We start from the raw sequence: 57,671 nt of genomic DNA on the forward strand, positions 1-57,671 counted from the left end.
AATGCCGGCCTGTCACGCCGGAGGTCGCGAGTTCGAGTCTCGTCCGGTCCGCCATTTAAGCACTCATCGACTAAACATTTTAGTCGAACGAATTCCAAAAAGCCCAGATCATTGATCTGGGCTTTTTATTGCGTGTCATTTAGTACCTTGAGTCCATTCTCTAGCGCCATAACGTGCAGCCATGCAGCTGCACGGTAATATCAGGCGATAGCGCTTACCCCGGCTTTGGCGATCTGTACGTCCTGGTCAGGCTTCACGCCTGAGATGCCGACAGCACCCACGACGTTGCCATCGACGATGATAGGAACGCCGCCTGACAGCAAACCTTGCAGTGGCGCAGAGACAAATGCCGTGCGCCCACCGTTAATCATTTCTTCAAATACTTGGGTCTCTTTACGGCCTAGTGCTGCACTGCGCGCTTTATGTGTTGCTACATCGGCACTGAAGGGTGCAGCACCGTCTAAGCGGCGCAGAGCGAGTAGATGCCCGCCATCATCCGTTATGGCAATGGTGACCGGCCAGCCGTTGTTATCGGCTTCTTTTTGAGCAGCATCTAGTACCTGAATGACATCGGCTTGGCCGAGAACAGCTTTGCTTTGCATCAAACTTTCCTTTTGATCAAGGGGAGTAAAGTGCCGCGCTATTGTTTGCTTGTAAAAGCTTGTTAGCGCGGCAAAGTGAATTAGTGTTTATACCAGGGCAGCATCCACCACTTCCACCCAGTGCCGTACCGGGGTGCGATTGGCACTAGCAAGATGGGTTTGGCAGCCAATATTGGCAGTGACGATAACCTCTGGGTTGCTAGCTTCCAGCGCATTGAGCTTGTTATCGCGCAGCTGTGTGGCAAGCGCTGGCTGGGTAACCGAGTAGGTGCCAGCTGAGCCACAGCATAGATGCGCATCTTGTACCGGCGTTAGCGAAAACCCCAGCTTGCTGAGCACGCCTTCAACCGCACCATTGAGCTTCTGGGCGTGCTGCAGTGTGCAAGGGCAGTGAAACGCCAGACGTTGGTGCTCTTTCAGCTCGAGCTTCTCTACTGGCTCTTCGCGCAGTATTTCGACAATATCTTTCGCCAGTGCGCTGACTTTTTGCGCTTTCTGGGCATAGGCCGGGTCATCTTTGAGCATGTCGCCATACTCTTTGACAAAAGCGCCGCAGCCGCTGGCCGTTTGAACAATGGCTTCAGCCCCTTGTTCGATCTGTGGCCACCAAGCATCGATATTGGCACGCATACGAGCGCGACCATCGTCCTGGGCATTCAGGTGAAAATCAATGGCCCCACAACAACCTGCTTCGCTGATGGGCGTCACGCTAATCCCAAGACGGTCTAGCAGTCGAGCGGTCGCTGCATTGGTGTTTGGCGATAGGCCTGGTTGAACGCACCCTTCTAGTATTAGCACCTTGCGAGAATGGCGTTGGCTATCCGGGCGTTGGCCTGCGTCGACTGGCGTCGGTGGCATCTTACTGCGTAGCTTGCCAGGCACCAGGGGTTTGAAGGTTTGCCCTAAGGACAGAAGTGCTTTGAAGCGCTTAGGGTCTACCAGCATCTTACGCAGTGCATAGCGTTGGGCGCGTTCGGCCATGAGGCGAGGAACCCGGCGGTCAATTTCTGCACGACCGATATCCAAAAGTTTGTGATATTCCACGCCTGAAGGGCAGGTGGTTTCACAATTGCGACAGGTCAAACAGCGGTCTAAATGCAGGCGTGTCTCTTCGGTGACCTGATCATTATCATCGCGGCTTTCCAGCAGCTCTTTCATTAAATAGATGCGCCCGCGCGGCCCGTCCCGCTCATCGCCTAGCAGTTGATAGGTGGGGCAGGTAGCATTACAAAAGCCGCAGTGTACGCAGGTGCGTAGGATGCGCTCGGCCTCCTGAATATGCGGTTTTTGGCGATCAGCATCGGTAAAGTGCGTCTGCATGTCTACTCTCCTGATTAAAACGCCGCATAAAGACGGCCTGGGTTGAAAATGCCGTAGGCATCCAACTCGGCCTTCAGGTTGCGATGATACTTTTCGACCACGGGGTTGAGCGGGGTGAACGGTGACTCTGCTCCGCCTTGGGCGTAGGGGGTAAAGCAAGTGGCATGACCACCTGCCTGCTGGCAAACCGTGCGTAACGTATCAGCTGCCGCGCTGGTTTTTATCCACCGCTGGCTGCCACCCCAGTCATAGAAGATATCGCTTTGGGGTATATTCAAGGCTAGCGGCGGCGTATTGGGGGGTAATGATAAGCGCCACAGCGCTTGCCCTTCATTCAGACGGAAAAAAGGATGCTGATGGTCGCGCAGTTGCTGCCAGAAATCGCTGGAAAGTGATTCGCCGCCCAAGCGTTCCTTGGTCGCATTAACGGAACTTGCGCCGCCTTCTAAACGAATAAATAGCTCGCCTGCGTGCCATCCTGCTGCGGTGATGGGCAGCGGCTGTCGTCCTAGTTCGGCGAGCTTACCCAAGGCATCTTCAAGACTCATGCTTAGGCGTAGGCTGTGAGTGGCAGTAGGAATGGGAAGGACTTTAAACGAGATATCGGCCAGTACGCCTAGCGTCCCTTGAGCACCTGCCATCAAGCGTGAGAGGTCGTATCCGGCGACGTTTTTCATGACTTCACCGCCAAAACGCAACAACTTGCCTTCTTGGGTGATCACGCGTGTGCCTAAGACAAAGTCCCTCGCTGCGCCAGCCCATGGGCGGCGTGGGCCGGACATGCCGGTGGCAACAGCACCGCCAATGGTGCTGGCATCGCTGAACGCGGGTGGTTCAAAGGCCAGCATTTGATTTTCTTCGGCTAGAGCTGCGTTGAGTGCGCTTAACCGCGTACCGGCACGAACAGTAATCACAAGCTCTACCGGGTCATAGGAGACAATGCCGCTATGGGGCAACATATTTAAGGCGTTGCCTTCTACCGGTCGGCCGTAAAAAGCGCGGGTATCGCCACCTACTATGCGCAGTGGCGTGCGGTTGGCATAGGCGCTGCGCACCTGTTCGCACAGGTCGTCAGCGATATCTTGATCGGCAGCATGTATCGCTAGTTCAGTCATGGTGATTCCTAATCATTATGCTTCCTAGTGGTTAGTCGACTAGGAGTCGCATCAGAAGCGTGGTAGTTCCGGATGCGGTAGTTCGTTGTTATGCACATGCATCGCGCCAAACTCAGCACAGCGCGCCAGGGTAGGAATATTTTTCCCTGGGTTGAGTAAGCGCTGTGGGTCAAAAGCGGCTTTCAAGGCATGGAATACCGTTAGTTCATCGGGTTGAAACTGACTGCACATCTGATTGATTTTTTCGCGGCCGACGCCATGTTCGCCAGTGATAGAGCCGCCCGCCGCGACGCATAGCTCCAGAATTTTTCCGCCGACGTCCTCTGCAAGAGCCAGCTCTCCCTCTTTATTGGCATCAAATAGAATCAGCGGGTGCATATTGCCGTCACCGGCATGGAAGACGTTGGCAATCGCCAAGCCACTCTCTTCCGACAGGGCGGCAATACCTTTGAGGACGCGAGGGAGTTCGCGGCGAGGGATGGTGCCATCCATACAGTAGTAGTCAGGCGACATGCGCCCCACCGCGGGGAAGGCATTTTTTCGCCCTGCCCAGAATTTGGCCCGCTCAGCCTCATCGCGAGCCTGTTGAATGTCGGTCGCCCCCGCTTTTTCTAAGACTCGGCGAACGGTTTGGCAATCGTCGTCCACATCGGCTTCAACACCATCTAGTTCGCACAGAAGAATGGCTTCTGCCTCAACGGGGTAACCAGCTTTGATGAAATCTTCTGCAGCCTTGATGGCCAGCTTATCCATCATTTCTAATCCGCCAGGAATAATCCCCGCGGCAATAATGTCGCCAACAGCACGGCCCGCTTTCTCTACGTCGTCAAAGCTGGCCATTAGTACCTTGGCGGTTTCAGGTTTGGGCAGCAGCTTTACGGTAATTTCAGTGACCACACCCAACATGCCTTCAGAGCCATTCATCAGCGCGAGGAGGTCAAAGCCAGGTGCATCCAGTGCTTCGGATCCCAGCGTCATACGCTCGCCTTCAATCGTCATGACATCAACACGCATCACGTTATGAACGGTGAGACCATACTTGAGGCAGTGCACGCCACCCGCATTTTCCGCCACGTTGCCACCAATCGAGCAAGCAATCTGTGACGATGGGTCGGGTGCATAATAAAGCCCGTAAGGGGCAGCAGCTTCAGAAATAGCTAAGTTGCGCACGCCTGGCTGTACACGTGCAATGCGAGCATCTGGGTCAACATTAATAATCGTGTTGAAGCGCGACATCACTAGCAGGACGCCTCGTTCAAGCGGTAAAGCACCGCCTGAAAGCCCCGTGCCTGCACCACGAGTAACGACCGGAACACCCAGGGCATGGCAGCGTTTTAGAAGACCTTCTACCTGTTCCAGAGTCTCGGGTAATGCAACCAGCATCGGCATGATGCGATAAGCGGCAAGGCCGTCGCACTCAAAGGGATGTAAGTCCTCTTCACGGTGCAGCAGCGTCAAAGACGGCACTGCGTTTTGCAGATCATCTAAAACATCTGCTTTATCGCGGTGAATGAATTCGCCGTCGAGGCGTTCATCGAAAAGAATGTTCATGTTAGCTCCTGTGGGTGAGGAGAGCAGAAAATTATCTAATCACTTTATGGAAAATCTTTCCATAAATAACTAATTCGATGCTGGAAAACTTTTGCATACAGTGAAAATTCTAATAACGTGTTAATGATTTACTGTTTCTGCTGAGGTTGCTGGGTAGTGGTCCCTCGTGAAGAGGCTGCTGGGTTGCCCTTAGGCTACCCAGCAGGAATGACTCACTCTTGATTAACGTTTTCCCGTCACATCAGTGGATCGGTAATGCCAATCACATAGAAAGCAATAAGCGCAATGATCCCAGTAAAGATCAGATAGTAGATCGTGGGAATAATTGTTTTACGAATCGTTGTACCTTCGCGACCCAGTAGGCCAACCGTCGCTGATGCGGCGACAACATTGTGAATCGCAATCATGTTACCCGCTGCGGCACCAACGGCTTGCAGCGCGACCATCATCGCCGTAGACAACCCAAGTGTTTCGGCAACGCTAAACTGGAATTCCGCTAGCATCAGATTAGAAACGGTATTGGAACCGGCAATAAAGGCACCCATAGCCCCAACCGCAGGTGCAAAGAAGGGATAAATGCCCCCTACGCTGTTAGCTACCGCCTGGGCCATCATGACGGGCATTGACACAAGGTCAGCACCATTCACGCCAGAGTTAATCAGGATGCGTACCATGGGAACGGTGAAGATCAAGACAAAGCCAGCACCGAAGATGGTTTTAGTAGATTCAGACACGGCAGCGCTGATTTTCTGCGGGTTCATGCGGTGCAAGAAGTAGGTGACGATGACCACCGCGATAATAATGCCGCCTGGCAAATAAAGCGGCTGTACACCGCCGCTAACACCGGCTTCGCCTAGAATGTTGTTCCAGCTCAGGTTAACGGAGGTCAAGGCAGCTTTCAGCGGTTCAACGGTGCGTGAAGCAACCAAGAATACCGCGAGTAGGACGTAAGGAATCCAGCCCTTGAAGGTCGACATTGGCGCTTTACCAACAACGTCATCCAATTTGATCTGCAGGTTGCCGATCCATTCATCTGGCCAAGACGTTGATTCAGGAAAGTCCCAGGTGTCTTTCGGTAGCAAGAAGCCTTTGCGAGCAGCGGGTACTACAATCGCTAAGCCCACCATAGCACCAATCATTGATGGGAATTCTGGGCCTAAGAAAACGCCGACCAGCATGTAAGGTACGACGAACGAAATGCCAGTAAAGATTGCAAAGGGTGCAATGGATAGGCCTTCTTTCCAGGAGCGATTCGCACCGAAGAAGCGCACCATGATCAATACCAAAATCAGAGGCATCAATATGCCTACGATGCCGTGCGTGATGGCCACAGAACTAGTAATTTGCTGGAAAAAAACGTCCCACGTAGAGCCGCTAGCTTCCAACTGGGCTGTGATGCCAGCGCGATCAAGCCCGCTACCGACACCCACTACAACTGGGGTGCCAACGGCGCCAAAAGAGACCGGAGTGGACTGGATCATCATGCCGACAACAACGGCTGCCAGTGCAGGGAAGCCAAGCGCTACCATGAGTGGTGCAGCGACTGCTGCGGGCGTACCAAAGCCAGAAGCCCCTTCAATGAAGCAGCCGAATAACCAAGCAACAATTAGCGCCTGAACGCGACGGTCAGGGCTAATGCCTGAAAAACCGTTACGAATCGCAGTGATGCCGCCAGAATGCTTAAGCGTATTTAGCAGCAAGATGGCGCCAAAAATTATCCATAAAAGGCCTGCTGTTTGAATCAGCCCTTGAATGGTAGACGCGGCAACGCGGCTAAACGACATATCCCAAGCGGTCAGACCAATGACGGCTGCGGTCAGGAAAACAATCGGCATCGCTATTTTTGCGGGTATTTTAAAACCAATGAGCAAAATACCGGCAAGCAGCAGCGGCAGAAATGCCAGAAGTGCAAGTGTAGTTTCATTCATTTTAGGAATGGCCCCTTGTTATTGATTTGGTGTGCTCGGCAGATGCCAGCGGTCGTGGCAATGCTGGTTGGATCAGTGCGAAAGATACGGTTAGGTAGAAAAAATGGCTATATTGGATAATTGGTAAGACCAATTAAGGGCGGTTGTATGTATAGACTTTGAACCACTCTTTTAAATTTAACGAATTGTTTTTATTTGCTTTTCAATTTCCACAATGCAGTAGGGCTGCCTGCAACCCATTAGACTAATAGACAGTGCAGTTTCCATCTAAGAGGGCAGTACAGGGCAAGTGAATGGAGAAAAAGTCGCTTGCTTACTTAGTTGATATGAAGACATTTGGGGTAGGTTCAGAACAAGTAAAACCCGTTACTTGCGTCCTTGGTGGCTTGAGCCCATTGTTGTCAGCGTGTGTTTGGTTTTAACCACGTTTCTAATTACAAGGAGGCCGTCACAGTGGCAATAACTCTTTATGACTTATGCGGGCGCGATGAGCGCTTACGCTTTTCTCCCTATTGCTGGCGCGTTCGTATGGCACTGGCACACAAAGGGTTGGAATATACGACTGTTCCTTGGCGTTTTCTTTATAAAGAGGCACTTGCCTTTGCCGACTACGACAAAGTGCCGGTGTTAACCGATGGTGACACGGTTGTCACTGATAGCTTCGAAATCATGCGCTACTTAGATAAGGCCTATCCTGCCAATCCAGTATTGGGAGAAGGAGTGAGCTATCAGCGAGTCCACTTTTTTAAGCTCTATATTGAGCGTAGCGTGACTCCGGCACTTTTTCGAACGGTCGCGCTGGATTTATTAGCGGCCATACATCCTGACGACCGTGCCTATTTCAGAGAGACCCGCGAAGCCCGTTTTGGTATGCGTTTAGAGGACGTCAATAATCCAGAGCAGGGGCGAGCACAGCTGAAAAAAATGTTGGCTCCTGTGCGTGATCAGCTTCGCAGTAGCCCATTTTTAGATGGCGAAGCACCCAGTGGAGCAGATTACCTCCTATTTGGCAGCATGATGTGGGCATATACAGTGTCACTTGAGCCATTAGTTGACGCTAATGATCCGGTTGATGAGTGGTTTAAGCGTATGCTGGAGGTGCACGAAGCGGTCGCGGGTAAGGCCATTACTATTCGTGATCTATAATGTGTCAGGCGGCAATAATGCCGCCTGTATCCATCGTATGTACGAGGAAAGCCACACAAACGGCTTATGTCGTATGTGTGAGAGGAGATGGCAATGATTGATCTGTATTACTGGACAACTCCCAATGGCCACAAAATCTCCATCATGCTTGAAGAAGCAAAACTTCTTTACCGAGTAAAACCTATCAACATAGGGCTTGGCGAGCAGTTTGACCCTGAGTTCTTAACCATTGCGCCGAATAATCGTATTCCCGCTATTGTTGACCATGCACCTCAAGACGGTGGTCAGCCCCTGGCACTGTTTGAGTCAGGGGCTATTTTGGAATACCTAGCTGATAAGTGCGGACAATTTCTGCCCGCTGAAGGGCGAGAGCGTTATGTTGTGCTGCAATGGCTTCATTGGCAAGTGGGCGGGTTGGGGCCGATGGCGGGTCAAAACCACCATTTTTGCCACTATGCACCGCAGAAAATCGAATATGCTATCGGGCGTTACGTTCGCGAGACGTATCGCTTGTACAGCGTGCTAGATCAACGACTATCTCAGCAGCATTATGTGGGTGGTGATCGTTACTCCATCGCTGATATGGCGATTTATCCATGGATTGTGCCATGGGAAAAGCAGTGCCAAACGTTAGAGGAGTTTCCTGACCTAGAGCGTTGGTTTGATGAAGTAGCACAGCGCCCAGCTGTTCGAAAAGCTTATTCTTTGATCGAAGACGTCAATCCACAGGCGGGGGGAGAAATAGATGAGCAGGCACGTAAATACTTGTTTGGCAATCGCTAAGTAGTCACTACTTGGTTGATGAGGTTGCTGCCTTCAATCGCTAGCAGCAATGTTGTTAAAAAATAATGTTGCGCTGCACAAAAGGCACTGCTAGCTTTGTTGTTAGTAAAGGCAACCGCCTGATCATCGACCGCTTATCGATGCGTGTCGAATCGCTAGCTCACTTAAGGAGATTATGTGATGAACAAGGCCGCAGAGAAATCCACCCAGCAGTTTGAGTCTGTCTTTGTATCGCCAATGCGTTCTTATACCCTGGCAGCGCTTGATTATTATCAGCAAGTCGTCAGCGCGCAAATGGATGCAGCGCGTGCATACTCTGACATGACGGTTGCTCAGGCACGCACATGGTTAGACGTTAAAGATGCCGACAGCTTTAAAAAAGCTATGGAAAGTCAGCAAAAAACAGCTTCTGACCTAATGGAGCGTATGAAAGGAGACTCTGAAAAAGTCACCTCGATTAGCCAAAACTTTATGCAAGAGAGTCAGAAAATGGCGGAAGAGACCACTAAGAAAGCAGTGGAAACCGCTAAGCAGTAACCTATTTTTCATTAGGTAAATGCCTGATAGTAAGCGATCAGATGCTATTGATTGATCGATGAAATGCCGCACCGTCAGGTGCGGCATTTTTTTGTCTATATGCATTTTAACGCGTTGTAAGATGTTATTTCTGCAAGCAAAAAAGAGTGGCTGCATGCGGTGGGCTTTGCGTGGTGATATTCCCGTTACAACGGCTGTTCAGCCCGTACGTTCAGCCTGAAACGGGCGATACGAATGATCTCCTTAATTGCTGTTTCACGCTCTTCAGCTAAACCATTGTGTAAGCGTGCTTCAAACGCTGCCAAAATGGCGTGGCGATCAAGCCCCTTCACCGCAATGACGAAGGGGAAGCCAAATTTTTGTTTGTAAGCAGCGTTAAGTTGTTCGAAGCGGGCAAACTCTTCAGGCGTACATTGATCTAGCCCAGCGCCTGCTTGCTCGCGTGTAGAGTCTTGGGTCAGCTCACCCGACATCGCCGCTTTGCCTGCTAAGTCAGGGTGGGCCTGAATAACAGCGATTTGCTGTTCAGGTGTTGCCCGCTGCAGCATAAGTCCCATCAGGTCAGCTAGCGCGTCAGGTGCGTCATGCGCATTGCTTAACCCTTCCTTCCAGGCTGCTTCCGCCACCCAGGGGGAGTGCTCATATACATCGCCGTAATGTTGGGTAAAGCTTTCTAAGCTGCATGTACTAGGAGTGGGCGAAAGGGTCAGTGATGTTGAGGTAGCCACTAAATTTCTCCAGTATGTTTAATAATGGGAATACTGTATACAATAAATGGTATCAACGGTACTCTTTGACCGATAGGTTAAGTCGGTCAGCTGTTATCGACAACAGTAAACAACAACTGTGATTATTAAGGAGTTGCTATGGGACGGTTAACGACTCACGTACTCGATACCGCTAAAGGACAGCCCGGCCAGGGGATTACCATTGACGTGTTCCGCCTAGCAGGCACCACGCGCGAACACTTGGGCAGTGTGATTACCAACAGCGACGGTCGTTGTGATGCGCCTATCTTAGAGGGTGATGCCCTCACGGTAGGCGAGTACGAGCTGGTTTTCTACGCGGGTGACTACTTGCGCGCCCAAGGCATCGCCTCTCAAGAGCCGCGCTTTTTGGACGTGATTCCTTTACGTTTTGGCGTTGCAGATGCCAGCCAGCACTACCATGTGCCGTTACTGCTATCCCCTTATAGTTACTCTACCTATCGCGGTAGCTAGAGCTTGGCTATCTTTTTGCCGCTTTTTGCCTAGCCTGACATTCGCTCGCTGAGTTACCAGGTAAACCTGCTAGGACTTGTTTATGCAAGCATATATTATTGATTTTGCTAACTTATTGTTACGCTGGTTGCACGTTATAGCAGCCATAGCCTGGATCGGTGAGTCGATCTATTTTGTCATGTTGGATAATGGCTTAAGAACGCCGAAAGCAGCCGAAGATCGTGAAAAAGGCGTTTTTGGAGAGATGTGGGCCGTGCATGGCGGTGGTTTCTACCATAATCAAAAGTATGCTACTGCGCCTGCCAAGCTGCCGAATGACCTTCATTGGTCGTTCTGGAAAGCCTATACGACATGGCTATCGGGTTTTGCCTTGTTCGTTATTCTCTATATGGCAAACCCGGGCTTCTATCTAGTTAACCCCAACAGCAACTGGGCGTGGGCGGCGAGTATGACAGGCTGGCAGGCCAACCTACTGGCGCTGGCCTTCTTGCTCGGCGGTTGGGTGGTTTATAACGAACTCTGTAAACGCATAAGTCCTAATATGGACCGCGACGGTCTTCTCAGCGTTACCGTTGCGGTGATGATGATAGTGGTCGCCTATTTAAGCACTCAGATGTTCACAGGACGTGCCGCCTTCCTATTAACCGGGGCTGTGATGGCCACCGCCATGTCAGCTAACGTGTTCTTTTGGATTATTCCCGGTCAACGCCGTATGGTGAAAGCCATGAAGGCAGGTGAGGCGCCTAATCCATTAGATGGCAAGCGGGGCAAGCAGCGTTCGGTACATAACACCTACTTTACGTTGCCGGTAGTACTGTTGATGGTGAGTAACCACTACTCTTTCATCTACTCCCATGAGCTTTCCTGGGTGGTCATGGTACTGTTTATTTTTGCCGGTGCCCTTATCAGGCAATTCTTTGTATTAATGCACGCAGGAAAAACGCAGCCAGCCTATCCTGCGGTTGGGATAGGGCTTATTCTATTAGCGTTTTGGGTAGCCGCACCGAGCCCAGGTGCTGGTAATGTGAGCGCGTCTGGTGCGCCCAGCCAAGCCCAAATTTCAGGGTTAATTGATCAGCATTGTAGTCAATGCCATGCTCGCAACCCTGAGCATGCCGGTTTTTCAGCGCCGCCTGCAGGCTACGCGTTTGATACTTGGGATGAAATCCTGGGACATCAAGCGCAAATTAAGCAAGTTGTCGCGAGTCGATATATGCCACTTGGCAACATCACCAACATGAGTGATGAAGAGCGCGATATTATTGCCGCGTGGGAGGAGTGATTAAAGGAGATCCTATGAGTGATGCGCAGGCGGCGTTAAAGCAAAGACCCGCAGAAAAAGAAGGCGAGGAGCGTCACGAGTCAATCTATCGCGCGGTTAGCGATGCCATTGTAGAGCAGCGGCTAAAACCGGGGGCTCGGCTGCGCGAAGACGCCTTGTCAGACGTCTTTGGTATCAGCCGTACCGGTATTCGTAAAATCTTGCAACGCTTAGCATTAGAACAGTTGGTAACGCTCACGCCACGTCGGGGAGCCAGCGTAACACGGCCTACCGCCGAAGAGGCCAAGGATGTGTTCGACGCACGCCAGATGATTGAGTGTGGGCTAATGCCTGATGTAGCAAAGCGGATTGGAGAGAAAGAAGCCGCTGAACTACGGGAAATGGCTCGTCAGGAGCGTCAAGCGCTGCGCAATGGCCAACAGAGCATCGCTATCCGCCTGTCTGCTGACTTTCACGTGCGCCTTGCCCAGCTTTCGGGTAACGCAACGCTTGCTGAGTTTGTTGAGCGTCTGTGCTCACGCTCGTCGTTGATTCTGGCGGTTTACGGTCATCGTGGCCACTTAGGCTGCGAATCCCACGATCACGATGATTTGATCGGCTATCTAGAAGCGGGCAATGGCGAGCGTGCGAAAGCGTTTATGAGCCGCCATCTCAAAGCGATTGAAGCCTCACTTTCGATGGTTGAAGAAGAAGAGAATGTGCCAGACCTGCAGCAGATTTTTGGTGGTTAAGCAGGTTAAGTAGTCATATATAAGCAGTGAAAAAGCCCAGGCCTTTAGGCCTGGGCTTTTTTGTGAAGGTAGGAAGTTTAATGCTGTGTGAGTGCTTACATCGCAGGTGCTGGGACGGCCTTAAACTGGCGCATTAAACCATAATAGAACAGCCCACCTAACCCTGCGCCAATCAGCCAACCAAAGCCGCCAAGGCTTTCGAACGCGGGCACGATGACCGTAGAGAGCGAGAATAACGCTGCACCGCCGAAAGCAATCAAGGCGCGGCTATTCCAGCCATTAACGTAGTAGTAGGCGCTGCTGGGCGCTGAAGAGAATAGCTCTTGCATATTGAGGTGTTGGCGTTTGATCAGGTAGTAATCCACCACAATGATGCCGTAAAACGGCGCTACTATGGCACCTAAGGCGTTAACGAAGCCGGGTACGCCGATTTGGCTAATCACCGAAATCCATAGCGCACCGACAAAGAAGGCAATCACTGCGGTAATCAGGCCACCTATTTTAAAACTGATTTTGCTGGGAAACAGGTTGGCCAAGTCGTAAGCCGGTGGAATAAAGTTAGCGACCAGGTTGATGCCTACAGTGGCCGCGAAGAAGGTGAGGGCAGCCACAATGGTCAATGGTAGTGAATCAACACGCTCAACAATGTCGGCGGGATTGGTCAGCGCATCCCCAAACAGTACCAATGTGCCAGCCGTAATGATTAGCGCAATAAACGAGAAAAATGCGACGTTTAGTGGCAAGCCCAGCAAGTTGCCAAGTTTCATTTGGCGCTCGGTTTTGACAAAGCGAGTGAAATCGCCAAAGTTAATCACTACCGCTGCAAAGTAGGCCACCATGGTGCCAACAATTGCTAGAAACGCCCCAAGACTACTGCCACTTTGCTCACCGCTACCGCTAAAAATAGTGCTCACTGCGGGTAGCAGTTCACTTCCGGCCTGGAACCATACAATGATCATCAGTACGACCATCACCACATAAACCAGCGGCCCAGCCCAGTTTAGAAAGTGTTTGATACGCTCAATGCCCTGCCAGAAAATGGCAATTTGAAATAACCAAACAATCACGAAAGACAGCCAAGCGACCCCAGAAAGGCCCAGAAAAGTGCTGCCATTGTCAGCCCCAAACAGGGCTGTGATGAGCAGCGCCACTGCCGTTGAGGCAAAGTAAGTCTGTACGCCGTACCAAAAAATACCAACGATAGCGCGTAACAACGCTGGCAGGTTAGCCCCCCGTACCCCCATGCTGGCGCGAACCATAACAGGAAAAGGGATGCCATATTTGACGCTTGGTTTGCCGGTTAGGTTGACCAGGAACATGACAATGACCCCGGCAAGAATGATGGCTGCCATCACTGCCCAGCCATTCAGGCCGTAGGACAGAAACAGCGATGCCGCTAAGGTGTAGCCAAACAGGCTTTGAATATCATTCGACCACACGTTGAAGATTTCAAACGCGCCCCAGTTACGGTCTTGGGGCTTTAAGGGCGCAAGATCTTCATTGTAAAGAGTGGGATCAATTTGCTTTATATCGAGATCACTGCTGGACGGCTGCTTATTCATGGTTAACGCTCTCTTGTCGGAAACGTTTGCCTGCTACGCACAGCGAGCAGGCAGACACGCATCATGGTTACTGGGTAAAACGTTGGCAGGCAGGCCAATGCTTCATCAGTAGGTAATAGGTCAACCCGGCAGGAATAAGGCTGGCGTACCATGAGACCGAAGAGAATGTCAGCGCGGCCACAATGCCGACTACCGTGGCAATTAAGGCGGCTTTGTTGACGCCTTGATAGGGGCCAGAAGGGTCGTATAGTTTACTAATGTCCAGTGTGCGACGGCGGATGATGTAGTAATCGACGACGAGAATGGCAAAGATAGGCCCAAGAAACGCAGAGTACGTTTGTACGAATAGCTGCAGACCAGCAGCCGACTCAGGCTGAACAAGTTTCCATGGGAAAGTGGCAAATGCCAGTAGGCCTACAATAACGGTGGCGACCGGAAACTTAAGTTTGAATACGTCCATTAATACGTAGGTGGGGGGCACCACATTATTCAGTACATTCGTGGTTACCTGTGCAAAGGCGATGAATAGCAGTGTGGTCATTAGCAGGGGCGTGTTGTCTACAGCGTTAGCAAATACCTGAATGGGGTCTGCTGTGCCTGTCGCCTCTGACACCATGTAGCCAATCAAGCCCATAAACAGCGTACAGGGCAGAATAGACATGGCATAGATCGTTGTTAATAAGCTTTGGCGGGTGCCTTTCTTGTGCTCTCGTGAATAGTCGCTAACATTCAGCATCATGGTGCTATAAATGCCCAGAAACAGCATGGTAGCGCTCCAGAACGGCAAGCCCCAAGAGCCTTCCATGGTCAAAATGCTGGCCGACAGCTCATCGCCGTAGCGTTGCACCGTGGCGTAGAACATATACATCAGCGAAAGCAAAATAAAGACGCTGCCTATATTCTCAAGCCATTTAATCCCCTGAAAGCCCAGTACTGACAAACCAATCTGCAAAAATTGGAAGGTAATAAAGTAGAAAATCAGATTATCGAAACCGAACAATGTGGCAGACACCATATTGAGCGCGCCTGCGCCTATCCAGCTTTGAAAGCCGTACCACACCACCGCTGGCACAGCCCTTACCAAGCCAGGAATGCGGGTGCCGGTAAAGCCAAAGGCGCTACGCGCCTGCACCATAAAGGGAATGCCATATTTGTAGCCAGCTGCGCCATTAACTGCCAGCGCAATACCGATTACAAAGCAGCCAATCGCTATAGCGAGTGTTGCCTGTAGTAGGTTTAAGGTGCCCACCACGCTTGAACCCATGGCAAAGGTACCAATTGAGACGCATCCACCAAACCAGGCTAAAAAGTAGGACGTTCGCCCCATGATTCGCGTGCTTTGCGGTGCTAGGCTTTCTGCGCCGATGGCTTTGTCAGCTATTGCGGTGTTCGCAACGGGAGGTTCTTCTGACGTAAGAGCAGGGTTGGAGTTGCTCATGTTTCCGTCCTCGCAAGATTGTCGGTGTTATTGGCAGCTTGAGCGCATTACGCGCCCAAGCGATGCTTGCGGCATGGCGTGCTAACGGGAGTACAGTTATTTTTGAAGTTATTGTTTTTAAGATCTGTTTTTAAGATCTGTTTTTAGGATCTGCTTTTAAGGTCATTCTTTTAAGTCATGGCTACTACGTGTTTTTTAGTGATATTTACCTGGGTAAGGGGAGGTGAAGGTCGGAGAGTGCAGAGAACTTGCCGGTAAATGCTTTCGGGCGCGGGTAGTCCAGGTCGCCATGTTTGCTGGTGTGGAGACCTAGGCTAACCAACGATTCTGCAAGCTTTAATGCGGCACTAACGCCCTCTATCACCGGTAAGCCAACCTCGCGGGTGATCTCTTCCGTTAAATTGGCCATTCCGCCACACCCTAAAACGATGGCACCAATGCCGTCTTCATCGCGGGCGCGGCAGCACTCTTCGACAATGCGGGTAAAGGCGGCATCAGGGTGATGTTCAAGATCGAGAACCGGAATTTCTGCAGCGCGTATGCGGCGACAGTGGTGGCGGAACCCATACTGCTCAAGTAAGTGTTCTGCAATAATACCAGTGCGTCCTAACGTCGTTACAATCGAAAAGCGGGTGCTGACCAGCGTGGCTAAATGAAAGGCAGCTTCCGCAATGCCGATGACAGGCGCGCGGGTTAACTCTCGGGCTGCGAGTAAACCAGGATCGCCAAAGCAGGCCACCACGTAAGCATCGATGCCGCCTTCACGCTCTCCTTTAAGAACTTCTTCGGCAACGCCTACCGCGCTAATGGCCTCGTCAAAATGACTCTCGATGGACACCGGTCCCGCATCAGGCTGGGTGGCGGTAACCGTTGTTGATGCCGCTGCCTGCCGCTGGGCGGCTTGATGAATGGCAGCCGTCATTGAGGCTGTTGTGTTTGGATTGATAATGCGTATATGCATGTTGAATCGCTCGCTGGTAGACAAAATTGAGCATCTTGTATACGAAAATAGGGCGGTTTTGCGTGGATCGCAAGCCTTTTTATGCGGTTTAAGTACCAGCATTGCTTGACCAAATGTTCAGGTTTCAACAGGTTAGCGACTTGCCTACTATAAAATGCTAACCATCTCAGCTAATTAAGCGGTTATTGGATTGCGGTTGTTCTATAAAGTCGCTATTTTGTATACAATTATTTTCTGTATTGTAGATCTTTAATTTCAATAAAATGCTCTGCAACCCGCTATCTACAATCGTATAAAAGGAGCCGTTGAATGCCTCATTCATCTAATCGACCATCGAATGCTTACTCTCGCGATCTGGTGGGATATGGTCGTACCCCCCCTCATGCTAATTGGCCAGGCAAGGCGAAAATTGCTGTTCAGTTTGTGCTTAATTATGAAGAGGGCGGGGAGAATTGCGTCCTTCACGGCGACTCAGGCTCCGAACAGTTCCTGTCGGAAATCATCGGTGCACCGGCTTATCCGGATCGCCACTTGAGCATGGAGTCTATCTACGAGTACGGCTCCCGCGCCGGGGTGTGGCGCATTCTGCGTGAATTTGAAAAGCGTGATTTGCCTCTCACGGTGTTTGGCGTTGCCATGGCGCTGGAGCGTAACCCTGATGTCGCCCAGGCATTTCAAGAGTTAGGTCACGAGATTGCCTGTCACGGCTACCGCTGGATTCACTATCAGGAAGTGCCCGAGCACGTTGAGCGAGAGCACATGCAGAAAGCCATGGAGATTTTCCAGCGTCTTTACGGTGAGAAGCCACAAGGCTGGTACACCGGGCGCGATAGCCCCAACACCCGGCGCTTAGTGCTAGACGAAGGCGGTTTCCTTTACGATAGCGACTATTACGGTGACGATCTGCCATTCTGGACCTCTGTGACCGATAGTCAGGGTAGTGAGCATAATCACCTTGTTGTGCCCTATACCTTAGATACTAATGATATGCGCTTTGCTGCCCCGCAAGGCTTTAATACCGCGGATCACTTCTTTACCTATCTGCGTGACGCCTTTGATGTGCTTTACGCGGAGGGCGATGATTCGCCAAAAATGCTCTCTATTGGTATGCACTGCAGGCTATTAGGGCGTCCTGGACGCTTCCGCGCGCTGCAGCGTTTTTTAGACCATATCGAGGCCCATGATCGCGTATGGGTAGCACGCCGTGTGGATATTGCTCGTCACTGGGCAGAACATCATCCCGCTCCAACCCGCTAAAAGGCAAAATAATGAATAAGTCTCCTTACTACGCCCCTACGGGGGGGCATCCGCCACAAACACAGCTAACCGCTGACCGTGCCGTGTTCACAGAAGCGTATGCGTTGATTCCCAAAGGCGTGATGCGCGATATCGTCACCAGCAACTTGCCTTTCTGGGAAGGCACTCGGTTATGGGTGCTGGCGCGTCCGCTTTCAGGCTTTGCTGAAACGTTCTCTCAATACATTATGGAAGTACAGCCTGAGGGCGGCAGTGAAAAGCCGGAGCTAGACCCCCAGGCCGAAGGCGTACTGTTCATTGTGGAAGGTGAGTTAACGCTTACTCTGGCGGGTGAGCGCCACACGATGCGCCCCGGTGGCTATGCGTTTCTTCCCCCAGGTAGCCACTGGCAAGTGCGCAATGAGTCATCTGCTCCCGTACGTTTTCACTGGGTGCGTAAAGCGTATCAGTTTGTGGAGGGGCTAGACGTACCGAAGGCTTTTGTCACCAATGAGCAAGACATTGCTCCCCTCGAAATGCCGGGAACCGAAGGTCGCTGGGCAACCACGCGCTTTGTTGATCCTGCTGATGTGCGCCATGACATGCACGTCAATATCGTGACTTTTCAGCCAGGTGGCGTGATTCCTTTTGATGAAACTCACGTGATGGAGCATGGGCTTTATGTGTTGGAAGGGAAGGCGGTGTATCACCTTAACCAGCAGTGGGTTGAGGTAGAGGCTGGCGACTTTATGTGGCTTCGCGCATTCTGCCCTCAAGCGTGTTACGCCGGCGGCCCAGGGCCATTCCGCTACTTACTGTACAAAGATGTCAACCGCCACGCCGCACTCAAGCTCTAGCATTGAGCTCAGGCGGTTAAGTTCTGGTATATAAGTTCTGGTATATAAGTTCCGGCGTTGGCTGCTTCGCTGTGTTGTTATCCGGAGAAGCAGCCTATTTTAGGATTTTATAATGATTAAATTGATAGCCGAACCGCTAACAGCTGAGGCGTTTACGCCTTTCGGCGATGTGATAGATGCCCGTACGTCGGCGTCGTTTCCCATTAATGCAGGTCGTACCCAGCGTCACCACGACCTAGCACGTGTAGAAACGCTAGGTGACAACGCCCATACGCTGATTAATATTTTTGTCAGCCAGCCGATTACGTTACCGTTGGAATTAACTTTCTTAGAGCGCCACCCTCAGGGTAGCCAGGCCTTTATGCCGCTGCATCAAGAGCGCTTTATTGTGGTGGTAGCCCCCCCTGGCGACACTATTAACGCTGCAGATGTACGCGCGTTTGTTACTGATGGCCGTCAGGGCGTCAATTATCGGGCAGGCACCTGGCATGCTATTCAGTCGGTGCTTGAGCGTGAGGGCGAGTTTTTAGTGGTAGATAGGGGAGGTGATGGCAATAACTGCGATGAGTACTCGCTTGATATTACCGTTACTCTAGGCGAATAACTTGCGCTAACAGCATACGGTTGTCATCTTGCTCAGGTTAGCTTTTGACTGAACGAGAAAAATAGAGCGCACATTGCGCGTAGGAGACCAGCATGTCACAAGCCCACCGTTTGCCAAAACTACTCAAAATGCTGCGTCACTACGACGATCCAGTCAGCGGTGCGGATTTGTCTGAAGCGCTAGGTATACCGCTGAGTGTTCTCTACAAAGATATTGCTGTGCTTAGAGCCGTTGGGGTCGAGATTGTTAGTGAACCAGGCCAAGGCTATGTGCTCCCGCCTAGCGCTCAATTACCTCCCCCAACGCTTTGCGAGCCAGCCGCCGAACGGTCTGACGAACTGGTTTTCTATACGCATCCCCTTTCGCGGGGAGGCATTGTGCACTGGATGCTTGAAGAGCTTGGTGTGCCTTATCGCTTAGTGGTCCTGGAGTACGGGGCCACAATGCATTCGCCAGACTATTTAGCCATCAACCCGATGGGCAAGGTGCCGGCTATTCGCCACGGTGAGCGAGTGGTCACGGAGGCTGCCGCTATCTGTGCTTATCTTGCCGATGCCTTCCCCGAGGCGGGTTTGGCACCGCCGCTTTCAGCAAGAGACGACTATTATCGCTGGCTATTCTTCGCTGCTGGGCCGCTAGAAGCTGCTGCCTCGCTTAATAGCTTGGGCTTCCAACCTAATGCAGAGCAGCGGATGCGGCTAGGTTCTGGCGACTTTGCGACGGTGATTGAGGCTCTGGCTGCGGCCGTCAATGGACGCCGCTACATCGCTGGTGATGCTTTTAGCGCCGCCGATGTTTATGTCGGTTCCCACATTGGATGGGGAATGCAGTTTGGAACCCTTCCACGCCGTCCTGAATTCGAACATTACTGGGCGGGGATGCAAAACCGTCCTGCACGACAGCATTGCGAGATGTTCATCCAGCAGGCATTGGCACAGTAGTTGCCCTGTAAATGGTGACGCGCCAGAGGTAGTTGTCCCCACGCTGATGAACGCTTATTAAGTTTTTATTCTCATTCTATTAATAATTAGGAAAATTATGAACGCACTGCACTTCTCTTCGATCCGTCGTACTAAAATTGTCGCCACCCTGGGCCCCGCCAGCGACCGGGAAGGTGTCTTAGAAGCCATGTTAGCGGCGGGTGTTGATGTGGTGCGTTTAAATTTCTCGCATGGCACCGCGGATGATCATCGTCGACGCTTAATGCGCGTGCGCGAAATTGCTGCTCAGCTGGGCCGAAGTGTCGCGGCGCTGGGTGACCTTCAAGGCCCTAAAATTCGCATCGCGCGTTTCAAAGAGGGCGCTGTGGTTCTTCAAGAGGGCCAGCCGTTTATTCTCGATATGGCGCTTGATGGTGATGCGGGCGATGTGCACCAAGTGGGCTGCGACTACAAAACCTTGGCGCAAGATGTGACGACCGGTGACCGCCTACTGCTAGATGATGGTCGTGTGGTACTGGATGTCACACGAGTAGATGGCCAACAGGTACACACCGACGTGGTTGTGGGCGGTAAGCTCTCCAACCACAAGGGTATTAACAAACAGGGCGGTGGACTTTCTGCTCCCGCGTTGACCGAGAAAGATAAAGTTGACCTAAAAACCGCTGTTGAAATTGGTGTCGACTACCTTGCTATCTCATTCCCCCGGCATGCGGAAGATATGTTAGAGGCGCGCCGTCTACTCGGTGAAGCAGGTAAAGATATTGGCTTAGTTGCCAAGGTAGAGCGTGCTGAAGCCGTAGCGGATGAGGCAACCCTTGACGGCATTATTGAAGCATCAGAAGCGGTCATGGTGGCGCGTGGCGATTTAGGGGTTGAGATTGGCGATGCCAAGTTGGTCGGCGTGCAGAAGCGCATGATCAAGCGCGCGCGTTCGCTTAACCGCGCTGTGATTACTGCCACGCAAATGATGGAAAGCATGATTTCTGCGCCGCTGCCTACCCGCGCAGAGGTATTCGACGTTGCCAACGCAGTACTGGATGGCAGTGATGCGGTAATGCTTTCCGCCGAAACGGCTGCAGGTGATTACCCACTGGAAACCGTTGAGGCTATGGCACGAGTATGCTTAGGCGCCGAACGTGAGAAAACTGCCCAAGAGTCAGGACACCGTATTCATGAAGGCTTCTCACGGCCAGACGAAACCATTGCACTTTCGGCAATGTATGCTGCCAATCATATGAAAGGCGTTACTGCGATTGCCTGTATGACCTCCTCGGGTTATACGCCGCTAATTGCCTCGCGTATTCGTTCAGGCTTGCCTATTGTAGGACTTGCCCATACCCCCATTGCTCAACGCCGTATGGCGCTTTATCGTGGTGTGGTATCACTGCCGTTTGATACCACAGCTATGAGTGCCACAGAGTTGAATGACGAAGCACTGACGCTGCTGGTCAAACAGGGTGTTGTTAAGCTTGGCGATCATGTGATACTGACTCGAGGTGATCATATGAATGCTCATGGCGGCACCAACACCATGAAGATCATGGCAATTACCGAGCAGCATATTGAGCAAGCGCAGCGCTGATTGATGCGAATCCTGCTATTAACGTGTTTACTGTTTGTTACTGCGCCTGTGTTTGCAGGCGCACCTATCATTGCGGCTGCTTCTAATCTGCAGTTTGCGTTGGAAGAGGCTGCGCAACGCTTTACTCAGCAAACGGGTCATGCTCTGCGCCTCAATTTTGGTTCCTCCGGAAATTTTCGCCGCCAAATTGCTCAAGGAGCCCCCTTTGAGTTGTTTCTCTCGGCGAACGAAGCCTTTGTACAAGCGCTTTATCAAGAAGGCCACGTCGATAACGAGGGCGTTATTTATGCCCGTGGTCGGCTGGCGTGGGCGCAGCCTAAAGGAAAGTACCCACCCCCCGATGCACACACGCCGCTTGCTGGTGTTCATGAGGCGATTGCCGCACTTGAGGAGGGGCAGCGTCAGCGTATCGCGATTGCCAGCCCAGAACATGCGCCTTACGGAGTTGCTGCCCAAGAGGTATTGCAAAAGGCTGGGTTGTGGGAAACTACCGAGCCATTGCGTATTCAAGGTGAAAATGTGTCGCAAACGCTGCAGTTTGCCCTGTCGGATGATGCTCGCGGTGGGTTAGTGGCGAACTCTTTGGTGCTGGCTTCAACACTCAGCGAGCGAAGTGAGTTTGTCTTGATTCCCGAAGCGTGGCACACGCCGTTGCGTCAACGTATGGTACTTACACCTCAGGCAGGAGAGGTGGCACAGGCTTTCTATGCATGGCTTCAGCAAGCAGACGCGCAGGCTATTTTGCAACAGTACGGTTTTAATACAGATTGATGGACTGGACGGCGCTCTCGGTATCGCTGCGCTTAGCAGGCTTGACCTGCCTCTTTTTGCTGCCCGTTGGGGTGTGGTTAGGTCGTGCATTGGCTACCGCACATTTTCGCGGCAAAGGGCTGTGCGAAGCGCTAGTGGCGTTGCCGTTAGTGTTGCCACCCACCGTGCTCGGCTTTTATTTGCTACAGCAATTTGGCCGCGACGCACCCTTGGGCAGCGTTTGGGCCTCGTTCACAGGGGGCGGGCTCAACTTCACTTTTAGCGGTATCTTGCTAGCCTCATTAATCGCTAATTTACCTTTTGCAATTCAGCCTATTCAGCGGGCGTTTGAGAATGTGCCCACTAATCTGCGTGAAGCGGCTTGGTGCAGCGGGCTGAGCCCTTGGCAGACCTTTTTGCGCATTGAACTACCGCTGGTATGGCCAGGCATTCTTTCCGCTATCGCATTAACATTTGCCCATACATTGGGAGAGTTTGGGGTGATTTTAATGGTCGGTGGTGCGATTGATGGGGAAACCCGCACGTTAGCGATTGCTATTTATGATCGGGTACAGGCGTTTGATGAGCAGGGGGCCGCACGTATGTCAGCGCTGCTGCTATTGGTGTCGTTAACAACCCTAGGTCTGGTCTACGGGCTTGCAGGCAGGCGCAGGTGGGTTCGTGGCTAAAGTGATCACTGGTAGCGGACTGGAGGTAATGGCCAAGCAGCGTAGTCCGATACCACTGGACGCGGCATTTAGCTGCCCAGCGGGCGAGCTTCTAGCGCTGGTGGGCCCGTCCGGTAGTGGCAAAACCACGTTACTGCGTACTATCGCTGGCCTATATCAACCAGAGCAGGGCCATGTGGCATGTTTGGGCAGCACTTGGTTAGCAACTGAACGGCGCTACTCGCTTACCCCCCAGCAGCGAAAAATCGGCATAGTGTTTCAAGATTATGCACTGTTTCCCCATCTTACTGCACTAGCGAATGTCCAGCTTGCCCTGGGACATCTTCCCCACTCTGAACGTACGCTCCGTGCGAAGCAGTGGCTTGCCAATGTGCGTTTGGAGGGGCTGGAAAAGCGCTTTCCCAGCGAACTTTCTGGCGGCCAGCGCCAACGCGTGGCGCTGGCACGCGCCTTAGCGCGTGAGCCGCAGGTATTATTGCTAGATGAACCCTTCTCAGCTGTTGATCAGGTGACCCGACGCCGGTTGCAGCGAGAACTGGCGCTGTTGCGTCAGCAAATATCGATTCCCATTATCTTGGTTACCCACGATTTAGAAGAAGCCACTGCACTAGCAGATCAAATCTGCGTGCTGCATAACGGCGTAAGTCTTCAGCAGGGGAGCCCCGAAGCACTATTTCGGCGGCCTGCCTCGCCGCTGGTGGCAAGGCTTTTAGATCGCCACAATATTTTCGAGGGTGAAGTGACCAGTGTTAATGGCCAGAAACGGCTGCAGTGGGGGGATCGCTACTTAGAGGTTGCCGTAGGCCTTTCTGATCTGCCGCAGGGTGAGAGAGTAACCTGGTACTTACCGCCTTCCGATATTGTGCTGCATCGCCGTGATCGACCTTCACAGGGTGAGCGCGAAAACCCTGTGGCCGCTACTGTGCATGAAATGGTCGTTCTTGGCGGTATCACCTCAATCTCGCTGCGTGTTTTGCATGGCGATATGCTACGTTTCGATATTGCCACCCATGCCGCTAGGCGCAACCAGCTAGCACTGGGAGAGCAGGTATATGTGTCACTGCTTGCTGCAGGCATTCATATTATGTCAGGAAAACATGTTGCTATGTCGTCACGCCATATGTCCTCAAATAACCTGTCTTCAAATAGCCAGTCTTCTACTAATATGCCCTCTCATCATAAAAGGAACTTGTCATGACTGTTACTCGCCGTCAGCTACTGAAGACGTCTTTGGGAGTTTCACTAGCGGCGAGCTTACCGTTGCCGCTGTTGAGCGCCTGGGCTGATGAATCTCGCCAAGCCTCGACATTGCCGCTGGCGATTCACAGCCAGGAAGGCCCGCATCGATTAGACGTTGAAGTGGCCGAGACCGCCGCTCAGCGACAGCGCGGCTTAATGGAGCGCGAGCACCTGCCTGAAGCGCGTGGCATGCTATTTCGGTTTGAGAGCGAACAGCCCGCTGGCAACGCCTTTTGGATGTACCGCACGTTAATCCCGTTGGATATTGCTTTTATTAACGGAGAAGGGCGCATTGTGGCGATCAACACCATGCAACCCTGTGCGTCTGATACCCCCCGTGAGTGCCCCGCTTACCCAGCCGGTGCGTCTTACCATGCCGCGCTGGAGGTTAACGCAGGCTACTTCGCTGAGCGCGGTATCCAGGTGGGCGACTGCGTATCAGTCCCTGCTTTGGCAGGGTTTTGCCGCCCTGATGCATAGTGTGCCGATACCGGCGTACTACAGTGGCTTTGCTGGGCGACGCTTACCAACGTTGAGTACGATCAGGGCAATACCGGCTACCACAAGCCCCCCGCCTACCAGCTTATGAATACCTAGGCTGTCGCCCATCAACAGCGCGCCCAAGCCAACAGCAAGTACTGGCACCAGCAAGGTCATTGGCACCACGCGATTCACAGGATGGCGGCGTAGTAAGGCATACCAAATGCCGTAAGCAACAATTGATGACATTACCGCGGTGTAAGTCATCGCTCCCCACCCGCGCCAACTCGCTTGCTGAATGGCCTGCCACTGGCCAGTTTCAAATAGCCAAGACCCTAACGCGACCTGAGGAATCGCAAACAGCGCTACCCAACCCGCCAGTGCTAAGGGAGCGATAGGCGGACCGCGCTTAATCAACAGTTGGGAAACTGCCCAGCCAAAGGCGCTTAACAAAAGAATAGTCAGCGGCAGTGGTGAGGGCAGCGTTGGTCCTCCAGCGAGCACAATAACGCCAGCGAAAGAGAACAGCAGCCCCGCGATGCGTTTTGCCCCCAGTTTTTCTTTAAGAAACACCACCGCCAGTAGCGTGGCAAAAGGCGTGCCCATCTGCACCAGCAGTGCTCCAGTGCCTGCTTCTGCTTGGCCTAAGCCGATAAACAGCAGCGCAAAATGTAGGCTGCCAAATGTGAAGGAGAGTAAGAGCAAAAAAGGCAACTGAGCTCGAGCGACAGGGTAGAAAGGCACTAATAGAGCAGCGACCAGCACAAAGCGCAGGGTCGTCATTAGTAGTGGCGGTAGCTCCGCCACGCCCACCTTTATGACAATGATATTCAGCGCCCAAATGGCGATGACGAATAGGCCTAACAACAGGTCGCGTAGTGGCACGTTGATATCCGTTGGTAACGATTTAACAGTGGCTTTAGCATATCAGTAAGCGCTACTGCAGCGTAATGGCACGGTGTTCATCCACCTGCAGTTAACGGCGAAATGCTAACGACCGGCTTCCTTTAAACTCATGAGTGCCTACAATAGAGCGTTGCCTGCTTTAGCGCTTATTTTGTAGCAAACAGAGGCACACTGTGGGTAGATAATAGATATCGCTGGATACCAACTGATAAAAAAGGATCGACAATAATGACGCTGACACGCTCTATGGCTCGTTTAACGGTAGGTTTAGCTGGTGCGGCCTTGCTCTCGGCTTCTTTCTCTGCACAAGCACGTGAACTCTCTGTATCCACTGTTTTATCTGATGCTTTCCCATGGGGGCAGGCGGCGGAAAAGTGGGCGGAGTTGGTGGAAGAGCGCAGTGGTGGAGAACTAACGCTGCGGGTTTACCCGAACTCTCAGTTGGTTTCCGGTGACCAAACTCGTGAGTTTTCGGCCATGCGTTCGGGGCTAATCGATGCTGCGGTAGGCTCGACGATTAACTGGTCGCCTCAGGTTCCTGAACTGAATTTATTCTCTTTACCTTTCTTTATTCCCGATGAAGCTGCTGTGGATGCGGTTACTGGCGGAGAAGCGGGTGAGTTGGTCTTTGCAGCGATTGAGTCTCGCGGTGTTATGCCGCTGGCCTGGGGCGAAAATGGCTTCCGCCAAGTGTCAAACTCCCGTGGGCCGATTAGTCAGCCAGAGGATTTGGATGGTCTGAAAATCCGCGTGGTTGGCTCACCGCTGTTCCAGGATACCTTCTCTGCCCTTAACGCAGATCCGACGCAAATGAGTTGGACAGATGCTCAGCCAGCGTTAACCACTGGCGCGGTTGACGGGCAGGAGAATCCGCTTTCAGTATTTGATGTCGCGCGTATTGATCAGGTGGGTCAGGAGCACTTAACGCTTTGGAACTACATGAATGATCCGCTGATTTTTGCGGTTAACCAGCAGGTATGGCAGTCGCTTGATGAAGAACAGCAAGTGCTGTTGCGTGAAACGGCCATTGAAGCGGGGGAGTGGGAAATCGCCATGACGCGCGAGGAAGAAAGCGAGCGCTTGGCGGCTATTCAAGAGCGTGGTGTGACGGTTACTGAGTTAACCGATGAACAGTATCAAGCCTTTGTGGAAGCCACCCAGTCCGTTTACGAAAAATGGGCCCCGCGCATTGGTGAAGATGTGGTTAACGCGGCTCGGTCGGCTATCGACGCACGTTAATAACTCCTTAGTGTTTTAACTGCCGGCCTACAGGGCCGGTAGTTTTTTCTATTGTGAGGCTGCCATGAAAGGCTTTCCCGATGCACGCCCTGAACGTTGGCTGGGCGCGCTGTCACTTATTATTATTTCGTTGATTAGTTTGGGAAATGTGGTCACACGTTACCTGACTGGCGGCTCATTCTCGTTTACCGAAGAATTTTCCGTATTTTTGCTGGTGGTGCTTACCTTCGCAGGGGCATCGGTGGCGCTTAGGCGAAACCGTCATATTCGTATTGGTTTTTTGGAGCGGGCGCTACCTGGGCGCTGGCGCAGCGCACTTATTCTATTTCAAGCGCTATGTGGGGTAACCGTTCTGGGCTTGATCACTTGGTATGGTGGAAAGCTAGCCTGGCAAGAGTACCAATGGGAGTCGCTATCGCCGGGGTTAGGGTTGCCTCAGTGGTGGTACTTAGTATGGCTTCCGATATTATCCTTTGCCATGGTATGGCGTCTCGTTCAGCAAACCCGAGATCGACTAAACGGAGGGCTGGATAATGACGCCTGATATTTGGATGATTCTTGCCTTTGCCGGATTTTTGATATCGGGTGTGCCCGTGGCATTTTCGCTCGCGTTAGCTGGCTCGGTAGGTATTGTGGCTGGGCTTTCGCCAGATATGTTGGCGACGCTAGGCACCAATACCTATAACAGCATTGCCAAGTACCCTTTAATCGCGATACCGCTATTCATACTGACAGGACTGATTTTTGAGCGCTCTGGTGTGGCGTTACGCTTGGTACGCTTTGCTCAGGCACTTATTGGGCCTCGTCATGGCGGTCTGGCGCTGGTCGCGGTGCTGGTGTGCATGATTATGGGGGGCATGAGTGGGTCAGGCCCGGCGGATGCGGCGGCAGTGGCTATGGTAATGCTGCCAAGCATGACAAAAGCGGGCTATCCAAAGCCATTTTCCGCAACCCTTATTGCCGCATCGGCATCCACCGCTATTCTAATCCCGCCTTCCGTGGCGCTAATTCTTTACTCGATTGTGGTGCCCGGTGTCGATCTGCGCGCGTTATTTGCCGCAGGACTTTTTCCAGGCATTTTGGCAGGGCTAGCGCTGCTGGTGCCTGCGATGATCGTTGCTAAGCGTTACGGCTGGGAAGGAACACCGGTAGCTGGTGCTGAAACCTTGACCGTGCGTACGACGTTTAGGCAAGCGTTGCCCGCTTTGTTTGCTCCAGTGCTTATTTTAGGGGGGCTGCGCTCAGGCTTATTTACTCCAACAGAAGCCGCCGTTGTAGCGGTTGCCTATGGCACCATCGTGGGGTTGTTTTTGACGAAAGAACTTTCGTTACGTGACCTATGGGAATTGTTAGGAGAGGCCGCGATTATTTCTGGAGTGGTGATGTTGATTATCGCTCTAGCGGGAATTTTTGCTTGGGCTGGTACAATGCTGGGGACTTTTCGTCATTTGGCAGAGTGGATTATTGGCTTAACGGACAACGGTGTTTTGCTGTTGGTGCTGGTCATGCTAGCAGTATTAGTCGCTGGCATGCTGCTTGACGCTATTTCTATCTATCTCATCATGATGCCAGTGCTGATACCCGTTATGCAGCACTTTGAATGGAACCCGGTTTGGTTCGGCATTCTGCTAGCTATGAACATTGCAATTGGTCAATTTACCCCGCCGGTTGCGGTGAATTTAATGGTAACCACAGAGGTTGCCAAAATCCGTTTGGAAGAGACTTTAGGGTGGGCATTGCTATTTGTTGTGGCGATGGGATGTGCGCTTGCTCTTGTGGCCATTTTTCCAAGTATTGCGCTGTGGTTGCCATCTGTACTTGGTTATAACGTCTAACACACCTATGCCTGACGTCATTCGTCATAAGATGTTCAATCCGATATACGCTATGCGAATACGGCATGGCTATTAACGGTAACTAAACGTAATTCATCGGTAATCTAAGTATGTTGTCTGAGCTGCTTGTGGTAGGTAATGCCATCTACCGTGTGCATTGCCTCTAAGCATTAAGTTTATCTGTTGAACAGTAGGACTTAATTGCAAGCACTAGGATGTGTATGGGCGTTATATCGGTAATGACTTGCCGTGTATTTCGCCAAGTATGTTTTTTTTCGCTAAAGTAGTAAGTGTCGGCTGTATTAGTCGGCGTTGATAACAGATTGTCTTGAAAACGTTTTGGCAGAAAAACACCTGAGGGAACCGTTCAGCAGGTGGAGTTAAAGCGAATAACGCTCACAACATCAAGATAAAGAGGTGTGTCCATGAAACGCCATGTATTTTCCACTGCCGCCTTCTCCGGCGCGCTGATTGCGGCCGCTACGTTTGCATCTCCTGCGGTTGCACAGGAACGCTTCATCACTATCGGTACCGGTGGCCAAACAGGTGTGTACTACGTAGTCGGTCAGTCGATCTGTCGATTGGTGAACCGTCTGGAAGACGCAGACATCAAATGTAATGCACCTTCTACTGGTGGCTCAGTCGCCAATATCAATGGTATCAAATCCGGCGAATTGGATATGGGTGTCGCTCAGTCGGATGTTCAGTACCAAGCTTACAATGGCACCGGCAATTTCGAAGGCGAGGCCTATGAAGACCTGCGCGCGGTATTCCGTGTACACGGTGAGCCTTTGACTCTGCTTGCGCGTGCTGACTCGGGAATCGAAACACTCGATGACCTGGAAGGTAAGCGCGTCAATATCGGCAACCCAGGCTCTGGGCAGCGCAACACCATGGAAGTGGTGATGAGGGCGAAAGGTTGGACCGAGGACTCTTTCTCGTTAGCGTCTCAGCTTGATGCCGCCGAAATGGCTGCCGCGCTTGCTGACAACAACATCGACGCTATGGCCTATGTCGTGGGTCACCCCAATGGAGCCATCCAGGAAGCGACCACCACCGTTGATTCGCATCTGGTACCTCTCAACGATGAGACGGTTCAGGGAATCGTTGACGAGTTCCCGTACTATTCCATGTCAGTCATTCCAGGTGGATTGTACAAAGGTAATGACGAAGACGTCGAAACTTTCGGCGTCGCAGCGACCTTCGTGACCACCGCTGAGACCGATGAAGACATCATCTACCAGACCGTCAAGGCGGTATTCGATAACTTCGATCGCTTTAAGCGCCTGCACCCGGCCTTCGAGAACCTCGACCCCGAAGACATGGTGACCTCTGGTCTGTCGGCGCCACTGCATGAAGGTGCCGCCCGTTACTACCGTGAACAGGGCTGGATCGAGTAACCGTATAGCTTGACGTACTGTTACCTTGGTAAGAAATGCGCGGCTACCCCAGGGTACCGCGCATTTTAGTTTAGAATGTTTATAGGGCATTTCGATATGGCAATTATGCGTCAATCGTCTCGGAGAAGGGCAGGCATATGACTGAAGATAAGAATAGACCTTCGGGAGCCGGAGTAGACTTGGAGGATATGGTAGCCTCCAGTGACACGGGAGCCCGTAAACCGAGCGGCATGCCCGGTAAGCTTCTTGTAAGCATTGCAGCGGCGTGGTCTCTATTTCAATTGTGGATCGCTTCTCCAGTGCCCTTCATTTTGGGGTTTGGTGTTTTTAATGCCACTGAAGCTCGCTCTATCCACTTAGCTTTTGCACTGTTTCTGGCCTATATGGCCTATCCAGCGCTAAAGCGTTCACCGCGCGACCGCATTCCCATTCAGGATTGGGTATTGGCCTCGGCTGCTGCCTTCTGTGGTGCCTATATGTTCATGTTTTATGAACAGTTATCTCAACGACCGGGGGCACCGATCCTACAGGATGTGATCATTGGGGTGGCGGGGCTCCTGTTGCTGCTTGAGGCAACGCGTCGAGCGCTTGGGCCACCGCTGATGATCATTGCCTCGATCTTCATTATCTATTCCCTTGCCGGGCCCTACATGCCAGGCATTCTTTCCCATCGTGGCGTCAGTATCTTTGGTCTGGTTAATCACCAATGGCTGACTACCCAGGGGGTATTCGGTATCGCCCTTGGGGTATCGACTAGTTTCGTATTCTTGTTTGTGCTTTTCGGTGCCCTGCTCGATAAGGCGGGTGCCGGCAACTATTTCATCAAGGTGGCGTTCTCGTTGCTGGGCCACTACAAGGGGGGGCCGGCCAAGGCCGCTGTGGTGGCATCGGGCATGACCGGCCTGATCTCGGGCTCCTCGATTGCCAATGTGGTGACTACAGGTACCTTCACCGTGCCGATGATGAAACGCGTCGGTTTTTCCGCCGAAAAGGCGGGTGCCGTCGAGGTAGCCTCCTCTGTTAACGGGCAGATCATGCCCCCTGTGATGGGGGCCGCAGCTTTCCTCATGGTCGAATATGTCGGCATCTCCTATGTGGAGGTCATCAAGCATGCCTTTCTGCCGGCACTGATTTCCTACATCGCTTTGATCTATATCGTTCATCTCGAGGCCATGAAGGCCAACCTACAGGGTCTGCCAACCAGCAACCCTCCCAAGCCGTTGGTGCGTAAGGTGATCGGCTTTTTGGGCGGTTTGTTACTGATGATGGTGACGGCGCTGGTAGTCTACTACGGCCTGGGGTGGTTAAAACCCGTTCTGGGCTCCGCCACGCCTTGGGTGGTGAGTGTGGCCCTGGCGGTGATCTACATCGCACTGCTCAAGGTGGCTGCAGGCTACCCAGAGCTCGAACTCGATGATCCGGATAAGCCGATCTTCAAATTGCCCCAGACGCGACCAACAGTGATGGTCGGGCTGCAGTTCATTCTGCCGGTGATCGTGTTGGTTTGGTGTCTGATGGTGGAGCGCTTGTCGCCTGGGCTGTCAGCATTCTGGGCCACGGTGTTCATGGTTTTCATTATCCTGACCCAGCGCCCCATCACGGCAATCTTCCGCGGACAGAGCGAGTTGGCCGAGGATATCCGTGCGGGTGTCCTTGATCTGTGGAGTGGCCTAGTGACTGGTGCTCGCAACATGATCGGCATCGGCATTGCCACCGCGACAGCCGGCATCATCGTTGGCGCGGTTTCCCAGACTGGTGTGGGTCTAGTGCTGGCCGATGTGGTGGAGATCCTCTCTATGGGGAACCTGATGCTGATCCTGCTGCTGACAGCAGTGCTCAGCCTGATCCTTGGCATGGGGCTGCCCACCACCGCCAACTACATCGTGGTGTCGGCACTACTCGCCCCGGTGATCGTGCAGCTCGGTGAACAGAACGGTCTGCTGGTGCCGCTGATCGCCGTTCACCTGTTCGTGTTCTATTTCGGCATTATGGCCGATGTGACACCACCGGTGGGGCTTGCCTCCTTCGCGGCAGCGGCGGTCTCGGGGGGAGACCCGATACGGACCGGTTTCCAGGCCTTCTATTACAGCTTGCGGACCGCGGCGCTACCGTTCCTGTTCATCTTCAACACCGACCTGCTGCTGATCGATGTGAGCTTCCTGCAGGGCATCCTGATCTTCATTATATCGACGATCGCGATGCTGATCTTCGCAGCTGGCACCCAAGGGTTCATGATCGTGCGTAACCGCTGGTATGAATCGATCCTGATGCTGCTGGTTGCGTTTACGCTGTTCCGCCCGGGGTTCTGGATGGACATGATCCATGATCCCTATGAGTCGGTGCCGCCATCACAATTCGTCCAGACGCTGGGTGCTGTCGACGAGGAGAGCACGCTGCGACTGCAGATCCGCGGTGAAGATGACTTCGGTGACCCGCTTACCACTTACATGATCCTGCCTGTGCCTGAAGGGCAGACGGGTGAGGAACGCCTGGAGAACTTGGGGCTTGAGCTGCTGATCGAAGATGAGAGGGCAGTGGTCGACATGGTGGCCTTCGGCAGTACGGCAGCGGACCTTGGCCTGGACTTCGATCAAGAAATCATCGAGGTGCTGGCCCCAGTTGACCGTTGGATCAAAGAGCTGATGTGGATTCCTGCGTTCCTGGTCTTTGGGCTGATTGTATTGATGCAGCGTCGGCGTCGTAATAACACGTCAGCTACTGCTACCGCATGAAGGAGAATGCCATGTACAGCAAGATCATGTTGCCGGTGGACTTGAATGAGGAAGCTTCTTGGTCAAAGGCGTTGCCTACAGCCCTGACGTTATGTCGTACTTTTGGTGCTTCGCTACATGTGGTTACGGTACTGCCGGATTACCGTATGCCTATGGTGGGTTCCTATTTTCCCAAGGACTTCGCTAAAAAGGCGCATGCAGCGATAACCGATGCACTTCATGACTTCATTAAGGAGAAAGTGCCTGAGGACATTCAGGTGCAAAGTGTCATTGTGAATGGATCCCCATGGGAGGGGATTATCAAGGCTGGTAAAAAACTGGATGTGGATCTTATCGTTATGGCATCACATACCAAGCGTAAATTTGTAGATTACGTTTTGGGCCCTAACGCTGAACATGTGGTTCATCACTCCAAGGTATCGGTAATGATCGTGCGCTGACGTTTTAGTACCGAGTTGCTTGTTAAGCGAACTCCAGGCCATTTGGCCTGGAGTTTTTGTTTGTGAGGTTATATTAACGCTGGCTAACGCATCGAATAAATTGGCGTTAATAGCATGAAAGCAGGATTTTTTGTACGCGATGCAGCTAGACAGCCCCACCTTGTCATTGCTCAGCTACATTAAAGATACGTTAAGCCATTAACCCATGGTTAACGAACTCATGCATGTGGCAACTTTTTCAGGGTATTGGGCAAGTTCGATCTCAATCTGAATGGGGTTTAAAAGCCACCACTGCATTGGGGTAAATCTAAGGAGTCATGCTATGAATGCAGCTACAACAAAAACGCACGGCCGAGCAGATATGCCTAATGTGAAAATCACTATTAATAAGGTGGGAATGGATCGGCCGCGTGCATGGCTTGCCGCGGGGTTTGAGGACTTTCGTCGCGCAACTGCTATCAGTTTAACCTACGGTATGTTTTGGGTGGGATTAAGCATAGCCATTACGGCGGGGGCAATAACACTCGGCTATTGGTACTGGTTATTACCTATGATCGCTGGGTTTATGTTTATTGGGCCACTGGTGGCGGTAGGCTCCTATGGCATTAGTCTTGCTCTTGAGCGGGGAAGGGTTCCTAACCTTGGCGATGCCTTCGGCAGTTGGCGTCCGCACGCAGGCCAGTTGGCGATGATGGGCGTGATGATGATGATTTTCTTCCTCGCCTGGATTCGCCTTGCAACGCTGCTGTTCGCGTTGTTCTTTGGCTTTGAAGTACCTAGTCCAGCAACCCTTTACACATCACTCCTTACCACGCCTGAAGGCTTAGGCATGATTGCAGTAGGTTCAGTAGCGGGCGGTATTCTCGCTTTCGGTGCGTTTGCGATTAGCTCAGTGGCTATCCCAACGCTAATGGATCAGGATCTTACCTTTATGGAGGGTATCGAAGCTAGCGTGCGCTGTGTTGCCAAAAACTTCCGTCCCATGCTGCTGTGGGCCGCTATTTTGACAGGTTGCGTTCTTATCGGTGTGCTTACGTTTTACATTGGCTTGGCCCTCATTTTACCCGTTTTAGGCCACGCAACATGGCATGCTTATGAAGACTTGGTGCGCTTCGAACCAGTCGAAAAACTTGAGACCTAGCGGTTAGAGAGCACTGAAATGTGGGCCTCAATCTAGCTGTTAAGTAAAAACATACTTAACCTGACTATGTAAAAGAGATAGCGTAACCTTTGCGCTATCTCTTTTTTATCCAGAGTCCTGCCTGTCTTGATAGTTGACAGAAGCGGTTCTATTTTCAAGACATTGTGTCGTGAGGTAAGCGTTGTGAAAGCGTTTTTACTGGGGTGGATTATGCTGGCGCTCAGTATTCCCGTGACGGGCCATGCGCGGACAGATGCCTCCCTTGATATGCCCGAAGGGCCTGTTATTCTCACAATCAGCGGTGACATCACGCATTTCAACGCAACCCAGGGCGCGCGCTTTGATCGTGATATGTTACAAGCTTTGCCACAGCACTCCTTTGAAACGGGCACGCCGTGGACCGAAGGTAGTAGTACTTATAGCGGACCGCTGATGCGTACATTATTAGAGCATGTCGGGCTGCCTGGTTCTGAAAATAGCTCTGGAAATAGCTCTGGAAATAGCTCTGAAAATAGCGTTTATGTCTCTGCATTAAACGGGTTCGAAGCAGAAATTCCGATCAGTGACTTTTATGAGTACGATGTGATCCTAGCATTAGAGCGGAACGGGCAAAGCATTCCTATCCGTGAGTATGGCCCTTTGTGGGTGCTCTATCCTTTCAGCCAAGATGAGGCTCTTTTGAGTGAAAAAATGCGTTTTAGAGCTGTTTGGCAAGTTATGCAGATAAATGTCCGTTAGCCGATCTCTTTCTCGGGCTCCCCGCCTGTTGCGTTATCCGCGTCGCTTTAAAGTGGTTGCTATGATTACCGTCCTGCTGTTCGCGGCAGCCTTGGTAGTGGCAGCGTTAGCGGCTTGGCGTCAGGATAATTTGACACAAAGTTTGAGAGAAGATACGGCTTGGGTTGTTTATAAGCTTGATCGCGATGCGATTCAGCTATTCAACCACTTGCTTGCGGCCACCCGTGGCCCGATTTCACCTTCTGATCAGGACGATCTGAACCTGCACTTCGAACTGCTCTATAGTCGAATAACGCTGTTACAAGAGGGCGAGGTGAGCCTGCTGCTAGACAACATCAGTATGGCAAAAGCGTTATTAGTTCAAATTCAGCAGCAGCTAGATACGCTAGATCCCATGTTTGAACCTCATGCATCTTTGCCTCAGCTGCCGATTGCTGAGCTAGAGGAAGAGCTGTTGGTGCTAACTCGACTTACAGAGCGATTTGTTATCGCTATTAATGGTTATCTAGCGAAGTCTGCTACTGAAGAGCGCGTGCTATTAAATATTTTATATAAGCTTTTAATGTCGTTATTGGTGGGAATGAGTTTCGCTGTATTGCTGGTAATTGTGTTTCTAGTGCGTGAAATGCGAGAAAGCGCCTCCGCTCGTCGTGAGCAAGAGCAACTTAGCCATCAACTAGAAATCACTGCCACGCAGGCACAGGCCGCGAATCACGCTAAATCTGACTTTTTAGCAATGGTTAGCCATGAAATTCGCACGCCGCTCAACGGCGTTATTGGTATGAGTGAGTTGCTGCGTGAACCATCTAGCCTTGCGCAAGTAGAAGACTATGCTCGTACGATTCATGACAGCGCTAATCAGTTGTTAGCGATGATCAATGAAATTCTTGATTTTTCAAAGATTGAAGCGGGGCACCTAACGCTTGAAACTTCGCCCACCGCCCTTAAACCATTAGTCGACAGCGTTATATCGCTTTTTGAGCCTCGCGCTAAGGAAAAAGGCCTGCAATTAACGTTAGATGTTGATCCCTTAGTACCGGCATGGGTAATGATCGATGCCAGCCGATTGCGCCAGATTTTGCTTAACCTCATCACAAACGCTATTAAATTTACTGACCATGGTAGAGTCAATATACGTATTTATTCCACGGTAAAGAGCCTGTTATTTGAAGTTTGTGATACCGGTTGTGGCTTAAATGAGGAGCAACAGGCGTCACTGTTTGAGCCATTTCAACAAGCGGATGAGTCAGTTGCTCGTCGGTTTGGCGGTACTGGGTTAGGTTTGGCGATTTGTAAACGCTTAAGCGAAGCCATGCAAGGACGATTAGGGGTTCGTAGCACTCCTGGGCAGGGCAGCACATTTTGGTGCGAGTTGCCCCTGGTAGAAGCCAGTCCCGTCACCGCTCCATTGCCGCCCGAACCAACGCAGGATTTTACAGGCACCTCCCTACTACTTGTGGAAGACAATGCCGTCAATCGTAAAGTTGCCACTGGGCTGCTGTCGCGCCTTGGATGTGATGTCGTCTGTGCTGAAAATGGCCAAGATGCACTGGACATGGTGCAGGCTCAGCAGGTGCACCTTATCTTTATGGATATCCAGCTACCGGACATCGATGGCATCACCGTGACCAAAAGGCTTCGCTCTCAAGGCGGTTGGCTGGCTAACGTGCCGATTGTGGCCATGACGGCTGGCGGCGTGGAAGATGTTCGCCAACGCTGCCTAGCAGCGGGAATGAATGATTACATTACCAAACCGCTATCCTTACTTTCCCTTAGCCATGTGCTGTCACTGCAGCTGTTTACGGCTTCGCGCCCAGATGCGTTGTCGGCGTTGCCTTTAGATCAGGAGCAGCAAGAGTTACAGCCACTCCTTAACCGTGCAACACTAGAGTCCCTGGTTATGTCACTGGGAGCTGAAAGTGTCGATCAGCTCATCATGCTTTATTACCAGCAAGTGAGTGATTACTCTGCGCAGTTGGCTGCTTACCTAAGGAACGCGGAATTTCTGACAACGGAGCAAGCCAAGCAAGTGGCGCGCTTAGCACATCAGCTGCGCGGCGAATCGCTCGGTGTGGGGGCAGAGCGTTTGGCCGCTGAGGCTAAACGGCTCGAAATAATCGCTAGTAACAGCGCGTCTTCACCGCAAGATTTTACTGAAACCATGAATCTGTTGAGGCAAACCGCTTCGCGAACTCATGCAGCGTTGGAGAAATGGCGCCGTGACGATAGCACCGAAGAATAGCGGTATTCAGATCGCTGCCAGCAACCAGCTAAATCCCTTTCAAGCCGCCGGTGAACTGGCTCAGCAGCTAGGCCATGAGCACTTAGGTTTTGTGCTTTTTTTTTGCAGTGCAGAGTATCCGTTAGAGGAACTAGCAACTGCCCTTGGCGGTGCGTTTGATAAGGTGCCGATGAGTGGTTGCACGACGGCGGGCGAGATTACACCGCTAGGCTATGACCGAGGCTCTGTGGTTGCGATAGGTTTTGATAGTCGCGTGTTTGCAATCGAAACCGCACTGGTAGACGACCTTGAACACTTTGACCTTAGCCGCGCACAACCGCTCGTCGACACTTTGCTGGAGCGTTGCCGACAGCAGGCAGTTGCACCCGTGAACGAGCATAGCTTTGCCCTCACGTTACTAGATGGTTTGTCCAGCCGTGAAGAACAGGTATTAGCAACCTTAGATGCTGCTCTTGGCCGTATTCCCAGCTTTGGCGGCTCGGCCGGTGATGATAATCACCTTACCCATACCCATGTTTATGCGAATGGGCATTTTCATACCCGCGCGGCCGTGGTGGTAATGCTTAACACGCGGCTCCCGTTTGAGGTGTTTTCTACCCACCATCTTGAGCCGCTTGCCCATAAATTGGTGGTAACAGAGGCTGACCGGGAGCAGCGCCGAGTGCTAGAACTCAACGGATTACCTGCTGCTGACGTGTATGCAGCGTTAGTCGGCTGTTCTGTTGATGCGCTATCGCCATCCATTTTTGCCCAGCACCCGCTGGCAGTTTATATCGGCGGCCAACACTATATTCGTTCAATACAACGCGTGAATGAAGATGCTAGCCTAACGTTTTACTGTGCGGTAGAAACGGGCATTGTGCTCACCGCGATGCGGCCTGCGCCGTTACTCCTAGATCTAGAGGTGATGCTACAGCGCGTGCAACAACGCCTGGGTGCAACACCTTCGATTATAGGCTGTGATTGTTTCTTAAGGCGTATGGCGCTTGAGTCCTTGCAGCAGTTGGATCAGGCGTCAGCGCTGCTTCGTCAGGCACGAGTGGTGGGGTTTAATACCTACGGCGAACATCATCATGGCATGCACGTAAACCAAACCTTTACGGGGGTGGCTTTTGGCGCTCTTCCAACTAGCGGCGGATAGTGATACTGCGGCGGATAATGCCACGCTGCGCGAGGAAAACCGCCGTTTGCGTAAGGTTTGCCAGGCGCTGATGGAGCGTGTGGAGTCCGGAGCAAGCCCCAACAGCGCTCCCTATGCAGCGTTTGAGCGCTCGGTGCTGCTGGCAGAGCAAGTACGCGAACGCACCGACGCACTTCACCGCACATTAGATGAACTTAGCCAAGTGAATGCACGACTGCTGGCGGCGAATGCCGAAGCGGAGGCGGCCAATCTTTCCAAAACGAAATTTTTAGCGGCGGTCAGTCATGACCTGCTTCAGCCGTTAAACGCCGCACGGTTATTCGCCAGTGCCTTAGAAACGCATGCGCTCCCCGAGGCCTCCCAGGCTTTAGTAGGGCACATAGGGCGTTCGTTAAAAGATGTCGAAGGGCTTTTAGGTACATTGGTGGATATTTCCCGCCTGGATGCCGGCGTGCTCCATGCGGATAAAGCACCGTTTGCGGTAAGTACGCTGTTAGATGCCTTGGCCGAAGAGTATCGGCAAGTGGCCGCCGTACGTGGGCTGACGCTTAACTATGTGCCGTCGAGTGTGGTGGTCGAATCTGATCTAGCGCTGCTGGCGCGTGTCGTGCGCAACTTCCTCAGCAATGCCGCGCGCTACACTGAACATGGCCACTTACTGCTTGGCTGTCGACGACGCGCCAACGGTCTTGAAATTATGGTGGGCGATACTGGGCCGGGTATACCAGAGCCACAGCGTAAGGCGATTTTTCTAGAATTTCGCCGCGCCAACCAGTCCCAAAGTGGCCACAGCCGAGGGCTTGGATTGGGACTGGCAATCGTAGATCGTATCAGCACTATGTTAGAGCACCCGGTGTCGCTTACTTCACAGCTTGGGCGTGGCTCGCTTTTTTCTGTGCTGGTCCCTTTTTCTGTGCCAGCACCTAATGCAGCCCCAAGCGCGGGCGCATCGCCCGTTGCGTATGCGCCAAAAGCGTTGCCTGGATCTGATCGTTGGCAGCACGATCCGCTACAAGGCTGTGTCATATGGGTGATTGATGATGATCCCGCGATTATAGAAGGGATGCAGGCGTTGCTGGGCAGTTGGGGGTGTCGGGTGAGGGCAGCCGCTACGGTGAGTGCGCTGGAAGCAGCGAGTGACGGTGAGCGCCCGGCCGTACTGTTGGTGGATTATCACCTGGGTGACCACCGCGAAAATGGGATCGATCTGGCTGCAAGACTGCGTCGGCGCTACCCTGGGTTGGCCACCGTAGTCATCACTGCCAACCATGAGGCAGCTTTGAAGCGGGCCACCCGAGAAGCAGGTATGCACTGTTTGTTAAAGCCGCTTAAGCCTCTTCGCTTAAAGATGCTGCTGGGAACGCTCTTAGAGAATTCCGCTTAACGGGAAGTCGGCGGTTAGGTGGAAGAGGTTCGTTTTGCAAGATAAGCGCCTAGCTCCTCTTCACCTGCGATAACGATGGCATGTACTCTACTTGTTGCACCTAGCTTGCGTAAAATAGCTGAGACATGCGTTTTAACGGTAGTTTCAGCGATGAACAGTTCTCGTGCGATTTGTTTATTGGACATCCCCTGAGCCATGCAAGTCAATACATCTAACTGCTTGTCGGTTAAGCGTATTAGCCGTTCGCGAGACACCTCCGACGAAGGCGTCAATGCTGATGACTCCATGCGTGGGGGCGGCTGGCGCATAATATCTGCAGGCAGATAAAGTTGCCCTTGAAGAATTTGGTTGAGTGCTGCTAACAGCTGCTCTCGGGGAGTTGATTTCGGAATATAGCCTACGGCACCTTGGGTAATGGCATCTAACACCAACTGGCGCTCCTGATGTGCCGAGACAATAGCGACGGGGAGCCATGGGAATCTTTCTCGAAGTATTGTCAGACCCTCTAGTCCATCGGCATCGGGCAGGCTTAAATCGAGCAACAGCAGATCAAGCTCATCGTGGGTGCCTATCGTGTGAATAGCCGCCGCCAAACTGTCCGACTCCAGCAGTTGAGTATCTGTTAAACCAGCGCTAATCACCGCGTGTAGTGCTTCGCGAAACAGCGGATGGTCATCTGCCACTAGCAACGAGTACATGGCGTCTCCTACCAAGGGATGAGGGTGCGTCCTGCCATCGGGCTATATCGTAAATGGCGCGTGTGGCTAACACTGGGTAGGCACCTTATTTAATAATCATAATACTCAGGAGCTTTACCATGATCTACGCCAACCCGGGTGATGCTGGTTCCGTTGTGTCCTTTGAAAAACGCTTTGGCAATTATATCGGAGGTGAGTTTGTTCCCCCGGTCAACGGCCAGTACTTTGATAATATCAGTCCTGTTAACGGCCAAGTATTCTGCGAAATTCCCCGCTCTAGCGCTGAAGACATTGAGAAAGCGCTAGATGCAGCTCACAAAGCAGCGCCTGCCTGGGGTAAAACCTCCGTTCAAGAGCGCAGTAACATCCTACTTAAGATTGCCGACCGCCTCGAGCAAAACCTTGAAATGCTGGCTGTCGCAGAAACGTGGGATAACGGAAAAGCGGTTCGTGAAACCCTGAATGCGGATATTCCGCTTGCTGTTGACCACTTCCGTTACTTTGCTGGCTGCCTGCGCTCACAAGAAGGTACGGCTGCGGATATCGATGCTAACACTGTTGCCTACCACTTCCATGAGCCGCTGGGCGTTGTTGGTCAAATTATTCCCTGGAACTTCCCGATTCTAATGGCTGCTTGGAAACTTGGCCCTGCCCTTGCCGCAGGTAACTGCGTCATACTGAAGCCAGCTGAGCAAACTCCTGCCTCGATATTGAAAGTTATGGAGGTTATTGGCGACCTGCTGCCACCCGGCGTGCTAAACGTCGTTAATGGATTTGGCGCAGAGGCAGGCCAAGCACTCGCCACCAGCAAGCGTATTGCCAAAATTGCCTTTACCGGTTCGACGCCGGTTGGCTCGCATATTCTTAAATGTGCCGCAGAAAATATTATCCCCTCGACAGTGGAGCTGGGTGGTAAATCGCCCAATATCTATTTCGCTGACATCATGAACGCCGAGCCGACGTTTATTGATAAAGCCGTCGAAGGCTTAGTGCTGGCCTTCTTCAACCAAGGCGAAGTATGTACCTGTCCTTCTCGTGCGTTGATTCAAGAGAGCATGTACGACGAGTTTATGGCCAAGGTGGTTGAGCGGACTAAAACAATCAAGCGTGGTAACCCGCTGGATACCGACGTGCAAGTAGGTGCTCAGGCGTCACAAGAGCAGTTCGATAAAATTATGTCGTACATGGACATCGCGCGCGACGAAGGCGCCGAGTTCCTTGCTGGCGGTGATAAAGAGAGCCTGGATGACAGCATCAATGGCGGCTACTACATCCAGCCGACACTGCTCAAAGGCAACAACAAGATGCGCGTTTTCCAGGAAGAGATTTTTGGACCTGTGGTCGCTGTTACCACCTTCAAAGATGAAGAAGAAGCGCTCGCTATTGCCAACGATACCGAGTTCGGCCTGGGCGCCGGCGTATGGAGCCGTGACATCAACGTCGCCTTCCGTATGGGGCGTGGCATTCAAGCAGGTCGTGTATGGACCAACTGCTATCACCAGTACCCTGCCCATGCTGCGTTTGGCGGTTATAAGAAATCAGGCGTAGGTCGCGAAACCCATAAAGTGGCGCTTGAGCACTATCAGCAAACTAAGAACCTGCTAGTGAGTTACGATATTAACCCGCTAGGTTTCTTCTAATACACTATTCTGCAGTGATACCGCCCGGCCATTGCCGGGCGTTTTGCTACTCCTCTGACGCTTACTGTAACGATAAGAGCAACCACAAGTTGCCACATCGACAACCATCAGGAGTTGCATTATGGATAACACAATGCGGGCGGCAGTCGTACGCGAATTCGGCCAGCCACTAGCGATAGAAGAAGTAAACGTGCCTCGTCCCAAGCGGGGAGAGGTGCTGATGAAGGTGGCGGCCTCTGGCGTTTGCCACACCGATTTACACGCAGCACACGGCGATTGGCCGGTAAAACCCTCGCCACCGTTTATTCCAGGGCACGAAGGCGTTGGGCATATCGTGGCGGTGGGTGACGGCGTTACCCATGTCAAAGAGGGCGATCGTATTGGCGTGCCCTGGCTGTACTCAGCCTGTGGTTACTGTGAACACTGTTTAGGCGGCTGGGAAACCCTGTGTGAATCCCAGCAAAATACCGGTTATTCGGTCAACGGCGGGTTTGCCGACTATACCTTGGCGGATGCGGGCTATGTAGGGCGTCTGCCGGACGCCGTTGATTTCATTGAAATAGCCCCGGTTCTGTGTGCGGGAGTGACGGTTTATAAAGGCTTGAAAATGACCGATACCCGCCCCGGCCAGTGGGTGGTTATTTCAGGCGTCGGCGGCCTGGGGCACATGGCGGTGCAGTACGCGAAAGCGATGGGGCTGAACGTCGCGGCTGTTGATATTGACGACGGTAAATTAGCCCTAGCCGAACGGCTAGGTGCCACGGTGACTGTTAACGCGATGAAAACCGACCCGGCGGCGTATCTGAAGAAAACCATTGGTGGTGCCCATGGAGCACTGGTCACAGCGGTATCGCCGAAGGCGTTTGATCAAGCGCAAAACATGCTGCGCCGTGGTGGCACACTGGTGCTAAATGGCTTGCCGCCGGGTGACTTCCCGCTGCCGATCTTCAGCACGGTGCTTAACGGTATTACCATTCGTGGCTCTATCGTGGGGACGCGCAGTGACCTTCAAGAAGCGCTGGATTTCGCCGCCGAAGGCAAAGTCAAAGCGACCGTGGCGACCGACACGCTAGACAATATCAACGACGTCTTCCAACGTATGATCGACGGCAAGATAGAAGGCCGTATTGTGCTGGATATGGCGAGCTGAGCGAGCAAGTGGGGGAGACGATAGCTCCCCCTTTTATTCCCTGCCGTCTATTCAATACCCACTGAATCTTTCTTTTCCAACCAGCGATGTGCCATACGCTCGGCATGGGCAAGATTGCTCACGACCCCTAATTTACCCACTTCACGCTTAATGCCCGCGCGTTTAATTTTGAGTGCCAGGCGCGGCTGCAGCCCAACAAACATCACTCCTACGCCATGTTCGCTAAGCTCACGGCGCAACGTATCTAACGCCACCATGGCCGTGGTATCCAGACTGGGAACTTTGCGCATATCCAGGACGATAATTCGCACGTTGTGATCAATTACTCGTAGCGTGGCAATCGCTTTTTCTGCGGCGCCGAAAAATAGTGGGCCGTGAATTTTGTAAAGGGCGACTTCCGGTGGGAAGTGCGCGTCTTTATCGGGTGTGTCTAAGCGTTGAGTGTGGGTCAACTGTGCCATGCGGCGAATAAACAACGCGGCGGCCAAGCCAATACCGACAGCTACCGCAATCACCATATCAAAAAGTACCGTTAGCCCAAAGCAGATCACCAGCACCCACACATCGCTAGCTGGGGCACTTTTCAGCGTATGCACAAAGTGTCGTGCCTCGCTCATATTCCAGGCGACGATAAATAGTAGCGCAGCCAGAGCCGCCATAGGCACATGTCCCAGAACACCTGCCAGCGCGACTACCGCGAGTAACACCACCAGCGAATGTACTACCGCGGCGAGAGGTGAGAAGGCGCCGCTTTTAATGTTGGTCGCCGTGCGGGCAAGCGCTGCTGTGGCGGTAATGCCGCCAAAGAAGGGCACGATTAAGTTGCCCAGCCCCTGACCAATCAGTTCAGCATTAGGATCATGTCGAGTGCGGGTTAGGCCATCTGCCACGACGGCGCAGAGCAGTGATTCAATGGCCGCCAGTAACGCGATGGCTAGCGCTGGGCCAAGCAGCGCTTGAATTAGCGCGAAGTTAATCTCAAGCGGTGCGCCGTCAGCGCCAGGAAAGTGCCAGGGTGCAGCAACGCTAGGTGCAAAGGGTGGAATGCCGCTACCGCTTTCACCTTGGAACTCCCAGCTAAACCGTGAGGCGATCGTGTCGACTTCAACGCCACTCATTACTAGTAGTGCGGCAGCCAGGGTACCTACCGCCAAGCCAACTAGTGGCGCAGGTATCGGGGTATTCAATCTGGGCCAGATTAACAGCGTTGCCAAGGTAACAACTCCCACGCTGATTTCTGCGGGGGAAAGAGTGGGTAGCGCTTGGCCAATCAGTACTAGGTTATGCAGGGTACTATCGCCTAGCTCTACTCCGGCCAAGCCAAGAAAGTCAGGTAGTTGTAGGAGCGCAATGACTACCCCGATGCCCGCCGTAAAGCCGAGGATAACCGGGTAGGGCACGTACTGAATCAGACTGCCTAACCGAGAAAGCCCCAGTGCGACCAAAATAGCACCCGCCATCAGTGTGGCGATCAGCAGTCCGCCCAGGCCATGGTTGGCGACAATAGGAAATAGAATTACCACAAAAGCGGCGGTGGGGCCGGAAATGTTAAAACGCGAGCCACCCGTCAAAGCGATCACTGCGCCCGCGACAATCGCAGTATAAAGCCCGTGTTGGGGCGGCACGCCAGTGGCAATCGCCAGCGCCATAGAAAGTGGGACGGCTACCACACCAATCGTTAGCCCCGCCATGACATCACGTTTCAATTTGGCAAGCGTGTATCCTTCGCGCCAAGCGCTAAGTAGTGCACTGCCCGGCACTGGAAAGGCGTATCCCGAAGGTCGGTGAGCGCGGGCCATCAGGCAAGTCTCCTAATAAAGTTGAAAAACAAGCAAGTGGGAAAACAAGCAAGTGGGAAAACAAAGTTTTACGTTACGCCTGCCCAGTGATTCTCACAATATGGCGTTAGTTGTGAGGGGCGTCATCAGGGCGTTTTTCGGGCATAAAAAAATCCCAGCACGTAGCTGGGATTTCTCTTTTCACTTAAAGACTTACGCCATTACATCTGGGAATCTTCGGGCGGTTCGCCGATGGTGCCGGGCATTGCTTGCACATGGCCCATCTGTTGACCTGCCAGAGTAAGGAAGTGTAGATGGCGTTCGTACTCTGCCACGAGATCACCAATCACTTGACCACGGGTATAGCCGTTCAAGTCTTTATCTTGACCGCCTTCAGCTAAGTACACGTCCAAGCGGACATAGAAGTCATCATCCGCAGGTATAAAGCTGGGTGTACGCATACGGTGCGGACATACTTGATAGACAAAGCTAGTGGCATCGCCCAGGTCAACCTGCAGCGTCAGATTGGGAAGCGACTCGCCATCAAGATGCTCTTCGGTAACGTTGGCGGTTTGGCCTCGGCTTTCAAGTTCTTGGGCAAATTGCGTCATCGCTGGGCGAATAGAGTGTTGAATGGTTGCCGCGGCACCCGCACGGTTAGAGGTATCCAGCGCACGATCCAAACGCTCGCGCCAGTCGCCGCCGGGTGCGCCACCGGCAATCATGCGACGTGCGTCGGCTTTGCTGCCTTCCAGTTTTAGGGCTTTATACATTCCCACCATGACGGCGAAAATCACCAATGAGAAAGGCAGGGCGGTAATCACCACGGCACTTTGCAGAGCGTTTAAGCCGCCAGCCATTAACAGGGCGATGGTGATCAAGCCAATCACTGCCGACCAGAAAATACGCAGACGGATCGGCGCATCATGGTTAACGTCACTCAAAATAGAAGTGAAGTTGGCCAGTACCAGCGCACCGGAGTCCGCAGAGGTAATAAAGAACACAATGCCTAGCACTGTTACTATGGCTGCAGTAAGACCTGCGTAAGGATAGTACTCAAGCAGTGTATAAAGCGTGGTTTGCGGAGTGTTGAGTGCCTGCTCACCCAGCTCGACCACACCTTGGTTGGCCACCAGCTCAATGCCGCTGTTACCGAACACCGACATCCAGACCATCATAAAGGCCAGCGGAATAAACAACGCTCCAGCAACAAATTCGCGGATGGTACGGCCACGTGAAATACGTGCCAAGAAAAGGCCGACAAACGGTGTCCAGGCAATCCACCAGCCCCAGAAGAAGATCGTCCACCACATTTTCCACTCTTGGGCGCCTTCATCGGCAAACGCGTAGGTGTCAAAGCTGGCACCCACAAACCCAGAAAGGTAGTCACCGGCGTTATTGACCACTTTATCTAGTAGGACCAGGGTATCGCCTGAAAAGAGTACAAATAGCATCAGGGCTAGCGCGAGTAGCATGTTGAACTCAGAAAGACGGCGAATGCCTTTCTCGACGCCAGTCACCACAGAAATGGTTGCCAACACCACGACCAGGACGATCAAAATCACTTGCACGGTGAGGGTTTCAGGCACACCAAACATGTAGGTAAGGCCGTAATTGAGCTGCATCACCCCAATACCCAGGCTAGTGGCGATACCGAATACAGTGGAGACAACAGCGGTAATGTCTACGGCGTTACCGATTGGCCCGTGGATACGCTTGCCTAAAATTGGATAGAGAGCGCTACGGATCGCCAGTGGCAAGCGATGGCGGTAACTAAAGTAGGCCAGCGCCATACCCATCAACACGTACAGCCCCCAGCCGGAAAGCCCCCAGTGCAGATAGGTTTGAACGACGGCCTGACGCATGGCCTCTTGGCTTTCAGGCGCTAGATCAGGTGGTGCCAGATAGTGGGCGACCGGTTCAGCAACGCTGAAAAACAGCAAGTCAATACCGATACCTGCAGCAAACAGCATGGCTGACCACGATAGCAACGAAAACTCAGGCCGAGAGTGATCTGGGCCAAGGCGAATGCTGCCAAAGCGCGACATGCCAATAATCACCACAAATACCAGATAAGCCACAATCGCCAGCATGTAGTACCAGCCGAATGTTTTACTTACCCAGGCAAGCCCAGCATCGAAGAAAGCACCGGCCTGTTCGGTAAACAGCATGGTAAGAATCAAGAAAAGGAGAATTCCCGCCACACTCCCGTGGAAAACCACGGGATTGAGGCGGTCGCGTGAGGGGAGGTTGGGGTTGTCTTTCGCCATGGAGGCGGACTCCTGTTGTTAAGACAAGAATTAAAAACAGCGTTATTTTTGAATGAACGTTCAAATAAAATACGCGGTTTATGTGCTCACTTCAAGTCGACGGGAAGCTTTCAGACCCGCGGATAAAGCGCTTTTCAGGAGTATAGAAACAAAAATGCCCGGCTAGGCCGGGCGTTAGAGCAGGGTTTGACGTTTAATAAACGCTTACTCTGCCGCACTTTCCTCTGCAGGTTCGCTGTGGTGTCCACGACGCTCATGATCGCGCTTGCCATGAGCTCCTTCACCCTGGCGACGCTCGCCATGTCTCTCAGCATGCATCTCGCGCATGGCATCGCGCAGAGTTTGTTGCTCTTCTTCGGTTAGGATCTCGGCCACCTGTGCTTGGTGCTCTTCGCGCAGCGACAGCATGGCATCACGGTGTTCAGCGTGTGCTTCGTTTAAGGCAGTTTGCTGCTCTTCGCTTAAACCGGCGCGTTGATAAGCTTCTTGGCGGTACTCTTCCATGCGTTCCTGCATTGCTTCGCGGTCAATACCTGCACTGTTGTGGTGACCGGCATTGGCACTGACGGCTAAAGGCATAAGTGCAACGGCAAGTAGTGCAGGAGCAAATAATTGACGTAATGTCATGTTCATAATAGACCTCGAAACGTTTTAAAAAGTGGCAGTTTATCGATGTCAGTATCTAGGAGCTTGGTGTAAAACGTTTGCACAAAGTGTGCAACAACCGTGACCTTATTTTAGCTTACACGGTCACAATCACTTGGGTGGGGGCTCACTGGATTTAAGAACTGGATTTAAGAAGACCTGTGATTAAAAACTGTATTGAGGGGGGAGTATTGAGGAATTTTACATGCTGGATTTACGTATTATGCGTCGATACCTGGGCGTAAGCGCGCTGACTCTCTTGATGAGTGGCTGCGGTGCAACGCATCAAGCCAGCCAGGGCCTACCTGCCATTGAGCAGGGGATGCTGAACACTCCGCAGACCTTTACTCGACTACCTTCCAAACGTTATACACCTGATGATTGGGCACAAACATTGAGCGCCCAGGTGCTATTGCCGAATGCGTCAGACGCAGAGCGTCGACCAGCTGCACTCATTGTGCATGGCGGTGGCTGGCGCAACCGTGGACCTGACGACATGGAGGCGATTGCTGAGCAGTTAGCAGAGCAGGGATATGTGACAGTGAATATTGAGCACCGCTTTGCTCCCGAGTACCGATTCCCTGAACAGCTACATGATTTGCAACAGGCGATGAGCTGGATTCACAGTAACGCTGAGCGTTGGCAAGTGGATACTGACCGCATCGTGGGCGTTGGCTTTTCTTCTGGCGCACATTTGATAAGCCTGCTTGCCTTGGCTGGCGATGAAGGCCCGCTTGGCGACCCCTATGGTGGCGAGCACACAAAGCTAGCAGCGGTGTTGGTCGGCGGTCTACCCAGTGATCTGCTGAAGTTTGATGACGGCCGCTTGGTGGTCGACTTTATTGGCGGCACCCGCGCCGAAAAACCAGAGGCCTATGTGCTGGCTTCACCTGCGCGGCAAATCACCCCTCAGGCACCACCGTTTTTTCTGTTTCATGGCAGTTGGGATCAGCTAGTGCCCGTTGATCACGCTACTGACTTCTATCAAGCACTCCAGGCTCAGGGCACTGAAAGCGAGCTTTACTTACAGCGTGGCTACGGTCATTTTGCCAGCTTTCTGCTGCGTGGTAGCGCCATTGACGCGGGAATCGCCTTTTTAAATCGCCAAGTTCAGCCACCGATTGTAGAGAGCAAATAGACGGGGTTATCCCTCAGGCTGATATTTATATCCAACCCCGTAAACGGAGCGAATAATCTCTAGCTCGGGGAGTGCTTCATGGATTTTTTTGCGTAGCTTCTTAATGTGGCTGTCCACGGTACGCTCCGAGACAATGCGATTATCCCTGTACATGTGATCCATTAGCTGCTCGCGACTGAAGATACGTCCCGGGGACTGCATCATGACGCGCAATAGTTGGAACTCTACGGCAGTGAGGCCAAGGTCGTGCCCATTGGCAAGCGCCTGCCAGCCCTCTTCATCGAGTGTCACTGGTGCTTGTGGGGTGGTGTCGGAGGCGTCATCGACTTGCGCCGCGGCTTGGCTGCGGCGTAATACGGCTTTTACGCGGGCAACCACTTCGCGGGGGCTAAAGGGTTTGCAAACATAGTCGTCTGCACCTAGCTCCAAGCCCAGTAAACGATCAACTTCCTCGACTTTCGCGGTCACCATAATAATGGGTAAGTTAGGCCAGTGTTGACGGATTTCTCGACACAGCGCTAGTCCATCTTTACCAGGGAGCATGACATCTAGCAGTACTAATGCAGGAACGTGCTGGGTTAGCCAGGGCATAACGTCGTTGCCGTTGGCAATTATTGTCGGAGCAAAATTATTGTTTTCCAGGTAGTCCGCCATTAAGCGGGCAATTTTAGGCTCGTCTTCAACAATGAGCAGTGAGGCGTCTTGGGATGAATTATTCTCAGACATAGTCAGCTCGCTTAGATTAAGAGGCAATAAATAGCGGAAAGCGCAGCGTCCATTTCAGGCCGCCTAGCTCAGAAACGCCAGGTGAGAGTGTTCCGCCATGGGCATTGACTAACGCGCTAGCAATAGAGAGCCCCAGCCCGCTGCCGCCACTTGCGCGGTTACGTGAGCCTTCCACGCGGTATAGGCGTTCAGTTAAGCGTGAAAGCTCGTTTTCAGGCACGCCTGGGGAACTGTCTTCCCAAGTAATCACAGCATGGTTAGTCTCGCAGGTTAATGAAACCCGTAGCTCTCCTGGTGGTTGTGTATAGGCGCAGCTGTTATCCAGCAGGTTATTCCAGAGCTGGCGTAGGCGTTGGGCATCCCCTTGTATCATGATGCCGGGGGTAAGCTGGCTTGACAGTGTCAGGCCGCTCTCTTCTAGCCAGCGGTCGGCATCGGATAAACGGCCTTTCAAGCTTTCGCTAAGGTTCATTGGCGCTAGCTGAATATCTAATGCGCCTGCATCACTTTGCGAAAGCAGCCTCAAGTCAGTGACTAACCGTTCCAGTTGAGACACTTCTTGAGCCAGTGAGCTAAGATTTTCCTGGTTTAGCGGACGAATCCCATCCTGCATCGCTTCGATTTCACCACGCAGGACTGCCAACGGGGTACGTAGTTCGTGCGCTGTGTCTGATACCCATCGTGCTCTGGCGTCACGGCTAGCTTCTAAGGTGGCCGCCAATACGTTGAAATCGCGTGCCAAACTGGAAAGTTCATCTCGGCCGCGTTCTGGTAACCGAGTGTGATAATCACCTTCGGTTAAGCGCAATGTTGCGCCCGCCAATGCTCGGGTGCGTCGGCCTAGCCACCAGGAAAGCCCTCCTGCCAGTAACAGCGATGCTAACCCAAGAGAAACAACAATAAGCACCAAATTGCGCTGCTGGCGCTCTAGGAAGCGACTTTCCATGCGCTCCATCATATCTTGCGGAGGACGAAACCCCAGTTCTCCAATCGCTTCATTGTTGCCGCTTGAGGTCACGTCGCTATACAGGGTGAGCCACCGCCAACCGTTTGAGCCGCGTGCGCTCTCAACAGGCGGGACGACGAAGCGGCCATCGCTATTGCGTAAAGCGAAGTCCTGAGCTTCGCCGAGAGGAGAAGGGCGATCACGGTGTGCCTGGCCAAGCTCAAAGCGCACAATATAGGGCCAGCGCTCTGGCGATTGCTCCAACCACTCCCAACTGCCTTGGGTTTCCCAGCGAGTAATTAGCCCATCCGCCAGCAGCGTAGCGCGTCGCTCTTGGGCTTGATTGAGATATTCTAAAAAGCCGCGATCGATGCTGTAAGTTACTGCTAAAAAAACGCTCGCTGCAATGGCTACGTTGACGCTTAAAATCGCCACAAAAAGCTTTAGACCCAGCCGAGAAGGGCGCCACTGGCGCAGCGAAGCGAACAGTTTCATTAGCTGGCTCCCTCATGGCTTGGTTGGGGTGGTTTGTTGAGTCGTTCGCGCAGGTTTTCTAAACCCAAATAGAGGCAGGGCACTACCAGCAACAAAATAACCGTGGCGAATAGCATGCCAAACCCTAGTGAAATAGCCATGGGTATCATAAAGCGCGCTTGGCGAGAGGTTTCTAGAATCATTGGTGCCAAGCCTAAAAACGTGGTGAGTGTGGTCATCATAATCGGCCGCAGGCGGCGGGTCGCCGCGGCGACAATCGCTTCGCGGGCATCCATGCCCTCGCGACGCTTACGGTTAGCATAATCAATCAGAACCAGGGCATCGTTAATTACCACGCCCGAAAGTGCCAGCATACCAAGTAGGCTAATAATCGATAGTCCGAACCCCATTAGCATATGGCCTGCAACGGCCCCGACAATACCAAACGGAATAGCGGCCAGTACCAGCAGTGGCTGAAAGTAACTCCGGAAAGGAATGGCCAATAATGCATATAGCGCGGCCAGCATTAGCCACATGGCGTTGCGAAGTGTGGCTAAATTGTCGGCGGTGTCTTGCTGTCGACCGCCCATGCTCACTTCAAGCCCTGCCCAGGTATTGCTAAGCGTGGGGAAAACATCCTCTTGTAGCGTGGCGAGCACCTGGTTAATTGCTTGGTCGCCTTCCGAGTCTGCGGTCACTGTAATGATTCGCCGGCCATCGATACGCTGAAGACTGCTAGAAGCTTGGCTTAACGTAATATCTGCAACGCGTGACAGCGGAACGCTTAGGCCGTCGGGGGTCCGGATCGGCAGCCGATAAAGCTCATTGAGGCTATCGCGATCTTGTTCTGGCAGGCGTACCTCAACGCTGACTTCTCGGCGGCCAATAAATTGTTCTATGGCTGTGGCACCCTGTAGCGGGCCGCGTAGCGCCTGGGCTAGGTCGCTCCCCGTTAGCCCTAACGCGCGCCCTTCAGCAGACAGGCGCATTTCAAGCTGCGGTTTGCCGTCTCCCAGTCCGCTGTCGATATCGGTTAACCCATATTCAGCCAGTTGTTCAGCCAACTGCGCAGCGGCCGCTTCTAACACTTGGGTGTTTGGGTGGGATAAACGCAGGCTTAGCGCTGCACCACTACCGGGGCCGCCGAAGTCTGACTCAAAGCGCACTGATTGCGCGCCGACTAAGTCGCCTGTTAAGTCGCGCCACTCCTGGGCAATTCGAGATGGAGGCCAGGCATCTAAACTTTCTCTGGCGATATCCAGGCGCACTTGCAGGTTCTCACCATCCAGGCTGCTGCGGGTACTGCTAAAGCTGAGGGTTGCCTCGCGTTCGCTAAGTTCCTCGGCGGCATTGAGTAATTGTTGGCTTAGTCCGCGGCTAACGCTAATGTTGCTGCCAATCGGCAGGGTAACGCTGGCTTGAACTTGGTCTGATTCCACTCTGGGCATAAGTGAAAAGCCAAGCCTACCGCTCATTGCCCAGGCAAGCGTGACACATAGCAAGGCGACGCCTAGGGATACGGTCAGCAGGCGTTGAGTAAGCGCGCGCTGTAAAAACGGTTCAAACTGCTGGTAAGTAAAGTGATGCAAGCCCTTTTGCATACGTAGACGAATAGCTTCTATAGGGCGCTGCCATACGGGTGTCTGGCGGGGTTTGCTGGCGTGGGCGAGGTGGGCGGGTAGTATAAACAGAGCTTCCACCAGAGAAATAATAAAGACCGTGGTAACGACCACTGGCACGGTAGCAAAAATAAGCCCTAAAAAGCCCGGTAAAAACAGTAGTGGCAGGAACGCAACAATATTAGACAGAATCGCAAAGGTAAGCGGTGTGGCGATTTCTTGAGCACCTTTCACCGCGGCATCGCGCAGTGAGTAGCCCTGTTCCCGGTAGCTGTAAATATTCTCACCGACCAGAATGGCATCGTCCACGACGATGCCAAGGGCAATAATAAAGGCGAACATCGACATCATATTGAGTGAGACGCCAACCCATGGCAGAAACAGCATTGCACCCAAAAATGCCGTCGGGATGCCTAGCGTTACCCAGAAGGCCAATCGTGCCTCAAGAAACAGTGCCATCAGAATTAGCACCAGTGCCAAGCCCATCCAGGCGTTTTTTAGCAGCAGGTTTAGGCGGTCTTCATAGATTTCTGAGCTATCTCTGGAAACATCCAGGCGTACCCCAGTGGGCAGGTTAGCGCGCAGTCGCTCCAGCTCTCCATAGACGGCTTGGGAAATACTGGTCGGCGTTTGATCACCAATTTGATAGATATCTACCGATAAGCCCTGCTCGCCGTTGTAGAACTCCTCGCGATCGGTTTCAGCAAACCCTTCGCTTACGCGAGCAATATCGCCCAGTACAACGGGGGAACCTTGGGCAGTGGTGAGAATAGGGAGCGCAACAAACTCGTCCGCACTGTTGCGGCGTCCCTGATAGCGAATCAACCACTCGCCTTCGGCGGTAGTTAGCTGGCCACTGGCGAGGTCGAGCGCTTCTTCAGCAATTCGGCTTGCAAGCTGTTGATGGTCTAACCCAAAGCGCTCAATGGCTTCTTCATCCAAAAGCACCTGGATTTCACGTTCCCGGTTGCCGGAGAGCTCTGCACGGGAGATACCGCTAGTAGCCTGTAATTCTGCGCGCACATCCTCGGCGGCGTCATGCAGTGCGGCTAAGCCCACTGAGCCATACACCTGCAAGCTCACCACGCTGCGAGAGCGGCCAGCCAGGGTAAAGCGCGGTGGATCTGCTGCGTTAGGCAAGGTGGTGATGGCATTCACGGCTTGCTGGATATCCTGATAGGCCCGCATCACATCAACACCGTCGATCAGCGTGGCGCTGACTACGCCGCTACCTTCGCCAGCGCTGGCGGTTAATTCATCGATGCCTTCCACATCGGCAATGGCAGCTTCAACTGGTAGCAGCAAACTTTGCTCAACATCTTCCGGTGTGGCACCGGGATAGCCGATGCTAACTTGGATGATTTCCGTTTCAAATTCCGGGAAAACCTCTTTCTTGATGGCCAAGGATGCCATTAAACCGCCGACGATAAACAGCACCATCATCAGGTTAGGGGCAACGCCATGGTCGACCATCCAGGCGAGTGGGCCACGGCGAATCATGGGCTTTCCTCATCACTGGCTGGCGTGTCGCCTCGCTGGCGAATGCGGACTTGTTGGCCTTCACGAGGCTGAGCCAAGCCGGCAATAACCACCCGCTGTCCGGGGACTAAACCGCTGCGTACCAGCGCCGTTTCCTGCCCGCGGTAGGCCAGGGTGACATGGGTGCTGCGTAGGCGATCTTCATCATCTACCCACCATACCTGCTCGCCGGGACGCAATGCTGAAGAAGGCAAGGCGATGAGCGGCTCCTGAGCTGTGCTATGAAAGGCAACACGTAGAACATCGCCAAGACGCAGCGCAGGGCCATCTTGCTCTAGCGACAGCGGGTCATTCACGGCGATCAAAAGCTGCGCCTGTAAGCCGTTCTCTTCCAGGTTTGGCAGAATAGAAATTAAGTTACCTTCTCTGCTTGCTCCTTCCGGCCAGCCTTGACTGGTAAGCGTGACGCGGCTGCCCGGCGTTAGCCAACTCAAAATATCTCCCGGCAACGAAGCGCGAACCCAAAACTGCTCGACACCAACCAAACTGAGTAATTCAGTACCCTGGCTTAACAGGGTTCCTGCGCCAACCAAGCGGTCTTGTACCATCGCTCGCCAAGGGGCAGCTAACGTGGCACGCTCAAGATTAAGCGCTGCTTGGTCTCGCACCACGCGTGCTTGTGTTAGTTGAGCTTGAGCTTGGCGTAGCTGTGGTTCACGTAGCACCAGTGCACGGCGCTCAGCACTGAGTTGGCGGCCAAAAGATTCATACTCACTTCGGGCGCGCTGTTGCTCCGCTTGTTCTAGTGCTAACTGCGCCTGAGCATTGGCTAATTGTGCTTCAGCATCTTCGAGAATCAGACGTAAATCGGCCTGATCGATATAAGCAACCGGCGCTCCTTGTTCGACGACCTGACCTGGTAGAACGCCTTCGCCAAAGCGCTCTAGCTGACCAGCCACTCGACTGGCTAACATGGTGGATTTCTCAGCTTCTACACGACCAAAACCGTTAAGCATGGGCGCTTGCAGGCGCTCTTCAGTCGTCATGATATCCACTAAGGGTGGCGCGGCGGGCGATGGCGGGCGGCGTTCAACGCGAGGCGGCTGGCTGATAATCCACCAAGCCAAGGTTAAGCCGCCAACGAAAACCAGTAGTGCTGCCAAGGCTCCGAAACCGATACGGCCTTGTTGAGAAGGTGCGTGAAAGTGAGAGGAGGTCATTACCGCGCGGCATCCGTTGGCTGAGGGCGAAAATTCCAGAGAAAATGGCGTATCATGCTAGCATCACCGATACGCAAGCAATGATTAGGTAAACAATGTGCAAATAGCGTGCAACCCGTTAAGCATCGCTGCAGCGTGCGGTTTAACCGCTGACGGGCCTCACAATACCTGTCATTATTATTTTGCAAAGCACTAAATTCACTGGTTAATGTGACGTCATGAAAAACACCGCCACTCGCGATAAGTTAATTGAAACCGGTGCCGAGCTGATTGCCCAGCAGGGCTACAATGCGACGGGTATTAATGCCGTCTTAAAAACCTGTGGTGTGCCTAAAGGATCGTTTTACCACTACTTTTCCAGCAAAGAAGATTTTGGACTGGCGGTGATCGAGCGCTTTGCCAGTCAGTATGATGAACGCTTGGCAACACTGTTTGAAGACGCTTCGTTGCCGCCGTTAGAGCGCATACGGCGTTACTTCGCCACTGGGCGTGAGCATATGTTGGACTGCGACCACACCACTGGCTGCTTGATTGGTAACCTGGGTCAGGAGCTTTCGGGGCAGAGTGACACCTTCCGTGATGCACTTAACTTGGTGTTCCAGCGCTGGGAGAAGCGTTTAGCCGTCTGCCTGAAAGAAGCGCAAAATCAGAATGATATCGATAAGGCAATTGTTCCAGAAGCCCTGGCTAGTTTTATATTGTCGGGCTGGGAAGGCGCTATATTGCGCGCTAAAACGCTTAAGTCAGTCGCTCCTATGGAGCACTTTGAGTCGATTTTATTTGCCCATGTGCTGGCGCCATCAGTGTCCTGCGAAGCAAGCCGCTAGTGACGTGCGCGAAAATGGCGCTCTCCGCTAGCCACATCATTGCACACGGCTGCCAGCAGCGAATCATCTAGCGACGGGTCGTCCAGTGACAGCAGGCCGCACTGAGCCAACGCAGACCGCAAACTTATCTGTTCATCTAAGCGCTGGTAGACCACTCTCACACAACAGGGCATACGCTCACTGTTATCAGCCACCCCCATTTTCAATCCGGTTAAGCGTGTGACTTGGCTTTGGTAGCTGGGAAACAGAATAGTTTGGGTGATTTCATGGCCATTGAGGGTCTCGTGGTCAACCAAAAATAGTCGGTCTGCAAGTTTAACGGCAGTTCCTACGTACCGGTTATGACAGGGCCGCTTTCCCAGAGCGACTTGCATACGCTCGGTGCGCTGGTACACCACACCTCCTTCTCTGGCTTCTAGGCACACCAACGTGCGCATCAAATGCCCAGGGCGCGACATTGAGTGGTAAAGCTCGAAGTAGCGACCTAGATAACGCTCCATACCTTCGCTACCCCGCTGAATCAACGCATTAGGCCAGGGTAGTGTGTTCGGTGAGCTATCTGCGTTGAGCTGGCCGGTTTGCACCAGCGCACGGAAGTCGTGGTGAGGCAGCGCAATATCTTCTGGCGTCACCCCAAAAAAGTGGCAAATACGCTGCAGCGCGGCGTGGCTTGGGTAATAGCGACCGCTGAGGTAGCGGTTGAATTGAGCACGGTTAATGGATAAGCGGCGGCAAACGTCCGCAATAGACGGGTAGTAGCTGCATAGCAGGCGTAAGTTGGCCACAAAATCATCATGCATGGGGGCGGTTTCAGCGTTCTCAGTAAGCGTCGGTGCGGCTAATGTGACGCTTCGAGCCTGTCAGTGCAATGCTTCCCAAGACGAAGCGGGTAAAAAACTGGATAATGGCCGCCATCAGCCTATGGCCCCAAGACCTTCAGCACATTTATCTATCCGGATGCCCGCTCATGGAAATCAAAGTTAACTATCTCGACAACCTCCGCTTAGAGGCCAAGTTCGACGATTTTACGGTTATCTCCGACCAGCCGATTCGCTATAAGGGCGATGGCTCGGCACCTGGGCCGTTTGACTACTTCCTGGCGTCGTCTGCCATGTGTGCGGCCTACTTTGTAAAGGTTTACTGCAACGCCCGCGATATTCCTACCGAAAATATTCGCCTGTCACAGAACAACATCGTTGACCCGGAAGACCGCTATAAGCAGATCTTCAAAATCCAGGTCGAGTTGCCGGAAGATATTTCTGAAAAAGATCGCCAGGGTATTCTGCGTTCCATCGATCGCTGCACGGTT

Annotated in this window: 50 protein-coding genes (1 of these 50 running past the window's edge); 31 read left to right on the forward strand and 19 right to left on the reverse strand. The window is 52.7% G+C overall.

Annotation, left to right across the window (positions count from 1 at the left end; translation table 11 throughout):
* Window positions 1-200 precede the first annotated feature (200 nt).
* The 5 genes from JFC11_RS05260 to JFC11_RS05280 form a co-directional block, all read right to left on the reverse strand.
* Window positions 201-602 carry a GlcG/HbpS family heme-binding protein gene (locus tag JFC11_RS05260; RefSeq protein WP_038477925.1) on the reverse strand — a complete coding sequence of 134 codons (402 nt, stop codon included), beginning with the start codon at window positions 600-602 and terminating at the stop codon, window positions 201-203.
* Window positions 603-689: 87 nt separating this feature from the next.
* On the reverse strand, window positions 690-1,922 hold the full coding sequence (gene glcF / locus JFC11_RS05265) for a glycolate oxidase subunit GlcF (protein WP_198348907.1): 1,233 nt from the start codon (window positions 1,920-1,922) through the stop codon (window positions 690-692).
* A gap of 14 nt (window positions 1,923-1,936) precedes the next feature.
* On the reverse strand, window positions 1,937-3,037 hold the full coding sequence (gene glcE, locus JFC11_RS05270; RefSeq protein WP_038477919.1) for a glycolate oxidase subunit GlcE: 1,101 nt from the start codon (window positions 3,035-3,037) through the stop codon (window positions 1,937-1,939).
* A gap of 51 nt (window positions 3,038-3,088) precedes the next feature.
* Entirely contained in the window at window positions 3,089-4,588 is a 1,500-nt protein-coding gene (glcD, locus tag JFC11_RS05275) for a glycolate oxidase subunit GlcD (protein WP_198348908.1), read from the reverse strand.
* 236 nt (window positions 4,589-4,824) lie between these two features.
* The gene (locus JFC11_RS05280; RefSeq protein WP_095604057.1) at window positions 4,825-6,516 is read right to left on the reverse strand and encodes an L-lactate permease; all 1,692 of its coding nucleotides are present in this window, start codon (window positions 6,514-6,516) and stop codon (window positions 4,825-4,827) included.
* 453 nt (window positions 6,517-6,969) lie between these two features.
* Between JFC11_RS05280 and JFC11_RS05285 the strand changes: the two genes are divergently transcribed.
* The 3 genes from JFC11_RS05285 (at window position 6,970) to JFC11_RS05295 (ending at window position 8,982) form a co-directional block, all read left to right on the forward strand.
* Window positions 6,970-7,662 (forward strand): glutathione S-transferase family protein, encoded by a 693-nt coding sequence (locus JFC11_RS05285; protein ID WP_198348909.1) that lies wholly within the window; start codon window positions 6,970-6,972, stop codon window positions 7,660-7,662.
* A gap of 93 nt (window positions 7,663-7,755) precedes the next feature.
* A complete protein-coding gene (locus JFC11_RS05290; RefSeq protein ID WP_120386399.1) occupies window positions 7,756-8,445 on the forward strand; it encodes a glutathione binding-like protein in 690 nt (229 codons plus the stop codon).
* A 180-nt stretch (window positions 8,446-8,625) separates the two neighbouring features.
* On the forward strand, window positions 8,626-8,982 hold the full coding sequence (locus tag JFC11_RS05295; RefSeq protein WP_038477905.1) for a phasin family protein: 357 nt from the start codon (window positions 8,626-8,628) through the stop codon (window positions 8,980-8,982).
* 185 nt (window positions 8,983-9,167) lie between these two features.
* Here the strand turns inward: JFC11_RS05295 and uraD are convergent, their stop codons facing one another.
* Window positions 9,168-9,710 (reverse strand): 2-oxo-4-hydroxy-4-carboxy-5-ureidoimidazoline decarboxylase, encoded by a 543-nt coding sequence (gene uraD / locus JFC11_RS05300; protein WP_198348910.1) that lies wholly within the window; start codon window positions 9,708-9,710, stop codon window positions 9,168-9,170.
* Window positions 9,711-9,848: 138 nt separating this feature from the next.
* On the opposite strand from uraD, the gene uraH reads away from it, so the two are divergent.
* The 3 genes from uraH (at window position 9,849) to JFC11_RS05315 (ending at window position 12,215) form a co-directional block, all read left to right on the forward strand.
* Entirely contained in the window at window positions 9,849-10,202 is a 354-nt protein-coding gene (gene uraH, locus JFC11_RS05305; RefSeq protein WP_198348911.1) for a hydroxyisourate hydrolase, read from the forward strand.
* Between the two features lie 82 nt (window positions 10,203-10,284).
* Window positions 10,285-11,484: a urate hydroxylase PuuD gene (locus tag JFC11_RS05310; protein ID WP_198348912.1), complete on the forward strand. Its 1,200-nt coding sequence runs from the start codon at window positions 10,285-10,287 to the stop codon at window positions 11,482-11,484.
* A gap of 14 nt (window positions 11,485-11,498) precedes the next feature.
* Window positions 11,499-12,215 carry a GntR family transcriptional regulator gene (locus JFC11_RS05315; protein ID WP_038477893.1) on the forward strand — a complete coding sequence of 239 codons (717 nt, stop codon included), beginning with the start codon at window positions 11,499-11,501 and terminating at the stop codon, window positions 12,213-12,215.
* Window positions 12,216-12,310: 95 nt separating this feature from the next.
* Here the strand turns inward: JFC11_RS05315 and JFC11_RS05320 are convergent, their stop codons facing one another.
* The 3 genes from JFC11_RS05320 to JFC11_RS05330 form a co-directional block, all read right to left on the reverse strand.
* A complete protein-coding gene (locus tag JFC11_RS05320) occupies window positions 12,311-13,777 on the reverse strand; it encodes an NCS1 family nucleobase:cation symporter-1 (RefSeq protein WP_038477890.1) in 1,467 nt (488 codons plus the stop codon).
* Between the two features lie 67 nt (window positions 13,778-13,844).
* Window positions 13,845-15,215, reverse strand: coding sequence for an NCS1 family transporter (locus JFC11_RS05325; RefSeq protein ID WP_038477887.1), 1,371 nt, complete (start codon window positions 15,213-15,215; stop codon window positions 13,845-13,847).
* A gap of 205 nt (window positions 15,216-15,420) precedes the next feature.
* On the reverse strand, window positions 15,421-16,176 hold the full coding sequence (locus tag JFC11_RS05330) for an aspartate/glutamate racemase family protein (RefSeq protein ID WP_038477886.1): 756 nt from the start codon (window positions 16,174-16,176) through the stop codon (window positions 15,421-15,423).
* A gap of 309 nt (window positions 16,177-16,485) precedes the next feature.
* Here JFC11_RS05330 and puuE point away from each other — a divergent pair, with 309 nt between their 5' ends.
* The 9 genes from puuE (at window position 16,486) to JFC11_RS05375 (ending at window position 24,554) form a co-directional block, all read left to right on the forward strand.
* A complete protein-coding gene (gene puuE / locus JFC11_RS05335; protein WP_038477885.1) occupies window positions 16,486-17,433 on the forward strand; it encodes an allantoinase PuuE in 948 nt (315 codons plus the stop codon).
* Window positions 17,434-17,444: 11 nt separating this feature from the next.
* Window positions 17,445-18,269 carry a bifunctional allantoicase/(S)-ureidoglycine aminohydrolase gene (locus JFC11_RS05340; protein WP_038477883.1) on the forward strand — a complete coding sequence of 275 codons (825 nt, stop codon included), beginning with the start codon at window positions 17,445-17,447 and terminating at the stop codon, window positions 18,267-18,269.
* 112 nt (window positions 18,270-18,381) lie between these two features.
* Window positions 18,382-18,873 carry an ureidoglycolate lyase gene (locus JFC11_RS05345; RefSeq protein ID WP_198348913.1) on the forward strand — a complete coding sequence of 164 codons (492 nt, stop codon included), beginning with the start codon at window positions 18,382-18,384 and terminating at the stop codon, window positions 18,871-18,873.
* Window positions 18,874-18,965: 92 nt separating this feature from the next.
* Entirely contained in the window at window positions 18,966-19,814 is an 849-nt protein-coding gene (locus JFC11_RS05350) for a glutathione S-transferase N-terminal domain-containing protein (protein WP_120386404.1), read from the forward strand.
* 97 nt (window positions 19,815-19,911) lie between these two features.
* Window positions 19,912-21,396 (forward strand): pyruvate kinase, encoded by a 1,485-nt coding sequence (gene pyk, locus JFC11_RS05355; RefSeq protein WP_198348914.1) that lies wholly within the window; start codon window positions 19,912-19,914, stop codon window positions 21,394-21,396.
* Window positions 21,397-21,399: 3 nt separating this feature from the next.
* Window positions 21,400-22,167, forward strand: a complete 768-nt coding sequence (gene modA, locus JFC11_RS05360; protein ID WP_198348915.1) for a molybdate ABC transporter substrate-binding protein — start codon at window positions 21,400-21,402, stop codon at window positions 22,165-22,167.
* Window positions 22,167-22,835, forward strand: a complete 669-nt coding sequence (modB, locus tag JFC11_RS05365; protein WP_038477870.1) for a molybdate ABC transporter permease subunit — start codon at window positions 22,167-22,169, stop codon at window positions 22,833-22,835. The genes modA and modB overlap by 1 nt, the downstream gene beginning before the upstream one ends.
* Window positions 22,828-24,033 carry an ABC transporter ATP-binding protein gene (locus JFC11_RS05370; protein WP_198348916.1) on the forward strand — a complete coding sequence of 402 codons (1,206 nt, stop codon included), beginning with the start codon at window positions 22,828-22,830 and terminating at the stop codon, window positions 24,031-24,033. The genes modB and JFC11_RS05370 overlap by 8 nt, the downstream gene beginning before the upstream one ends.
* Window positions 24,030-24,554, forward strand: a complete 525-nt coding sequence (locus tag JFC11_RS05375) for a DUF192 domain-containing protein (RefSeq protein ID WP_038477864.1) — start codon at window positions 24,030-24,032, stop codon at window positions 24,552-24,554. The genes JFC11_RS05370 and JFC11_RS05375 overlap by 4 nt, the downstream gene beginning before the upstream one ends.
* A gap of 18 nt (window positions 24,555-24,572) precedes the next feature.
* On the opposite strand, the gene JFC11_RS05380 is transcribed toward JFC11_RS05375, so the two are convergent.
* Window positions 24,573-25,439, reverse strand: coding sequence for a DMT family transporter (locus tag JFC11_RS05380; RefSeq protein WP_038477861.1), 867 nt, complete (start codon window positions 25,437-25,439; stop codon window positions 24,573-24,575).
* Window positions 25,440-25,688: 249 nt separating this feature from the next.
* On the opposite strand from JFC11_RS05380, the gene JFC11_RS05385 reads away from it, so the two are divergent.
* From JFC11_RS05385 to JFC11_RS05435, 11 genes are all read left to right on the forward strand, one after another.
* Window positions 25,689-26,699 carry a DctP family TRAP transporter solute-binding subunit gene (locus tag JFC11_RS05385; protein WP_038477858.1) on the forward strand — a complete coding sequence of 337 codons (1,011 nt, stop codon included), beginning with the start codon at window positions 25,689-25,691 and terminating at the stop codon, window positions 26,697-26,699.
* Between the two features lie 64 nt (window positions 26,700-26,763).
* A complete protein-coding gene (locus JFC11_RS05390) occupies window positions 26,764-27,243 on the forward strand; it encodes a TRAP transporter small permease (RefSeq protein WP_038477856.1) in 480 nt (159 codons plus the stop codon).
* Window positions 27,233-28,534, forward strand: coding sequence for a TRAP transporter large permease (locus JFC11_RS05395; protein WP_198348917.1), 1,302 nt, complete (start codon window positions 27,233-27,235; stop codon window positions 28,532-28,534). Before JFC11_RS05390 ends, JFC11_RS05395 begins: the two co-directional genes overlap by 11 nt.
* A 425-nt stretch (window positions 28,535-28,959) precedes the next feature.
* Entirely contained in the window at window positions 28,960-29,934 is a 975-nt protein-coding gene (locus JFC11_RS05400) for a TAXI family TRAP transporter solute-binding subunit (protein WP_038477850.1), read from the forward strand.
* 137 nt (window positions 29,935-30,071) lie between these two features.
* Complete coding sequence (locus JFC11_RS05405) at window positions 30,072-32,666, forward strand: TRAP transporter permease (protein ID WP_198348918.1); 2,595 nt, start codon at window positions 30,072-30,074, stop codon at window positions 32,664-32,666.
* Window positions 32,667-32,677: 11 nt separating this feature from the next.
* Window positions 32,678-33,106 (forward strand): universal stress protein, encoded by a 429-nt coding sequence (locus JFC11_RS05410; protein WP_038477844.1) that lies wholly within the window; start codon window positions 32,678-32,680, stop codon window positions 33,104-33,106.
* A gap of 322 nt (window positions 33,107-33,428) precedes the next feature.
* On the forward strand, window positions 33,429-34,247 hold the full coding sequence (locus JFC11_RS05415; RefSeq protein ID WP_198348919.1) for a DUF2189 domain-containing protein: 819 nt from the start codon (window positions 33,429-33,431) through the stop codon (window positions 34,245-34,247).
* 210 nt (window positions 34,248-34,457) lie between these two features.
* The gene (locus JFC11_RS05420; protein WP_198349072.1) at window positions 34,458-34,985 is read left to right on the forward strand and encodes a putative pterin-binding protein; all 528 of its coding nucleotides are present in this window, start codon (window positions 34,458-34,460) and stop codon (window positions 34,983-34,985) included.
* Window positions 34,975-37,227, forward strand: coding sequence for an ATP-binding protein (locus tag JFC11_RS05425; protein ID WP_120386411.1), 2,253 nt, complete (start codon window positions 34,975-34,977; stop codon window positions 37,225-37,227). Before JFC11_RS05420 ends, JFC11_RS05425 begins: the two co-directional genes overlap by 11 nt.
* Window positions 37,181-38,368 (forward strand): nitric oxide-sensing protein NosP, encoded by a 1,188-nt coding sequence (gene nosP, locus JFC11_RS05430; RefSeq protein WP_120386412.1) that lies wholly within the window; start codon window positions 37,181-37,183, stop codon window positions 38,366-38,368. Before JFC11_RS05425 ends, nosP begins: the two co-directional genes overlap by 47 nt.
* Window positions 38,340-39,752 carry an ATP-binding response regulator gene (locus JFC11_RS05435; protein ID WP_198348921.1) on the forward strand — a complete coding sequence of 471 codons (1,413 nt, stop codon included), beginning with the start codon at window positions 38,340-38,342 and terminating at the stop codon, window positions 39,750-39,752. The genes nosP and JFC11_RS05435 overlap by 29 nt, the downstream gene beginning before the upstream one ends.
* 14 nt (window positions 39,753-39,766) lie before the next feature.
* Here the strand turns inward: JFC11_RS05435 and JFC11_RS05440 are convergent, their stop codons facing one another.
* Complete coding sequence (locus JFC11_RS05440) at window positions 39,767-40,450, reverse strand: LuxR C-terminal-related transcriptional regulator (RefSeq protein WP_038477826.1); 684 nt, start codon at window positions 40,448-40,450, stop codon at window positions 39,767-39,769.
* Between the two features lie 119 nt (window positions 40,451-40,569).
* On the opposite strand from JFC11_RS05440, the gene exaC reads away from it, so the two are divergent.
* Window positions 40,570-42,090, forward strand: coding sequence for an acetaldehyde dehydrogenase ExaC (gene exaC, locus JFC11_RS05445; protein WP_009721344.1), 1,521 nt, complete (start codon window positions 40,570-40,572; stop codon window positions 42,088-42,090).
* Window positions 42,091-42,211: 121 nt separating this feature from the next.
* Complete coding sequence (gene adhP, locus JFC11_RS05450) at window positions 42,212-43,240, forward strand: alcohol dehydrogenase AdhP (RefSeq protein WP_176472115.1); 1,029 nt, start codon at window positions 42,212-42,214, stop codon at window positions 43,238-43,240.
* A 47-nt stretch (window positions 43,241-43,287) separates the two neighbouring features.
* Here adhP and dauA read toward each other — a convergent pair whose 3' ends face one another.
* From dauA to JFC11_RS05465, 3 genes are all read right to left on the reverse strand, one after another.
* Window positions 43,288-45,039, reverse strand: a complete 1,752-nt coding sequence (dauA, locus tag JFC11_RS05455; RefSeq protein ID WP_198348922.1) for a C4-dicarboxylic acid transporter DauA — start codon at window positions 45,037-45,039, stop codon at window positions 43,288-43,290.
* A 200-nt stretch (window positions 45,040-45,239) separates the two neighbouring features.
* Complete coding sequence (betT, locus tag JFC11_RS05460) at window positions 45,240-47,288, reverse strand: choline BCCT transporter BetT (RefSeq protein ID WP_038477818.1); 2,049 nt, start codon at window positions 47,286-47,288, stop codon at window positions 45,240-45,242.
* A 204-nt stretch (window positions 47,289-47,492) separates the two neighbouring features.
* A complete protein-coding gene (locus JFC11_RS05465) occupies window positions 47,493-47,921 on the reverse strand; it encodes a hypothetical protein (RefSeq protein ID WP_319618655.1) in 429 nt (142 codons plus the stop codon).
* 217 nt (window positions 47,922-48,138) lie between these two features.
* Here JFC11_RS05465 and JFC11_RS05470 point away from each other — a divergent pair, with 217 nt between their 5' ends.
* Window positions 48,139-49,071 (forward strand): alpha/beta hydrolase, encoded by a 933-nt coding sequence (locus tag JFC11_RS05470; protein WP_198348923.1) that lies wholly within the window; start codon window positions 48,139-48,141, stop codon window positions 49,069-49,071.
* 6 nt (window positions 49,072-49,077) lie between these two features.
* Here JFC11_RS05470 and JFC11_RS05475 read toward each other — a convergent pair whose 3' ends face one another.
* From JFC11_RS05475 to JFC11_RS05490, 4 genes are read right to left on the reverse strand one after another with little or no spacing between them, the layout of a single operon-like run.
* Window positions 49,078-49,797 (reverse strand): response regulator, encoded by a 720-nt coding sequence (locus tag JFC11_RS05475; RefSeq protein WP_038477812.1) that lies wholly within the window; start codon window positions 49,795-49,797, stop codon window positions 49,078-49,080.
* Window positions 49,798-49,813: 16 nt separating this feature from the next.
* Window positions 49,814-51,238 carry an ATP-binding protein gene (locus tag JFC11_RS05480; RefSeq protein ID WP_038477808.1) on the reverse strand — a complete coding sequence of 475 codons (1,425 nt, stop codon included), beginning with the start codon at window positions 51,236-51,238 and terminating at the stop codon, window positions 49,814-49,816.
* Entirely contained in the window at window positions 51,238-54,336 is a 3,099-nt protein-coding gene (locus tag JFC11_RS05485; RefSeq protein ID WP_198348924.1) for an efflux RND transporter permease subunit, read from the reverse strand. Before JFC11_RS05485 ends, JFC11_RS05480 begins: the two co-directional genes overlap by 1 nt.
* On the reverse strand, window positions 54,333-55,535 hold the full coding sequence (locus JFC11_RS05490) for an efflux RND transporter periplasmic adaptor subunit (protein ID WP_198348925.1): 1,203 nt from the start codon (window positions 55,533-55,535) through the stop codon (window positions 54,333-54,335). The genes JFC11_RS05485 and JFC11_RS05490 overlap by 4 nt, the downstream gene beginning before the upstream one ends.
* A gap of 218 nt (window positions 55,536-55,753) precedes the next feature.
* Between JFC11_RS05490 and JFC11_RS05495 the strand changes: the two genes are divergently transcribed.
* A complete protein-coding gene (locus tag JFC11_RS05495) occupies window positions 55,754-56,362 on the forward strand; it encodes a TetR/AcrR family transcriptional regulator (protein ID WP_038477800.1) in 609 nt (202 codons plus the stop codon).
* Here JFC11_RS05495 and JFC11_RS05500 read toward each other — a convergent pair.
* Window positions 56,359-57,162 carry a helix-turn-helix domain-containing protein gene (locus JFC11_RS05500; RefSeq protein ID WP_038477797.1) on the reverse strand — a complete coding sequence of 268 codons (804 nt, stop codon included), beginning with the start codon at window positions 57,160-57,162 and terminating at the stop codon, window positions 56,359-56,361. The two genes, JFC11_RS05495 and JFC11_RS05500, sit on opposite strands and share 4 nt — an antisense overlap.
* A gap of 167 nt (window positions 57,163-57,329) precedes the next feature.
* On the opposite strand from JFC11_RS05500, the gene JFC11_RS05505 reads away from it, so the two are divergent.
* On the forward strand, window positions 57,330-57,671 hold the 5' portion of the coding sequence (locus tag JFC11_RS05505; RefSeq protein WP_198348926.1) for an OsmC domain/YcaO domain-containing protein. 1,842 nt of this gene lie beyond the right edge of the window; 342 of the gene's 2,184 nt are visible here — the first part of the coding sequence; its start codon is at window positions 57,330-57,332; its stop codon lies beyond the right edge, outside the window.

This window comes from Vreelandella alkaliphila (assembly GCF_016107625.1).
In the GTDB taxonomy this organism is placed as follows: domain Bacteria; phylum Pseudomonadota; class Gammaproteobacteria; order Pseudomonadales; family Halomonadaceae; genus Vreelandella; species Vreelandella alkaliphila.

What these genes read in the sequence shown, in the direction of transcription:
- modA (WP_198348915.1), top strand. Translation starts at nt 21,400, where the DNA reads ATGCGAATCCTGCTATTAACGTGTTTACTGTTTGTTACTGCGCCTGTG.
- JFC11_RS05310 (WP_198348912.1), top strand. Translation starts at nt 10,285, where the DNA reads ATGCAAGCATATATTATTGATTTTGCTAACTTATTGTTACGCTGGTTG.
- JFC11_RS05475 (WP_038477812.1), bottom strand. Translation starts at nt 49,797, where the DNA reads ATGTCTGAGAATAATTCATCCCAAGACGCCTCACTGCTCATTGTTGAA.
- JFC11_RS05375 (WP_038477864.1), top strand. Translation starts at nt 24,030, where the DNA reads ATGACTGTTACTCGCCGTCAGCTACTGAAGACGTCTTTGGGAGTTTCA.
- JFC11_RS05345 (WP_198348913.1), top strand. Translation starts at nt 18,382, where the DNA reads ATGATTAAATTGATAGCCGAACCGCTAACAGCTGAGGCGTTTACGCCT.
- JFC11_RS05330 (WP_038477886.1), bottom strand. Translation starts at nt 16,176, where the DNA reads ATGCATATACGCATTATCAATCCAAACACAACAGCCTCAATGACGGCT.
- JFC11_RS05290 (WP_120386399.1), top strand. Translation starts at nt 7,756, where the DNA reads ATGATTGATCTGTATTACTGGACAACTCCCAATGGCCACAAAATCTCC.
- JFC11_RS05395 (WP_198348917.1), top strand. Translation starts at nt 27,233, where the DNA reads ATGACGCCTGATATTTGGATGATTCTTGCCTTTGCCGGATTTTTGATA.
- exaC (WP_009721344.1), top strand. Translation starts at nt 40,570, where the DNA reads ATGATCTACGCCAACCCGGGTGATGCTGGTTCCGTTGTGTCCTTTGAA.
- glcE (WP_038477919.1), bottom strand. Translation starts at nt 3,037, where the DNA reads ATGACTGAACTAGCGATACATGCTGCCGATCAAGATATCGCTGACGAC.
- dauA (WP_198348922.1), bottom strand. Translation starts at nt 45,039, where the DNA reads ATGGCCCGCGCTCACCGACCTTCGGGATACGCCTTTCCAGTGCCGGGC.
- JFC11_RS05490 (WP_198348925.1), bottom strand. Translation starts at nt 55,535, where the DNA reads ATGACCTCCTCTCACTTTCACGCACCTTCTCAACAAGGCCGTATCGGT.
- JFC11_RS05410 (WP_038477844.1), top strand. Translation starts at nt 32,678, where the DNA reads ATGTACAGCAAGATCATGTTGCCGGTGGACTTGAATGAGGAAGCTTCT.
- JFC11_RS05340 (WP_038477883.1), top strand. Translation starts at nt 17,445, where the DNA reads ATGAATAAGTCTCCTTACTACGCCCCTACGGGGGGGCATCCGCCACAA.
- JFC11_RS05320 (WP_038477890.1), bottom strand. Translation starts at nt 13,777, where the DNA reads ATGAATAAGCAGCCGTCCAGCAGTGATCTCGATATAAAGCAAATTGAT.
- adhP (WP_176472115.1), top strand. Translation starts at nt 42,212, where the DNA reads ATGGATAACACAATGCGGGCGGCAGTCGTACGCGAATTCGGCCAGCCA.
- JFC11_RS05385 (WP_038477858.1), top strand. Translation starts at nt 25,689, where the DNA reads ATGACGCTGACACGCTCTATGGCTCGTTTAACGGTAGGTTTAGCTGGT.
- JFC11_RS05425 (WP_120386411.1), top strand. Translation starts at nt 34,975, where the DNA reads ATGTCCGTTAGCCGATCTCTTTCTCGGGCTCCCCGCCTGTTGCGTTAT.
- JFC11_RS05390 (WP_038477856.1), top strand. Translation starts at nt 26,764, where the DNA reads ATGAAAGGCTTTCCCGATGCACGCCCTGAACGTTGGCTGGGCGCGCTG.
- JFC11_RS05295 (WP_038477905.1), top strand. Translation starts at nt 8,626, where the DNA reads ATGAACAAGGCCGCAGAGAAATCCACCCAGCAGTTTGAGTCTGTCTTT.
- JFC11_RS05500 (WP_038477797.1), bottom strand. Translation starts at nt 57,162, where the DNA reads ATGCATGATGATTTTGTGGCCAACTTACGCCTGCTATGCAGCTACTAC.
- betT (WP_038477818.1), bottom strand. Translation starts at nt 47,288, where the DNA reads ATGGCGAAAGACAACCCCAACCTCCCCTCACGCGACCGCCTCAATCCC.
- JFC11_RS05325 (WP_038477887.1), bottom strand. Translation starts at nt 15,215, where the DNA reads ATGAGCAACTCCAACCCTGCTCTTACGTCAGAAGAACCTCCCGTTGCG.
- JFC11_RS05400 (WP_038477850.1), top strand. Translation starts at nt 28,960, where the DNA reads ATGAAACGCCATGTATTTTCCACTGCCGCCTTCTCCGGCGCGCTGATT.
- glcF (WP_198348907.1), bottom strand. Translation starts at nt 1,922, where the DNA reads ATGCAGACGCACTTTACCGATGCTGATCGCCAAAAACCGCATATTCAG.
- JFC11_RS05495 (WP_038477800.1), top strand. Translation starts at nt 55,754, where the DNA reads ATGAAAAACACCGCCACTCGCGATAAGTTAATTGAAACCGGTGCCGAG.
- JFC11_RS05350 (WP_120386404.1), top strand. Translation starts at nt 18,966, where the DNA reads ATGTCACAAGCCCACCGTTTGCCAAAACTACTCAAAATGCTGCGTCAC.
- JFC11_RS05420 (WP_198349072.1), top strand. Translation starts at nt 34,458, where the DNA reads ATGCTGGCGCTCAGTATTCCCGTGACGGGCCATGCGCGGACAGATGCC.
- JFC11_RS05440 (WP_038477826.1), bottom strand. Translation starts at nt 40,450, where the DNA reads ATGTACTCGTTGCTAGTGGCAGATGACCATCCGCTGTTTCGCGAAGCA.
- JFC11_RS05260 (WP_038477925.1), bottom strand. Translation starts at nt 602, where the DNA reads ATGCAAAGCAAAGCTGTTCTCGGCCAAGCCGATGTCATTCAGGTACTA.
- JFC11_RS05280 (WP_095604057.1), bottom strand. Translation starts at nt 6,516, where the DNA reads ATGAATGAAACTACACTTGCACTTCTGGCATTTCTGCCGCTGCTGCTT.
- nosP (WP_120386412.1), top strand. Translation starts at nt 37,181, where the DNA reads ATGCAGCGTTGGAGAAATGGCGCCGTGACGATAGCACCGAAGAATAGC.
- glcD (WP_198348908.1), bottom strand. Translation starts at nt 4,588, where the DNA reads ATGAACATTCTTTTCGATGAACGCCTCGACGGCGAATTCATTCACCGC.
- JFC11_RS05465 (WP_319618655.1), bottom strand. Translation starts at nt 47,921, where the DNA reads ATGAACATGACATTACGTCAATTATTTGCTCCTGCACTACTTGCCGTT.
- JFC11_RS05470 (WP_198348923.1), top strand. Translation starts at nt 48,139, where the DNA reads ATGCTGGATTTACGTATTATGCGTCGATACCTGGGCGTAAGCGCGCTG.
- JFC11_RS05405 (WP_198348918.1), top strand. Translation starts at nt 30,072, where the DNA reads ATGACTGAAGATAAGAATAGACCTTCGGGAGCCGGAGTAGACTTGGAG.
- JFC11_RS05415 (WP_198348919.1), top strand. Translation starts at nt 33,429, where the DNA reads ATGAATGCAGCTACAACAAAAACGCACGGCCGAGCAGATATGCCTAAT.
- JFC11_RS05315 (WP_038477893.1), top strand. Translation starts at nt 11,499, where the DNA reads ATGAGTGATGCGCAGGCGGCGTTAAAGCAAAGACCCGCAGAAAAAGAA.
- pyk (WP_198348914.1), top strand. Translation starts at nt 19,912, where the DNA reads ATGAACGCACTGCACTTCTCTTCGATCCGTCGTACTAAAATTGTCGCC.
- puuE (WP_038477885.1), top strand. Translation starts at nt 16,486, where the DNA reads ATGCCTCATTCATCTAATCGACCATCGAATGCTTACTCTCGCGATCTG.
- JFC11_RS05485 (WP_198348924.1), bottom strand. Translation starts at nt 54,336, where the DNA reads ATGATTCGCCGTGGCCCACTCGCCTGGATGGTCGACCATGGCGTTGCC.
- JFC11_RS05480 (WP_038477808.1), bottom strand. Translation starts at nt 51,238, where the DNA reads ATGAAACTGTTCGCTTCGCTGCGCCAGTGGCGCCCTTCTCGGCTGGGT.
- uraH (WP_198348911.1), top strand. Translation starts at nt 9,849, where the DNA reads ATGGGACGGTTAACGACTCACGTACTCGATACCGCTAAAGGACAGCCC.
- modB (WP_038477870.1), top strand. Translation starts at nt 22,167, where the DNA reads ATGGACTGGACGGCGCTCTCGGTATCGCTGCGCTTAGCAGGCTTGACC.